Below are 48,082 nucleotides of genomic sequence, written 5' to 3'. Positions count from 1 at the left end.
GGCGTTCCGCACGCCGTCGTGCGGATCGCGTAAAAAAAGCCCGAGGAACAGGCGCTCGACTTCCGCGTCGGGGCCGGTGCAGTTCTTGAAAGCGGCGAGGGCCGCGAGACGCACCAGCGGATCGGTATCGCCCAGAGCCCGAACCAGGGCGGCGCGCGCGGGCGGGCCGGGGACGCCGACGTCCCGGATGCAGTAGACCGCCATGCGGCGCTGCGTTGCCGTTCCGTCGCGGCTGAGCGCGACCAGGTTTGCGGCGATCGCCGGGTGGCTCTTTCCCAGCCGGATCAACAGGAGCGCGACCGCCCAGCGGATGTCGGGCTCGGGATGGCCGAGTGCCTCGAGCAGGGCTTCGACTGCCGCGGGCGCGGGCGGAGCGACGTGGCCGAGGACGTAGGCGAGAGCCCACCGGTGCTTGCGCCGCGGATCGGAGAGAAGCTCCCGAAGAAGCGGGACGAGCCCGGGGCTCCGGCCGGCGAGCGCGATCAAGCCGTCGACGCCGCGCCGGATCACCATCTTGTCTTCACACTCGAGGGCCGCCAGATGCCCGGCGATCGCTTCGTCCCGCTCCATCATGGCAGCCCGTTCTCCCGCCGGCTCCCGCGGGCTTCAGATCTCGAGGAACTGCGGGCAGTCGGTCAGATTGCGGCTGCCCGTCGCGGTGACGAGCGCCACGTCCTCGAGCCGCACGCCGCCGATCCCCCGATAGTAGAGACCCGGCTCGACCGTCACCACGTGCCCCTTCTTGAGCACGGCTTCGACCGGAGCGATGCGGGGCGGCTCGTGAATGTCGAGACCGAGGCCGTGCCCGGTTCCGTGGAAAAAGCCCTGCATCCGCCCGTTGATTTTGCCCGTGCGAAACCCCCTCCGTTCGAACAGATCGACGATCCGCCGGTGGATCTCCCGCCCGTCGGCGCCGTCGCGGATCAGCTCGAAGCCGAGCCGCTGGCCGTCCTGCACGGCGGCGTAGATCTCCTTGAGGCGGTCCGAGGCGCGCCCGCGCACCACGGTCCGGCTGAGATCGCCGTAGTAGCCGGTCTTCTGCGAGCGCGGAAAGATGTCGAAGATGATGGACGTGTGCGCCCTGATCGGCCCGCTGCCTTCGTGGTGCGGGTCGCAGCACTGGTCGCCCGAGGAAATGATGGTGTGGCTGGGGACCCAGCCCCGCGCCATCATGGCGGTGTTCACGATGCTCTTCAGGGTTTCCGAGGTCAGGCGGGCGCCGTTGAGGTAGAGGTAGCGGTCGCGGCCGATGCGGCTGCGGCGCAACGCGCGCAGGCCGGCTTCGAGCCCGAGCACCGCGATGCGCAGCGATTCCTCGATGTGCCGGACCTCGGCCGGGCTCTTGATCTCGCGCTCGGCGAAGAACGGATCCTTTCGGATCTGGACGCTGAAACCCTTGGCCCGCAGCTGGTCCGAGAGCAGCGCCGGAAAATTGGCGGGAACGATCACCGCGCGGATCCCGCGCTCCCGGAGCACCAGATCGAGGACGTCGATCAGCGCGGGGGCGCTTTTCCCCGCGCGCCGCAGCCTGCGCTGGTAAGCCGAGAGCGACAGGACGCGGTCGACGCGCGCCTGCTTCTTGGCGCGGTCGATCTCGAGGTCGCTCATGACGACGTACTTCCGCTTGCGGTGCTGGAAGAAGATGAAGGGGTCGGGCGCGAAGAACCCGGAGGCGTAGAGCATGTTGGCGTCGCTCTCGCTCGCGGCAACGATCAGGAGGGCCTGGTGGGCGGCGAGCGGGCGCGTCGGCGCCGGAGAAGAGGGTTGTCGGGAGCCTTCGGGTCGTCCCATCGCTTGCGATCGCGGTCGTCGGCGGAAGCTTCAAGCTAACAATTTCACGCGGCCGCCGCAACCGGCCGCATCGCCGGCCGCGAATCGCAGGTCGCCGAACCGCGGCTCCCGATTCCGGTTCACGTCCGGCCAGGGACGCGATCCGGGCGGCTGTCCGGGGGCGGTTCGGCGGCTCGAATGAAGATGCTTTTTCCGTCGAGCCGCGACTGCGGCGGGGCGAATTCTGTTGACACCCGGGGGGACTTTGTTATGATGCCCGCACCCAAGATCCCACGCGCGTCTACTTCGACCTCAAGGAATTTTTCTGCATGACGGCTACGAGCAACCTCGAGAAATTGCGCGAACTCAACGATCGGGCGGAAGCCGGCGGCGGCGAAGAGCGCGCCCGGCGCCAGCACGAGCAGGGAAAGCTGCTGGCGCGCGAGCGGATCGACATCCTGCTCGACAGCGGCAGCTTCGTCGAGCTGGACCGGCTCCGCATGCACGGCTGCACCGACTTCGACATGGACCGGCAGAAATTTCCCGGCGACGCGGTGGTTACCGGGTACGGCGCGGTGGACGGCCGCCTGGTGTACGTCTACTCCCAGGACTTCACGGTCTTCGGCGGGAGCCTGAGCGGCGTCGTCGCGGAGAAGATCTGCAAGGTCATGGATCTGGCGATGAAGAACGGCGCGCCGATCATCGGCATCAACGATTCCGGCGGCGCCCGCATCCAGGAAGGCGTCGTCAGCCTCGCCGGCTACGGCGAGATCTTCCGGCGCAACGTGCTGGCGTCCGGGGTGGTGCCGCAGATCTCGGCGATCATGGGGCCGTGCGCCGGCGGCGCGGTCTATTCGCCCGCGATCACCGACTTCATCTTCATGGTCAAGACCAACAGCTATATGTTCATCACCGGGCCCGACGTCATCAAGACCGTCACGCACGAGGAGGTGACCAAGGAAGAGCTCGGCGGCGCGGACACGCACACGGTCAAGAGCGGCGTGGCGCATTTCGCCTCGAACACCGAGAAAGACTGCCTGTTGATGATCCGCGAGCTGATCCGGTTCCTGCCGGGGAACAACCAGGAGGATCCGCCGTTCGTCCCCACCACCGACGATCCGCTGCGGCGCGACCGCAGGCTGCGCGACCTGGTTCCCGACAATCCCAACCGGCCTTACGACATGAAGGAGCTCGTGAAGGCTGTGATCGACGAGGGCTACTTCTATGAGGTTCAGGCCGACTTCGCGCCGAACATCCTGGTCGGCTTCGCGCGGCTCGGCGGGCGCTCGGTCGGGATCGTCGCCAATCAGCCGGCGAATCTCGCGGGGTGCCTCGACATCAACGCGTCGGTCAAGGCGGCGCGCTTCATCCGTTTCTGCGACTGCTTCAACATCCCGATCGTCACCTTCGTCGACGTTCCGGGTTTCCTGCCCGGGACCTCGCAGGAGTACGACGGCATCATCCGCCACGGCGCCAAGCTGCTCTACGCCTACGCGGAGGCGACGGTGCCCAAGGTGACGGTGGTGACGCGCAAGGCGTACGGCGGCGGCTACATCGTGATGTCGAGCAAGCACCTCCGCGGCGACATCAATCTCGCCTACCCGACCGCCGAGATCGCGGTCATGGGGCCCGAAGGCGCGATCAACATCGTTTTCCGCGACGCGCTCCGGAAGGCGGCCGATCCCTCCAAGGCTCGCGACGAGCTGGTGCGCCAGTACCGCGACAAGTTCGCCAATCCTTTCAAATCGGCGGAGCACGGCTACATCGACGCGGTGATCTACCCGGAGGACACGCGGCCGATGCTCATCCGCTCGCTGGAGATGCTGCGGAACAAGCAGGAGCACAATCCGCCGAAGAAGCACGGCAACATTCCGCTTTGAGCAAAGATGGGTACGCGGCAACGGGGATGCGCGGCCGCGTGCCGCGCGGGCGGGAGCCGGCGGGGTGCGCCGCGAGCGACGTCGCCGCGCTCAGGCGCGGAGGGCGATGTTTAAGCGAATCCTGATCGCCAATCGCGGCGAGATCGCGGTGCGGATCGCGCGCGCCTGCCGCGAGCTGGACATCGAGACCGTCGCGGTTTACTCCGAAGCGGACCGCGAGTCGCTTCACGTCAAGTACGCGGACTACGCCTATCCGATCGGTCCGGCCCCGTCCACGCAGAGCTATCTCTGCATCGACAGGATTCTCGAGGTCGCCAGGAAGAGCCGCGCGGAAGCGGTTCATCCGGGCTACGGCTTTCTCGCGGAGAACGCCGAGTTCGCCCGCCGCTGCACGAAGGAGGGGATCGTCTTCATCGGCCCGTCGCCCGACGTCATCGAGCAGATGGGCGACAAGGTCAAGGCGCGCCAGGCGATGAAGGCCGCCGGCGTTCCCGTCGTGCCGGGGTCCGACGGCATCCTGAATTCCGAGGACGAGGTGGTGAAGGCCGCCGAGGCGACGGGCTACCCCTTCATGCTCAAAGCGGTGGCCGGAGGGGGCGGCAAGGGGCTCAGGCTGGTGCGGTCGCGCCGCGAGGTCTCCTCGGCCTATCGCGCGGTGCGTTCCGAGGCCGCCGCATCGTTCGGCGATCCCCGTCTCTACGTGGAAAAATACATACAGCGGCCGCGCCACATCGAAATCCAGATTCTCGCCGATCGCTACGGGCGGGTGATCCATCTCTACGACCGCGAGTGCTCCATCCAGAGACGACACCAGAAGGTCATCGAGGAGTGCCCGGCGCCGGGGCTGGACGACCGCACGCGCCGGCGGATCGGCCGGATCGCGATCCAGGGGGCGCGGGCGGTGGGCTACGTCGGCGCCGGGACGCTGGAGTTCCTGCTGGACCAGGACAGGAATTTCTACTTCCTGGAGATGAACACGCGGCTGCAGGTCGAGCACGCGGTGACGGAGCGGGTGGTGGGCATCGACATGGTCAAGGCCCAGATCGAGATCGCCAGCGGCGGCTACCTGCCGTGGCGCCAGCGGCACATCACGCAGACCGGCCACGCGATCGAGTGCCGGATCTACGCCGAGGACGCGGAGGCGGATTTCATGCCCTGTCCCGGAAAGATCGAAGGGCTGCGCCTGCCCGAGGGCCTCGGCGTGCGCAACGACTGCGGCGTTTACGAGGGGGCCGAGGTCTCCATCTACTATGATCCGATGATCGCCAAGCTGATCATCTGGGGCGAGAACCGGATCGAGGCGATTCTGCGGATGCGGCGCGCCCTGCGCGAGTATCAGGTGCGGGGCATCAAGACCAATATCGCCTTTCACCAGTGGATCCTGCGCCACCCGCGCTTCATGTCGGGCGACTTCAACACGGGCTTCATCGACGAGGAATACCGTTCGGCGAGCAAGGAGGAGGTCTATCCGCACAAGGAAATCGCCCTCGCCTCGGCGGCCATCGCCGCCCTGCACCGCGAGCACGAGCTGGCGCTGGGGCTGCTGGCGAAAGGAGCGTCGCAGCCCTCGAGGTGGCGGGAGCAGGGGAAGCGGACGGCGCTCCGATCGCTGCCGGCCTTTCCGGGCCGCGGCTGGAGGCGTCGATAATCACATGGGGGGTCCAGTCCCTGATTTCTGGTTTTTGTTCTTCCCGGTCTTCGGCCCCCGGTCTGCCGCTTCGCGGTCCGGCTTGAACGGCTTGAACGGTTTGAACAGCTTGAACGGCTTGAACGATCTTTATTGTTGAACCGGCCACCATGGCTTACATCGCGAAGCTCGCGGATCAGACGTACACCGTCGAGATCGAGGAAATCGGGAAATCCGTCTACCGGATCGCCGTCGACGGCAACGAGTTTCTCGTGGACGGCAAGAAGACCGGGCGCACCAACTACTCGCTGATCGTCGACAACCGCTCGTTCGAGGTCGAGGTCGACAACACGGAGGACGAGTACCGCGTTCTGGTGGACGGGCGCACCTACCGGGTCCACCTCGTCGACGAGCGGCGCGTGCGCCTGGGCGATTCGCAGTCCGGGATCCAGCCGCAGGGGCGCCAGCAGGTGTCGGTCCCGATGCCGGGTAAGGTGATCGCCGTCCTTGTCGGCGAGGGCGAGGCGGTGGAAAAGGGGCAGGGGCTGGTCATCGTCGAGGCGATGAAGATGGAAAACGAGGTGCGCAGCCCGATCGCGGGCGAGATCAAGGAGATCCGGGTGAAGGCGGGCGACACAGTGGAAGCGGGAGCCGTGCTCGTGGTCGTGGAATGACGCGCTCCGGGCGGAAATTCGTGCCGTGGTTTATTGTCACGCGCGAGCTTTCATGCTATAGACGGCCGAAAAATGATCCCGAAAAAATGTTTTTTCACCAAAGGCGTCGGCGTGCACAAAGAGAAGCTCGCGTCATTCGAGCTGGCTCTGCGAACCGCGGGACTGGCGTCCTGCAACCTGGTGCTGGTTTCGAGCATCTATCCGCCGAACTGCAAGCGCATCTCCAAGGAGGAGGGCATCAAGCTGTTGCGTCCGGGGGAAATCGTCTTCTGCGTCTACGACCGCGAAAGCACCAACGAGCCGAACCGTCTGGTCGCCGCCTCGGTCGGCGTCGCCATCCCGGCCGACCAGGAGCAGTACGGCTATCTCTCCGAGCACCACTCGTTCGGTGAAACCGAAGAAAAGGCCGGCGAGTACGCCGAGGATCTCGCCGCGAGCATGCTCGCGACCACGCTCGGCATCGAGTTCGATCCCGACACCGCGTGGGACGAGCGCGAAAACCTCTTCAAGATGTCGGGCAAGATCGTCCGCACCACCAACATCACTCAATCCGCCATCGGCAACAAAGACGGGCTGTGGACCACCGTCTTCGCCGCGTGCGTCTTCATCAACGACGACTGACCGCCCCGGGGCTTCCCGCCTGCCCCGGCACGCGGTTTCTATGGGCGAGCCGGCAAGCGTGTAGTCGTCGTATCGGGGCGGCGCGCGGGCCGAGACCTTCGGAGCGCGACCGTTGGGCCGGTGCCTCGCAGGCAGCCGGCCATCCTTAACGCTCCTCGTTTTCTCGCGGCCGACCGGCGAAATAGGCGACGGCGATGCTTACGCCGTAAAGGACGGTGAGCGGCACCATCAGCAGCACCTGCGAGATCAAGTCGGGAGGCGTGAGGACGGCCGCGAGCGCGGCGATCCCGATCAGGCCGTAACCGAAGTAGCGGGTCAGGAAGCGGTGGTCGATCAGCCCGACGCGCGCGAGGAAGTAGGCTGCGACCGGGAGCTGGAACATGATCCCGAAGGCGAGCACGAGGCGTGCGACCAGCGCGAGGTAGTCGGCGGTGTGGATCATCGGCCGCACCCGAATGGCCTCGTAGCGGTGCAGCAGAAAACCGAGCCCGTAACGCAGGACGACCGCGTAGCAGAAGGTCGCGCCGGCGAGAAAGAACAACGATCCGGCGGCCACGAAGCTTCGGGCGTAGGCCTTTTCGTGCGCGTAGAGGCCGGGGGCGACGAACTGCCACGCCTGCCAGAGGAGCACGGGGAGGGCGACGGCCACGGCCGCCACCAGGGAGATCTTCAGTTTCGTGAGGAACGCTTCGGCGACCGCGGTCCCGATCAGGACCATCCCGGGGGCTTGCAGCGCCCGAAGCGGCGCCGCCAGAAGCGAAAAGATCTGCTCCGCGGCCGCGAAGCACCCGACGAAGGCCACCGCAACGGCCAGCACGCACCTGATGAGCCGGGTCCTCAGCTCGTCCAGATGCGCGGTAAACGGCATCTGGACGTCCTGGGGGCGCTCGTTATCCTGCTTTAGGTTCACTTTCCGCCGAGGGGGCCGGGCCGGGGGACTTGATGGAAACCTCGTCGTCGGGAGGGGGCGGAGGAGAGGCGGAATCGATCTCCTGCTCCATCTGGCGGAACTCTTCCTTGAGGTCGTCGGCGGCGCGGCGGAACTCGGCCAGCCCCTTGCCGAGCGCCCTGGCGAGCTCGGGCAGCTTCTTCGGCCCCAGCACGATGAGCGCCAGCGCCAGAATCAGAAGAAGCTCGGGCATGCCGATGCCAAACATCGAAGGCCTCCGACCCCTATTCAGCGAGCTCGCAAGTACGCGGACACCGTATCATGGTGGCTCGCGGCGGAGACCTTCCAGCCAACCGCGGCCGACAGGCCGGAGCCTCGCAGGCCGTCACCCGTTGCTCCGAGGACGTTCCCGCGTTCTTCAGGTCTCGACCCACCTTCGACGGTGTCTACCCGCCAGCTGAGCTGTTAGTAAACTATGCGATTTCCGGGACCTTGGCAAGCAAACGGAACACGGCGGAGCCGAGCCCGCGTGCTGCGCCGCCCGTTCGAACGAGGTTGTCGTTCCCGGGGCCGGATGATAAGCGTAAGTCATGAGCCGCACCGCGATCGTCGTCGACGCCGATTATCTGAAACATGACCCGGGCTTCGGCCATCCGGAGCGTCCGGAGCGCATCGAGGTCCTGCTCGACCTGGGCGAGCAGCTGGATCGGAACCGCTTCGAGCGCCTGCCGCCGCGGGCCGCCAGCCGGGACGAGATCGAGCTCTGTCACGGCCCCGACTACGTCGATCTGGTCGCTTCCACGTCTCGCGCCAACCGCTTCGCCCTCGACGGCGATACGATCACCTGCCGCGATTCCTTCGGCGTGGGCCTGCTCGCGGTCGGCGGTTTTCTCCGGCTGCTCGACGCCGTCGCCGCCGGAGAGTGCCGCAACGGCTTTGCGCTGGTGCGGCCGCCGGGACATCACGCGCTGCGGGACCGGGCGATGGGCTTTTGCCTGTTCAATACGGTCGCCATCGGCGCCCGCTATCTGCAGCGCCGCCACGGCGCCGGTCGAGTTCTGATCGTCGATTGGGACGTGCACCACGGCAACGGCACGCAGGACGCTTTTTACGCCGACCCCTCGGTCCTTTATGTTTCGACGCACCAGTACCCGTTCTATCCGGGCACGGGCGGCGTCGAGGAGACGGGCGAAGGGGAGGGGGAGGGATACACCATCAACATTCCGCTGCCCGCGGGATGCGGCGACGCCGAGTACATCCAGGCGTTTCGGGAAGTGGTGGTGCCCGCCGCAAATCGGTTCCAGCCGGACTGGGTTCTGGTTTCGGCGGGCTTCGATCCGCACCGGCGCGATCCGCTGGGCGGGATGGCGGTGACCGAGGACGGCTTTGCCGCAATGACGCAGATGCTCGTGGGGGTGGCGTCCGAGTTCGCTGGCGGGCGGATGGCCTGCCTGCTCGAAGGCGGCTACGATCTCAGCGCCCTCAGGAACTCCACGGCGGCGGTGCTCGAATGCATGCAGCGCGGCGCCGCGGGCGTAGAGGATTCCTCCGGAGGCACGCCCGGCCGGATTTCGACCGTTCTGCGCAGGATCCGGCAAGTGCGCGAAAAGTATCAGTAAATCTCCTGTCGCTTGACCCTTTCGCCGCTCTGATTTATCTATTAGGGTCATTGCTCCGGACACTGCCGTGAGACAGATCGAGCCGCGTAGAGTCGTCGTGACGGGCCTTGGGCTGGTAACCCCCCTGGGCACAGGTGTGCAAAAAAACTGGGAAGCGCTGGTCGCCGGGCGCTCTGGGATCCGGAAGATCGATCGCTTTGCGGACGTCGACGCCTTTCCCTCGCGCGTGGCCGGGCAGGTGCCCGACTTCCGCGCCGACGCCTTCATCGAGCCGAAAGAGATCAAGAAGATGGATCTGTTCATCCAGTACAGCGTGGCGGCTGCCGCCATGGCGATGGAGGACAGCGGCCTGAAGATCGATCCCGCCGAAGCCGAATCCGTGGGCGTGATCATCGGCGTCGGGCTTTGCGGCATCGAAACGATCGAAGCGACGGAAAAGGCTTACCTTGAAGGCGGGCCGCGAAAGATATCGCCCTTCTTCATTCCCAAGTCGATCTCGAATCTGGCGCCGGGGCAGATCGCGATCCGCTACGGCGCCAAAGGGGTGAACTGGACGCCCACCTCGGCGTGTGCGTCGGGAACCCACGCCATCGGGGAGGCCTTTCACCTGGTCGCGCGCGGGTTGCAGGACGCGGTGATCGCCGGCGGCGCGGAGTCGGCGATCACGCCGCTCGGGGTCGGGGGGTTCAGCGCGATGAAGGCGCTTTCCACCCGCAACGACGAGCCCGAGCGCGCCAGCCGGCCCTTCGACCGCGACCGCGACGGGTTCGTGATCGCTGAAGGGTCCGGCGTTCTCATTCTCGAGGAGCGGGAGCGGGCGCTCAGACGCGGGGCGAAGATCTACGCCGAGATCGTCGGCTACGGGGCCAACGGCGACGCCCATCACATGACCTCGCCCTCTCCCGGCGGCGAGGGCGCGGCGCGCTGCATGCGCCTGGCGCTGAGGGACGCGGGAATCCGCCCCGAGGAGGTCGACTACATCAACGCCCACGGCACGTCGACGGAGTACAACGACGCGAACGAGACGCAGGCGATCAAGGCGGTTTTCGGCGAGCACGCCCACAAGCTGGCCGTGAGCTCGACGAAGTCGATGACCGGCCATCTCCTGGGGGCCGCCGGAGCCGTGGAAGGAATCTACTCGGTGCTGGCGCTCTACCACGGAATCATTCCGCCGACCATCAACTACGAGAATCCTGACCCCGAGTGCGACCTCGACTATACGCCGAATCAGGCCCGCAAAGCGGATCTCCGTGTGGCTCTTTCCAACTCGTTCGGCTTCGGCGGCACCAACGCTTGCATCGTACTGAGGAGGGCTGAATGAGGGATTCGCAGAGGCGGAGCGTGGTGCTCGGGACCGGGTCGGAGGTCCCGTCCAAGGTCATCACGAACCACGATCTGGAAATGATGGTGGACACCAGCGACCACTGGATCACGGTGCGCACCGGCATCAAGGAAAGACGTGTTCTCGAAGAGGGCAAGGGCAACGCGGACATGGCCTTTCACGCCGCGAAGCGGGCGCTCGACGACGCGGGGGTCGCCGCCGAGGAGCTCGACGCGATCATCATGGGAACGGTTACGCCGGACTACCCTTTTCCATCCTCGGCGTGCGTGCTCGAGGACATGCTGGGGGCGCGCAACGCCTTTTCGTTCGACGTCAGCGCCGCCTGCTCCGGCTTCCTCAACGCCATCTCCGTCGCCGATTCGTTCATCCGGATCGGAAAGGTCCGCAAGGTCCTGGTGGTGGGCTCCGACGCGTTGAGCCGGCTGCTGAACTGGCGGGACCGTACGACCTGTATCCTGTTCGGCGACGCCGCGGGCGCGGTGGTCCTCGGCGCCTCGGAGAACGGCTCGCGCGGAATCCTGAGCACGAAGCTCCGGACCGACGGCTCCTACGTCAAAACTCTGTACGTTCCCGCCGGCGGCTCGTTGAAGCCGGCGGCGCCCGAGACCGTTTCCAGGAACGAGCACACCATCACGATGAACGGCAAGGAGGTCTTCAAGATCGCGGTGCGCTCGATGGAGGACGTCAGCCGGGAAGCTCTCGCGGAGGCCGGCGTCTCGATCGAGCAGGTCTCGCTCGTGGTTCCGCACCAGGCGAACCGCCGGATCATCGTCGCGCTGGCCGAGCGCCTCGGAGTGCCGATGGAAAAAGTCGTCGTCAACCTGGACAGGTACGGCAATACGTCGGCGGCCTCGATTCCCGTTGCGCTCGACGAGGCGAGGCGACAGGGGCGGATCCGGGAGGGGGACATCGTGCTGCTCAACGCGTTCGGAGCCGGCTTTGCCTGGGGCGCGGCGGTGATCAGGTTCTAGCGGCGCCGCTACGGTTGATTTGTCGAGGTCCTTTTGTTAAGAGTTTTGATGGCTTAAGCGATATTCAACGCAACTTGCGCGAGGAGGCCGGATGTTCACGGACAAGGTAGAGCTCGAGGATTTCGAAAAACAGGACCCGGAGTATCAGGACCTGCTGCGCAGGGTCCTGGCGATTCAGGCCGATTGCGAGATCGGCGGTCCCAACCTGTACGTCAAGCACATTCTGCCGAACGCCCCGAGCCGGCTCGATCAGCTGATCGTCGCCCGCACCGCGGCCGAGGAGATGGACCACTTCAGAAAGATGGCGAAGCTGGCCGGCGACGTCGGGGTCGACGTCTCTTACGTGCTCAGCTGGCCGAACGAGAAACGCTACGTCGAAGCGTTCCGCGGCACGATCACGACGTGGGAGGATTACGCCGTCTTCGGCTTTCTGATCGACCGGGTGGGCCGCTACCAGCTCGAGGAATTCATCGGCGCCAGCTACCAGCCGCTCGCCCGCCTCGTCGAGGATCCGCAAATCATCCGGGAGGAAGAAGGGCACATCGACTTTGGAACGAACAAGACGGCGGAGTATGCGGCCAAGGGCGGCGAGCACAAGGAACGTATCCAGAAAGCGGTGGATTACTGGTACGTGAAGGGGCTGGACATGTTCGGTAAGTCCGAATCCAAGCGGTCCGAGCGCTACATCTACTGGGGATTGAAGCGGCGCCCCAACGCCGTGGCGCGCCAGCAGTACAAGGACGAGGTCGACGCCCTGCTGCGGCAGATGGGCCTGACCATCCCCGATCCCTACAAGGGCCGGCTCTACCTGTAACAGGGAGCTTGTCATGCAACCGGCACCCAACACCGAAGCACTGGATCAGCAGCTCAAGGAATTTATTCAGGCGATCCAGAACGCCGTCAGTCGGGCGATTCCGCACGTGAAGGACGACGAGAAGCTCGTCGAGCAGGCGATCCACGACTGCCAGGAAATTTTGGACGTCGTCATGGAAGGCAACGTCGCGGAGTGGCTCCGGAACTGACCGTCCAGAAGAACACCGATTAAGCTGGCCGTCATCGAAGGCGCCGACGAGAGCGCTTTCGCCGCGTCTCGGTCCGATCGCAACCCTGAAGAGGCAGGAGCAAGGTTCCTTTGAACATCGTCGTTTGCGGCAAGGTCATTCCGGCCAGCACCGTTACCATCGAGATCGATCCCGCCACGAAGCGGATGGTCCGCAAGGGGGTCGCCCACGAGCTCGATCCGGCGGCGGCGTGCGCCGTCGAGGAAGGGCTCCGGCTGGTCGAAAAGCACGGGGGGACCGTCACGCTGATCACCATGGGCATCGCCGACGCGACGATCGGCATCCGCAACGCCCTGGCCATGGGAGCGACCTCGGCCGTTCACATTCTCGACGACGCCGTCGCCGGCTCGGACACGCTCGGGACCGCCAAGGTGCTGGCGGCGGCGATCAAGAAGCAGCCCTTCGACCTCGTCCTGTGCGCCACGGAGAGCAGCGACAGCTACTCGGGGATCGTTCCCGGGCAGATCGCTTTTCTGCTCGGCGTGCCGCCCTTGAGCTTCGCCAAGGAAATCGCGGTGGAAGGGGACAGGATCACGATCAAGCGGCAGAGCGAGTCGGGTTTCGACGTGGTCGAGTCGACGCTTCCGGCGCTGGTCGCGGTGAGCAGCGGGATCAACGAGCCGAGATACCCGCAGCTCAAGGGGATCATGGCGGCCAAGAAAAAGGAGATCAAGGTCTACACCGCGGCCGATCTCGGCTTGAGCCCCGACCAGGTGGGCGAGAAGGGCGCGAAGGAAAAGGTGCTGACGATCGGCCGGCCGCCGAAGCGCCAGGCGGGGAAGATCGTGACCGACGAAGGAGACGGCGGCAGGCAGATTGCGGATTTTCTGGCCGAAATCAAGGTGATTTGAGTGGCGGACGTCATCTGGGTTTACGCGGAATTGAGCGACGAGCGGGTTTCTCCCACCACGCTCGAAATGCTCGCCAAGGCGGCGGAGACGGGAAAGGCCGAGGCGATCCTTTTGGGCCCGGCACCCGATGACGCCCCCGCCACTCTGGCGAAGTACGGGGCCTCCAAGATCTACCGCTGCGCCGATCCGGTCTACCGCGATTACCTGACGCTCCCGGCGGCGCAAACCGTCGCCGAGCTGATCGAGAAGCACCGGCCGGCCGTGGTGCTGTTCGCCTCGAGCTACGGCGGGCGTGACCTCGCCGCGAATCTGAGCGCGAGGCTGGACTGCGGGGCGATCAGCGACGTCGGGGATTTCACCCTGAAGGACGGAAGCGTCGAGGCGACGATTCCGGCGCTGGGCGCAAGCTATCTGAACACGAGCACGCTGGTCGGCTCCGGGCCCAAGCTGCTCCTCGTCCGGCCGAAATCCTTCGAGCCGAAGGTCAACGAGCAACCTCTCGTCATCGAGGAGGTCGCGGCTCCGGCGGACGCCTCCCTGCGCAAGGCTCGCGTGAAGGAAAGGGTCGCGGTGCGGCGCGAGGGGCCGCAGCTCGACGGGGCGAAAACCATCGTCTCGGGTGGGAGGGGGCTCAAAGGGGAGGAAAATTTCGCCATGCTCAGGGAGCTGGCGGAGTTGCTCGGCGGCGCCGTCGGCGCCACGCGGGCGGCCGTCGACGCGGGGTGGGTTCCCTATGCGATGCAGATCGGTCAGACCGGCAAGACCGTCAAGCCCGACCTCTACATCGCGTGCGGCATCTCGGGGGCGGTGCAGCACCTTTCGGGAATGAAGACCTCGAAGTACATCGTTTCGATCAACAAGGATCCGGACGCTCCCATCTTCCAGTACTCCGACTTCGGCGTGGTCGGAGATCTCTTCAAAGTCGTTCCCCAGCTCATCGAAGAGCTCAAGAAGCGCAAGGGCGCCTGACGCGATTCCCTTCGGGTCAGCAAGGCGTCCGGGACCGCGGTGGATATCGCGGCCCGGGTGCGCTAGGTTGAAGCCATGAAGCCGGTATTCGTGGACGGCATCGGTATCACCAGGTTCGGAAAGGATCCGAGGCCCCTGCCGGCGATCTTTTGCGACGCCGCCCGGCAGGCCCTGGAATCCGGGCGCTGCCAGGACGTCGATGCGATCTTCATCGGTGTCATGGCGGCCGAGGAGTTCACCGGCGACGGCAACATCGCGTCGTGCATCGCCGACGCGCTGGGCTTGACCGGTCGGCCGGCGGTGCGCATCGAGACCGCCTCCTCGAGCGGCGCCGCGGCGCTCTACGCGGGGGTTCAGGCGATCGCGTCGGGCTGCCACCGCCGCGTGCTGGTGGTCGCCGGCGAAAAGATGACCCACTTCGGGACGCGGGCGGCGACGCGGGTCCTCGCGGGCGTGCTCGACCGCGAGGAACGCCAGTGCGGCGCGACGATGCCGGCACTGGCGGCGATGATCGCCGAAAAGTACCGGCAGCACTTTCGCCTCTCCCGGTCGCGCATGGAAGCGATGCTCTGCGCCGTCGCGCTGAAGAACCACCTCAACGCGTCGCACAATCCCCTGGCACACTTCCGGAACGCGGTGACGCGCGAGATGTATCTCGCGAGCGACTTCGTGGCCACCCCGCTGCGGCGTTTCGACTGCGCTCCGATCACCGACGGCGCGGCCGCGCTCGTGCTGACCGCCGAGAGGACCGATGTGCGCCTGTCCGGGATCGGGCAGGGAACCGGGCCGGTGAGCATGGCGGAAAGAGAGACCTTCGTCTCGTTTCCGGCCACTCGCATCGCGGCGGCACGGGCCTACCGCATGGCGGAGACCTCGCCCGAAGGCATCGACATCGCGGAGGTCCACGACGCCTTCACCCCGTTCGAGATCATCTCCACCGAAGATCTCGGCTTCTTTCCTCCGGGAAAGGGGGGCGAGGCGGCGCTCGCCGGGAAGACCGCGCTCGACGGACCTCTACCGGTCAACGCCTCGGGCGGGCTGAAGGCGCGCGGCCATCCGGTCGGAGCGAGCGGCCTGGCTCAGGTCGTCGAGATCGCCAAGGCGCTGCGCGGGCACGGCGCGGGCAACCGTGAGTTCATGCGGGGGCTGGCGCAGAGCACCGGGGGGCTGGCGACGAACAACTTCGTTACGATCCTGGAGCGCGCCGGGGCCCGCGCGGTGCACAGTCCGGGGCTTCCGGCCGCCCTCGAAGTCCCGGTGGACCGTCCGAAAAAGGCTCCCCGCCGGGAGCCTGCGGGCAGCGAAGGGGAGATCGAGACGTTCACCGTGCTTCACGTCACCCCGGAAGGCTTCAGTCCGCCGCTGGCGCTGGCCTTGATCCGCGACCACGCCCGCCGGTTGGTCATCGCCCAGGGCAAGGACAGCCGCCAGCTGAAGATCGGCCGCGAGGTCTACCTCAGGCGCGGCGACGGTTTCTACGTATTCAAGGTCAAGAGCCGGCTGGAAATCGCAAAGGAAGCGGTGCGAAAGCTGCTACAGCGGGGCCTGCGCTGGCGCCGTCCGCGCCTGGGCGAGCTGCCGACGTAGGACCGGCCGAAGGGCCGGTGGTTCAAGCCGTTCAACCGCTCCGCAAACCGCAAGCCAGCCTACCGCCGGCCAGGCGGTTGTTGAAAACTATGACCGTGGTTCCTCCCGGTAGTGGCCGAGGGCGTCCATCACCGGTTTGTCGGACATCACGAAAAGGATCGCCGGATCCTTCGACCGGTTCTCGTGACTGTGATGGCGCCAGTGGGGAACGACGAAGGAGTCGCCCTTCTCCCATTCGTAGCGCCGTCCGTCGATCACCGTGGCGCCCGCGCCCCGGTAAACGTGGTAGATGGCGCAGGAGGTGTGGCGGTGGGCGCGGGTTCGTTCCATCGGGCGCAGCATCTGGATCTGGCATGACATGGTCGGGAGCGTCGGTCCCCCGGTGAGCGGGTTGGCGTATTCCAGCACGATTCCGTCGTACGGGTCGCCCGGCTGTTCCCCGACCTTGCTCAGGGCGAGCTCGGTCGCCTCCCACCGGTAGCAATAGGCCGGCGGCTGCGGCGAGTTCGGCCGGACCCAGGCGGGGCGCAGAGCGCCCACGGTCGCCGGCGTGAATCCCTCCGGCCGGGTGACCGGCTGCTTTTTCCGCGGATCGGGCTCGTGGAAGTCGGTTTCGAGAAGACGCACGAGAGGCGCGTCGAGGCCGTCGAGCCACAGCATGGTTTCGCCGCCGTGGTTCTCGTGGTCGTGCCACGTCCAGCTCGGGGTCGTCACGAAATCGCCTTCGCCGATCTCGAACGCTTCCCCCTCGACGATCAGGCGCACGCCGTGCCCTTTCAGGATGAAACGGATCGCGCCGGCCATGTGCCGATGGGAAAGAGCCTGCTCGCCCGGCTTGAGCATCTGGAGGTTGAGAACCATCGTGCGGGACGTGCCGTTCTTGAGGGAGGGATTGCGCAGCTGAATGACGCGGCGGAAGGAGAGATCGAGCCCGACCACCTCGCCGGCTTTCTCGATGGCGGCGAAGAGGTCTTTTCCTTTCCACAGGCAGGGCTCGTAGGAAGGAACGGGCTCGCGATAGACGTCGCCCTGGACGTTCTGCCAGTAGCCCCTGAAGTTCTTGAGCTCCAGCTCCTCTTCGAACGCCTTCAGCGCGTCGGCCATAACGCACCTCCGCAGGCTCCAACCGCCTAAGTAGCCCAACCGGCCCGGCCGTTGCAACCCCGACCCGGACGCGAAAGGCCGGCGCTACTCGACCGGTTTTACCGTGATCATGTTCGTGGTTCCGGCCTGGTGCAGCGGCAGGCCGGCGGTGATCGCCACGAGGTCGCCGCGCTTGACGAGCCCGAGCTGCAGCGCCTTTCTCTGCGCGATGCGCAGCATCACGTCGGTGCTTTTGAACGAGCCGACCTCCACCGGATAGACGCCCCAGACCAGGGAGAGCGTCTTGACCGTTCGCGGCTCGGGGCTGATCGCGACGATGGGATGGGGAGGCCGGTAGCGGGCGATCATGCGCGCGGTGCTTCCCGAGGAAGTCGGGATCAGGAAAGCCTTGACCTGGAGATCCCGCGCCAGGGAAATCGCCGCGAAGCTGATCGCCTCGGGGATGCTCTTCTTGCCGGCGGCGAACTCGTAGCGAGGCTCGAGAATGTGCTCGGTCTCCTCGGCGACCTGGGCCATCGTGCGCGTCGCCTCCACCGGGTAGTCGCCGGCGGCGGTCTCCTCGGAGAGCATCAGCGCATCGGTGCCGTCCAGCACCGCGTTGGCGATGTCGGCCACCTCCGCGCGCGTCGGGCGCGGATTCTGCACCATCGAGCGCAGCATCTGCGTGGCGGTGATGACGGGCTTGCCGAGGCGGTTCGCCTTGCGGATCATCATTTTCTGCATGGCCGGGATCCGCTCGGGGGCGATCTCCAGCCCGAGATCGCCGCGGGCGACCATGATGCCGTCGACCTTCTCGAGAATCGCGTCGATGTGGTCGAGCGCCTCGTGCTTTTCGATCTTGGCGATGATCGGGATCGCGGCGCCGTGTTTTTTCATCTCGCGCCGGGCGTAGACGACGTCGTCGGCGCTGCGCACGAAAGAAAGGGCCACCAGGTCCACCCCGTGGCGGATGCCGAACTCGAGATCCTGCTTGTCGCGCCGGGTGAGGGAGCGGACGTCGAGGTTGCTCCGCGGAAAGTGGATTCCCTTGTGCGAGCCGAGAATTCCGCCCACGACCACCCGGCAGTGCACCTCCCGCTCGCCGACGCGGATCGCCTCGAGCTCGATCTCGCCGTCGCCGATCAGGATCGGATCGCCTTTCTTCAGGCCGCGCGCGAATCGCGGGTAGTCGACCGATACCGCCGTCTCCGAGCCGAGAATCTTCCGCGCCGTAAGGACGAACGGCCTGCGGCTCTGCAGCCGCACTCGGTCGCCCGCGACGGGGCCGAGACGGATCTTCGGCCCCGGGAGGTCCTGAAGGATCGCCACCGTACGGCCGGCCGCGGCGGCGATCTGGCGAATCTTCCGGATGGTCCGCTGATGGAAGGCGTAGTCGCCGTGGCTGAAATTCAGCCGGGCCACGTCCATTCCGGCGTGGACGAGCGCCTTGAGCACGCGATCGGAGGCGCTTGCCGGGCCGATCGTGCAGACGATCTTTGTTCTGCGCATTTTCCTTAATCTACATGAGCTTCGGGAGGAATCAATTAGCTCGAACCGCCTGAGGGCGAAGACCGGAGACCGAAGACCGACGACCGGGAAGAACAGGAAGCGGAAACCAGGAACCGGAAACCGGAAGCCGTCGCAAGGGCCGGCTCAGATGCCGGAGCCGGCGCGCTTCAGACGCGGGTCGAGGAGATCGCGCAGCGCGTCGCCGAGCAGATTGATGCCCAGGACCGTGATGAAGATGCAAAGACCGGGGAAGAGGGGCAGCCACCACGCGGTGCTGATGTAGATCCGCGAATCGGCGAGCATCGTCCCCCAGGTGGGAATTTCGGGAGGGACGCCGACGCCGAGAAAGCTCAGGCTGGCTTCAGCGATGATCGAGGAGGCCATGGCGAACGTTCCGATCACCAGCGACGTCTGGACGAGGTTGGGGATGATGTGGCGAAGGATAATCTTCGCGCTGCCGGCGCCCAGGCACCGCGCGGCGACGACGAACTCGCGCGACCTCAGGGAGAGCGTCTGGCCGCGAACCACGCGGCAGTACGGGATCCAGCGCTGGGCGGCGAGCGCGAAGATCAGGTTCCCGAGCCCCTGGCCGAGAAAGGCCATGATCGTGATCCCGAGCAAAAGGGGCGGAAACGCCCAGACCACTTCCACGAGTTTCTGGATGACGAAGTCCACCTTGCCGCCGAAATAGCCCGAGACCGCTCCCAGGCCGACGCCGATCAGCCCCGAGATGAAAACCACCGCGAACGCCACCAGCAGCGAGACCCGGGCGCCGTGGATGACGCGGCTCAGGATGTCGCGTCCGAGGTTGTCGGTACCGAGCACGTGCGCCGATCCCAGGCCCTCGGGTGCCTTCAGCATCGCGGTGAGCTCCTGGCGGTTGGGGTTGTGGGGCGCTACCGCCGGGCCGGCGATGCCGACCGCGATGAAGATCAGGACGATCACGCCGCCGGTCCAGGCCTTCACCGGGAGCCGGGACAGGATCCCGGCGGGCGCGCTAATATCGGATGCGAGGGTCAACGACCGCATAGAGAGCGTCGATGATCAAGTTGATGAGCACGAAGGCCGCCGTGTAAACCATGACCAGACCGGTGACCAGCGGATAATCGCGCGCGTTGAGCGCCGAGATGAGCAGGCTCCCGCTTCCCGGCCAGGCGAAGACCGTCTCGACGATGATCGAGCCGCTGAGCAGCGTTCCGAGCTCGAGCCCGACCACGGTGATGACCGGGATCAACGCGTTGCTGGCGGCGTGCCGCCAGATGACGGCTCTCTCCGCCAGGCCCTTGGAGCGGGCCGTGACGACGTATTCCTCGTTCATCACCTCGAGAACCGCCGAGCGCGTGACGCGCATCAGGATTCCCAGCATGTTCACCCCCAGCGCGAGCGCCGGCATGAAGACGTGCGTGAGCGCATCCCAGACCGCGGCCGCGTTCCGTTGCAGGAGGCTGTCGATCAGGTAAAAACCGGTGATTTCCGGCCCGGCGACGCCGTAGGTGCTCCGGCCAGAGGTGGGCAGGATGTTGAGCGTTCCCGCCAGCAGCAGGATCAGCATGATCGCCAGCCAGAAGCTCGGCATGCTGATGCCGAACAGGCCGAACGTCGTACCGAGATTGTCGATCCAGGAGTTGGGCTTCGCCCCCGCCCAGACTCCGAGCGGGATCGCCAGCAGCACGGCGATCACGATCGAGCAGAGCGCCAGCTCGACGGTCGCCGGCAGACGCTGCCGGATCACTCCGCTTACGGGTTCGCCGAACTTGAACGACGTGCCGAAATCTCCCGCAAGCGTCGAGGCGAGAAATTTCAGGTACTGCACGTACAGGGGGCGGTCGAGCCCCCAGTGCTCCCTCGCCCGGGCGACCGCCTCCGCATTGGTCTCTTCGCCGAGGAGCATGAGCGTGGGGTCGCCCGGTGCCGCGTGGATCAGGCCGAATACCAGAAGGCTGATGAGGAGGATGACCGGGACGGTGCCGAGCAGTCGGCTCGTCAGGTAAGCGGCCATTTCGACAAGTTTCTCCAGCCGCCTCGGGCCGGCGCTCCGCAGGCCGGGGGCGGCTTGCCGCGCGAACCGCGACGGCGCTCCGGGCGCTACCTGGTGACCTTCATGTCGATTCCGTAGATGCGGCCGTCGGGCAGCGGCTTGTAATCGACGCGCTTGTGGAGCCCCCAGAGCAGCTTGTGGCGCCACATGAAGCACGCCGGCGCTTCCTCGGTCAGGAGGCTCATGGCCTGCGACAGATACTGCCGGCGCTTCTTCGGGTCGAACTCGGCCTGCTCTTTGTCCAGCAGCTCATCGAGCTTCGGATTGGAATAACCGATCCGGGGCGTGTCGCCGGTGTGGAAATACTGATGCAAGGCGGCGCTCGGGTCCTGCACCGAGCCTCGGCCCATATAGTAGAACGGCACCAGTCCCTTCTGCACGTTCGCCCAAAGCGTCGGCCACTCGGGCGTGAGCAGCCGGGTGCGGATGCCGACGGCGTTCAGCATCGGGACCATCGCCTCGGTGATCTGCTTGTCGAGCGTGTAGCGCCCGACGGGGGTTTGCAGCTCGACGTCGACGCCGTTGGGATAGCCCGCCTGCGCGAGAAGTTTTTTCGCCTTCTCCGGGTCGTAGTTCATCTTCGGCTTCAAGTTCGGGTCGTAGCCGTACTGCCCCGGTCCGATGGGGCCGTCGAGGCGGCTGGCGAAGCCTTCCAGGAGCGTCTTGATGATTTGATCGCGGTTGATCGCGTGACAGACGGCCTGACGGACCTCCTTTTTGTCGAAGGGTGGCTTGGGCTGCATCGCCAGGAACATGATCTCGATCGAGTCGACCGGCGTGATCCGGAGATTCGGCGCTTTCTCGACACGGTGGCGGAGATGCGGCGGGATGAATTGCGCGATCTGGATTTCGTCGTTGAGCAGCGCGGTGACCCGTTGCTCGGTCTCGCGCATCACCCGGTAAACGATCTCGTCGGGGGCGCGCGGGTTTTTCTTCGCCTCCGGATGGTCCTTGCGCTTGGCGATGACCAGGCGCTGCCCCGGCACCAGCTCTTTCAGGCTGTACGGGCCGCCGCCCAGCATGTAGTTGCGATCCGCCGCGTCGCGCCCGTGCTTGTCGAAGATCGCCTTGCTGGTGACGATCAAGCGGTCGCAGACGAACGACAGCAGCGGCGCCGCGGGCTTGTCGGTGATGAACTTGACCGTGTAGCGATCCACGGCTTCCGCCTTCACGATCGGGCCCGCCACGGACGCTTTTTGTTTGCTCTGGGGATCGCCGATCACCCGCCTCGTCAGCGAGTGGACGACGTCGTCGGCGGTGACGGGCGAGCCGTCGTTAAACTTGTAGTTCTTGTTGAGATAGAAGACCCAGATGGTCGGACTTTCGACCTTCCAGCGTTCGGCGAGCCGGCCTTCGAAATCGCCCTTGACGTAGTTGTAGGTGCAGAACGGGCCGGTGACCTCGCTCCAGATCCCGTAAAGGAGCGAGACGCTGTCGCCGTAGGGGTTGTGGGTTTCGATCGTCTCGGTGACGCCGATGGAAACCCGCGTTTGCGCCGCGAGGGGCGCGGCAGCGATCAACTGAAACGCCAGGACCGCGGATAGCGAGATTTTAACGAACGTCTGCATAGCGCCCTCCCGGAGCGAAGCCGGGGCCGCGCCCGATCGAGGGCCGCTTGCCCGCCTCGACGGGATGATTCGCCGCCGCCCGGGAAAGCCTGCCGTTCACCGGCGCCGGTGCACCCCGGCCGCGCATGTTCTTCGATGCCTCTTGTATCCTCAGCAATTCGGGTGTGTCAAGCGAGCGCGCTGCGGTGGGGTGAGGAACGGAGGCCGCAGAGAGCGCAAGGACACGAAGAGGGAAATCGATTGTCCTTCATCCTCTCCGTGGTAAGATATGCCCCGCGGCCTTCATGGAACCAAAACCACTTTTCTTCGGCATCGAGATTCCCCAGTTCTTCTTCGACGGCCCGGTCGACGTGGAGCATGTGCGGAAGTTCACGATCCGGGCGGAAGCGCTCGGCTACGACAGCCTCTGGCTCCAGGAGCGGATCGTGAGCGACTTTTCCATGCTCGAGCCGGTGAGCTTGTTGAGCTATGCCGCGGCGATCACCGACCGGGTCCGCCTCGGGGTCTCTGTGGTGTTGCTCACGCTCCGCAATCCCCTTCAGCTCGCGAAAAGTATCGCCACCCTCGACTGCATGAGCGGCGGGCGAGCGGTCCTGGGCATCGGCCTGGGAGGCGGCCATCTCGGATCGCACGAGGAGATCTTCGGCTACGGCCGCGAGCGGCGGGTGCGGCGCTTCACCGAGGCGGTGGCGATCCTGAAGCTTCTCTGGACCGAGCCGAGGGCCAGCTTTCATGGAACGTTCTGGAGCTTCGATGGCGTACCCATGGAGCCCAAACCGGTGCAGAAACCGCACGTGCCGATCTGGTTCGGCGGGCACCACGAGAACGCGCTCAGGCGCGCGGTCAGGTACGGCGACGGCTGGATGGGCGCCGGCTCGTCCTCGTCGTCGGCGTTCGTCCGCGAGTCGTCGCGTATCCGCGATCTTCTCGAGCAAGCCGGCCGCGATCCGGAGACCTTCGCGGTCTCCAAGCGCGTCTACCTGGCGGTCGACGACGACAGGCAGCGGGCGGAGCGGCGCCTGCGGGAATGGTTCGGGCGCCGGTACGGCAATCCGGATCTCGGCCCGAAAGTCTGCGTCTGGGGCGGCGTGCGCGAGTGCACGGAAAGAATCCGGGAGATCGTTCGGGCGGGAGCGCGCGGCATCGTTTTCAATCCGATGTTCGACGAGATGGAGCATCTGGAGATCTGCGCCGCGGAGATCGCCCCGCATCTGTCGAGCGTTTAGCCGGCCGCCGATGGCGATCGGCGGTCCAACCACGGCATCCGATCCTGGTATCTCGACGGAAGACGGCTCGAGGTCGGGGGTTCGAGGTTCGAAGTCGGGACCGGAGACCGAGGACCGAGAACGGGCGAGCTCGGCGGATTGCGAATCGCGAAAAAACTGGTCTCGGCCTGAATGGAGCGAAGCGGTTGAACGGCTTGAACGATCTTTCCGCTCAGAAAATTCGAATCGGCATCGCCCTGGGCGAATTGCTGTCCGAGGCGGGCTCGCCTGCCGAGCTGTTGCGCGTCGTCGACGATTGCGAGCGGTGGGAGATCGACTCCATCTGGGTCAGCGACCGGATTGCAGCGCCGCAGCCGACCCCTGAACCGGTGGTCCTCCTTTCCTTTCTGGCTTCGCGCCTGAAGCGGATGAAGCTGGGGACGAGCGCCCTCGTGCTTCCCACGCGGCAGCCCGTGACCCTCGCCAAGGAACTCGCGACGCTCGATCTTCTCTCGGAAGGTCGACTCCTCCTGGTGGCAGGCTTGGGCGCGGACGACTCGCGCGATTTCGAGGCGACGGGAGTGCCCAGAGAAGAGCGCGGGCGGAGAGCGGATGAGGCGATCGCTCTCATGAAGCGACTGTGGACGGAGGAGAACGTGACGTTTCGAGGTCGCTTCTGGTCAACGACCGGGCTTACGCTGGTTCCCCGCCCCTATCGCCGCGAAGGCATCCCCCTCTGGACCGGCGGGAGGAGCCCGGCGGCCCTGCGGCGCGCGGGCCGGCTGGCCGACGGGTGGCTCGCTTCCCGCGTGACGCCGCGGGAGATCGAGGCTGGAATTCAGGCGATTCGCGTCCACGCGGCCGCCGCCGGGCGTTGCATCCCCGGAGACCATTACGGCGCGCTGGTGCCGTTTTGCTTCGCGAAGAGCGTAGCTGAGGCGTCCGCCTGTGCGGCGCAGGCGCTTCGCGACCGGCCGGATGCAGCTCTTGGCGACTACGCGGCGCTCGGCCCGCCGGAGCGCGTCCGTGAAAAACTCGAGGAGTATGTGCGCGCGGGAGCCACGAAGTTCGTCATGCGCCCCGCCGGGCCGAAGGGTAGCGCGCGGGATCAGATAAAGACGCTGGCCGAGACGATCCTTCCCGTCCTACAGACCCCCGCCTGAGCGAATCCCGGCGCATCAGGTGCGCCACGGCTCGTAGACGATCGCGTTCTTGATCGCCGCGTCTATCTGACCCGCCATCGGGTTGCGGATCTCCTCGGCGATGTGACCCATCACCCCGAGGGTGCGGCCGATCAGGGCAAACGCCTTGGTGATCTGCCAGGGAAAGCCCATGTCGAGCGCGATCGCGGCGATGGCGCCGGTCACGTTGACGGGAATGAGCCGCTTTCTCCTTTCGCCGGCCGCCTTCGAAAGCTTCTGGATCAGCTCGCAGTAGCGGCCGTAAACTCCGGTCTCCCGGGCGATCGCAAAGAGGGTCTCGGCTCTGGGGTCGCCTTCGGCGTGGGTCCGGTGGCCGATCCCCGGCATGCGCTGCTTGCGGGCCGAGTAGTCCTCGACGATCGAAGCGGCGACCTGATCGAGGTCGAGATCGTCGCGCTCCGGGGGCAGCGCCTCCACCAGCATCTTCGCGGACCACTCGGAGGAGCCCAGGTGGACGCTTCCGGCGCCGCACAGAGCCGCCGCCACGGCCGCCTGGATCGCCTCGGGGGCGCAGTGGTAGACCAGCCGGGCGGCGATCACGTGGGAAACCATCCCGTGCTCGACGAGGATGATGAGCAGGGCGTCGAGCATCCGCGCTTCGTTCGGCGTCGGGAGGCGGCCGCGAAGAATTAGCGACGTCATGTCGGTGAATGTGATCTTGCCGACGAGATCCCTGTTGAGGTCGTAGCCGCGCACGAGGATACGGTGCAGCTCGGCCTTGCCGATTCCGGTAACGATCCTGGGTTGATCCGCCATTGGGTTCTCCCTTCCTGAAATTCTCGCTCGATATTAGGCGGGCCCGCGACGAGGGTCAAACGGCGCCATCGGCGGCGCGGTTCTTGAACGATTCACAGGCGGCTGTTATAGGCATAGAAAAGCCGCGAACCGGATTCCGGCGCGGGAAAGCACGCCGGAGCGGCGGGCAGCCCCATGAACGACTACGTGAAAGAGCACTACGATTTTCCGCTGACGCGCAAAAGCGAGCACAAACCGCTGACCGGGATCCGGGTGATCGACGCCGGCAACATGGTGGCAGCGCCGTTCGCGACCGTCCTGCTGGCTGATTTCGGGGCCGACGTCATCAAGATCGAGCATCCGAAGTACGGCGACGGGCAGCGCAAGCTCGAGCCGATCAAGGACGGGATTCCGCTCTGGTGGAAGGTGGTCTCGCGCAACAAGCGCTGCATCACGCTGGACCTGGGAAAGCCCGAGGGCGCCGAGCTCTTCAAGCGGCTGATCAAGAACCGGGACGTGGTCGTGGAGAACTACCGGCCGGGAACCCTGGAGCGGTGGGGGATCGGCTACGACGTGATCCGCGAGATCGAGCCGCGCATCGTGCTGCTGCGGATCTCGGGCTTCGGCCAGACCGGCCCTTACAAGAACCGCGCGGGGTTCGGCCGCGTCGCGGAGGCGATGAGCGGTTTGACGAACCTGATCGGCGAGCCGGACGGGCCGCCGATGTCCCCCGGTTACCCCCTCGGAGACCTGATCGCGGGCATCTTCGGCTCCCTGTCGGTGATGATGGCCCTGTACTACCGCGACGCGCGCGGCGGCGAAGGGCAGGTGATCGACCTCGCCCTGTACGAGGCAGTCTTCCGCCTGCTCGATTTCGATCCGATCCAGTACGATCAGATGAAGACCGTGCACACGCGGACCGGCAACCGGGTCGCCTACGTGGCGCCGAGCTCGATGTTCAAGACCAAGGACGGCAAGTACCTGACGCTGGCCGCGAGCACGCAGAACGTCTGGGTGAGGTTGGCGAAGGCGATCGGCCGGGAGGAGCTCACGACCGATCCCAAGTTCATCGACAACCCCGCTCGCGTCGAGCATTCGGCGGAGATCAACGGCATCGTCGGCGAATGGATCGAAAAGCACACGCGCGAGGAAGTGATCCGGCGGTTCGACGAGTACGAGGTGGCGTATTCCGCGGTGTTCGACATGGAGGACGTCTTCCGCGACGTTCAGTACCGGGCGCGCGAAGCGATGGTGCGCGTCCCGGACCCCGAGCTCGGCGAGGCGGTCGTGCAAAACGTCGTGCCCAAGTTCTCCAGGACGCCGGGCTCCGTGGATTTCCTGGGCCCCACCCGGCTCGGCGAGCACAACGAGGAGATCTACTGCGGGGAGCTGGGCCTCTCCAGGGACGACCTCCGGCAGCTCCGGGAAAAGGGGATCATTTGAGGCGGCAAAATTTTCCCGCCCTCTAGGCGCCGCCCCCGAGCCTTCAGCCGCTTCTTCTGACAAATTTGTCCGCTCCTGATCGTGTTTGGGACGGTGGAACGCGTGCTTCCCCGGGAATCCATCGATCCGAAGCGAAGTTGCGTTTTTTGCGCATTCGGCATCGCTTTTGCCTAGCGTCGCTCGAAGGCTTTTCATGAGTCGCTATGGGAGCCGAGGCGGCCGGGGTGGGAAGAGGCTCGCATCGGCATCGCCGCCTGCCAGCGTACATTCCGGCCGGCCGAAAGGTTGCAGTGTTCGATGGATGGAGTGATCCGAGCCTTGATGCGTCCCGGTGATCGCCGCGCAGGACACGGAACGAGCCGGGCGGCCTTTTTCTCCCCAAGCCCGGGCGGCCCGAGCCGGAACGGCGGCCCGGGTTGGGCCGCCGGGATACGCTCGATCTGGCGCCAGTCCACCTTCGGAACGGTGACGGTCACGGGCAAGATCACCGCGTGGTATCTGATCCTCGCGATCGCGCCGATCCTTGCGATCGGCTTCATCGCCTATCAGAACAGCCGCACCACCCTCGAGCGCGAGATCAAGAGCAAGCTCAACGCGGTGGCCGACGACAAGTCGGAGACCCTCAGGGGCTGGCTGAAGGAGCACGCCGCCGACGTCAACCATATCGCGCAGAGCATCGCCGTGAGGGACTTGCTCTCGCCGAGCTTCCGGATCGTCTATCCCAATCTGACTGCGAAAACGGCCGAAGAGAGGATCCGCCGGGTACGCGATCTCATAACGGTCGTGCAGGAAACCAACGCTCCCTACGTCGACATACTCATCCTCGACCAGGGCGGGACGATCGTGCTCTCCAGCTCGAGGATTCTCGAGCAGGAGGGCGGCCGCGTCCGGGAGGTCGATCTCACCGCAGTGGACAAGAGCGTCCCGTTCGTCAGCTCGGTCTTTTACTCGTCCGCCGCGCAGCAGCACGTTTTCATGATGGGAAGCCCGGTGCACGACAACAACGCCAACGTCGTCGGCCACGCGGTTCTCGAGGTTTCGCTTCGTCCGATCCATGCCCTGGTGGAGCAGCGCTCCGGCCTGGGCGAAACCGGAGAGGTGCTGCTGATCGACCGCGATCACAGCATGATCACCCAGTCCCGTTTCAGCGAAAAACCGACGATCCTGGAGCGGGTGGGGCTTCCCGCGGAACTGGAGGGAGCTTTCGAAAGGAAAGTCGAGCTGTTGACCTACGCCGACTACCGCTCGGTGCCGGTGATGGCGTCCGTGCGGCCCGTGCCCGAGCTGAATTCGATGCTGATCGCCAAGATGGATCAGGCCGAGGGCTTCTCCCCGGTCACGAGTCTGCGCCGCTCGGTTTTCCTGATGATCGTTCTCGCCATCATCGTCGCGTCGTGGGTCGCGCTGCGCGTCGCCGAGATCACCACCCGGCCGATCGTGAGGGCGCAGGAGCTCGAACGGCTCAAGGCGGATTTCACCGCGATGGTGGTGCACGATCTCCGCTCGCCCCTCGCCAACGTCATCCTCGCGGTCCAGATGATCAAGGAGGGCGTTTTCGGCCCCGTCAACGACGAGCAGCGGAGATGGCTGGTCAAGGTGGAAGCTTCCAGCCGGGAGCTGGTGGACTTCGTGAGCAACTTCCTCGACCTGTCCAAGATCGAGGCCGGCCGTCTGGAGCTCGCGCGCGAGGCGGTGAACCTCGAGGATATCGTCCGCGGCACGCTGGAGAGCTTTCTCCTGCTGGCCGGAGAGAAGAAAATCCGGCTGGAGACCCGGATCGAGCCCGGGCTGCCGGTCTTCGAAGCGGACCCCCGCCGCGTGGGCCAGGTCCTGACGAACTTGTTGAGCAACGCGGTGAAGTTCACCGCGGAGGGAGGGCGAATCGAGGTGGGAGCGCGCCGGCACGGGGGCGAGATCGAGGTCTGGGTGAGCGATACCGGCGTGGGCATAGCCCGCGAGGACCTCGGCCATCTTTTCGAAGTGTACCGCCAGGCGGCCGGCGGCAGGCATTCGACCGAGGCGGGCACCGGTCTGGGCCTGGTGATCTGCAAGATGATCGTGGAGGCGCACGGGGGCAGGATCGACGTGGAGAGCGAGGAAGGAAAGGGAAGCACCTTTCGATTCTGGCTCCCGGCGAGCCCGGAACAGAGCAGGCGCTGGAGCTGCGGCGCCCCGCTTTCACCCACGGCGTGAGCCTGACGAGAACGGCGCGAACGTTTCGGCCCGCTCACCGCGTCCGCCTTCTTCGTTTTAAGAACCTCCGAGCTCGATTTCCCAATTTCTGAGAAACAACGGTCCGGCTCGAGGCTGCGTTCAGAGGAGCGCCCGGGTCCTCGGCTGGCCTCCATCTTGCTCCGCTGCATCGCCACAATTTTTTCAGCGAGGTTGAACGCAATGGAGAAAGTGATCCGACTGGACGGCCGGCGTGACATCGAAGCGGTGGAGTGGGCGCGAGAGCTGCGCGAGACCGAGGCATGGTTTCAAAGCGAGCGCTTCCGTTACACCACGCGGCTCCACACGCCGTTCGACGTCGTCGCGCTCAGGGGAACCCTGCAGGAGGACTGCACGATCGCCAGAGAGTCGGCGGTAAAGCTGTACGACTACCTCCGGCGGCTGTTCCGGGAAAAGCGCCAGGAGATCACCTACGGCCCGTTTTCCCCCACCGGCGCGGTGCGGGCGGTCATGGAAGGGATCCGGGTGCTCTACCTCGGCGGCTGGGCGACGTCGGCCCGGGGATCGGATTCCGAGGATCCCGGCGCCGATCTCGCCAACTACGCGCTGGATCGAGTGCCGAAGGAAGGCGCGTCGTGGGTGCGGGCCCTGCTGCACCAGGACGAGTTGCAGCGATCGAGGCGGGTGAGGATGACCTCCGCGCAGCGCAAGAAGAGCCCGCCCATCGAGTTCAGCCCGCCGCTGATCATTCCCGACGGAGATACCGGCCACGGCGGCGAGCACCATATCCGCAACCTGGTGAAGAAATTCGTCGAGTCCAAGATCGGCGCAATCCACATCGAGGATCAGCGGCCCGGCTGCAAGGTGTGCGGCCACCAGGGGCAGAAGGTTCTCGTCTCGACGGCGGAGATCGTGTCGCGGCTGAACACGGCGCGGCTGCAGTACGACGTCATGCGCGTCCCGGGCGTGATCGTAGGGCGAACCGATTCGCACGACGCAACCGCGCTCGACAGCGCCGACGACGAGCGCGACCATCCTTTCATCTACGGCGCGACCAATCCGCGGATCGTGCCGTTCAGGAACGTCAGTCTGGCGGTGATCCGCAAGTTCTACGAGGCGGGGCACGAGGAGATCAACGGCCATCTCCTCTACCGGATCTCGGAATCCGTCTACCGGGCCGCCGACGAATGGCTGAAGCAGGAGGGACTGCATCAGCGGATCGCCGAGGGGTTGCGGCGCATCGAGAACGAGACCGAGGCGCTCGAGAAACTGCGCCGGCGCGCGCGGCGCGCGGGCGGGAGCCAGCGCGTGATCCGCGAGCAGGCGGCGGCCTCCGAGATCGCAGTGAAGAAAATCACCGAGGAAACCCTCGATCACGTGCTCGCGGCCGTGCGCGAGACCTGGGCGGCAAAAGCGGGCCTCAAGACCTACGCGGTGGCCGTGGCCGAGGTCCTGGAGGGCAAGGCCGGCGGGAGGGCGAGGCGCGGCATGCGCCCGGAAGAGTGGAGGAGGTTCGCCAGCTCGGTCTCGCACGCGGAGGCGCGCGAGCGCGCCGCGGCGATGGGCGTGGAGGTCTTCTGGGATTGGGATCTGCCGCGCACGGCGGAGGGCTTTTATCAGATCACCGGCGGGCGGGAGATGGCGATCCAGCGCGGGCTTGCGATGGCGCCGTTCTCGGACCTGGTGTGGCGCGAGACCGCCCGGCCTGATCTCGCGGACGACAAGATCTGGGCGGACGCGATCCACGCCGTCTTCCCGAATCAGATGCTGGCTTACAACCTCTCGCCTTCCTGGAACTGGGACGCCTGGGGCTTCACCGACGACCAGATCCGCAACTTCGCCAACGAGCTGGGGAAAATGGGGTACGTCTTCAACTTCATCACCTACGCCGGCCACCAGACCGAGGCGCTGATGAACGGCCGGCTCGCCCGTGCCCTCAAAGAGGAGGGCGTGCTCGGTTTCGTCCGGCTGATCCAGCGGGCGCTCAGGCTCGCCAACGATCCGGCGCAGTTCCCCCAGACGTTCGTCGGCGGCGACTGGGCGGACCGGTTCCGCCGGGCGGCGCGCGGGCCGTCGCTCACGACCTCCTCGATGGGCGGCAAGTCGACCGAGGCGCAGCACCGCCGGACGGTGGAGGTGCCCACCAGCGTGCTCGAGCGCTGGCTGCGGATGTGGTCGGAGCACTTGAGCCGCTCGGGCCCGCTCAAGCCGGGCGAGATCAGCGTCGAGCTGAAGGAGCGCTGGGCGGGATCCGAGGAGATGATGCTCAACGTCTTCGACGAGGCACGCGACAAGATCGCCGAGATCACGTTCCGCGTCGACAAGGACCGCGAGGGGCGTAAGTTCCTCGCGGTCAAGGACCAGCACACCGTCAAGAAGTACCGCAACCGCCGCCTGATGTCGCTGATCCATTTCTTCCTCCTGCACCGCTACAAGGCGGACCTCGTGCACTACGTGGCGCCCACCCACGACAACCGCCTGTCGGTCCAGCGGATGATCCAGAACGGAGTTTTTCGCAGCGCCCGCACCGATGATCCGAACGTGATCGCGATCGAGGTCGACACGGCGCGCGCGCAGAAGATCTTCGCCAGCGACGAGTCGATCAGGCGGTTCATCGCCCGACAGCCGGGCGCGCCGCGAGCCAGGACCGTGGGCGCACCGCTGCGCGCCGCGGGCTAGGCATCCCGCGGGGGTGCCGCGGGGGCACCCTTGCTTTCCCGGTATCGCTTCGTGGTAAAAGGCGCCATGGAAGAGTATGTGGGAATCGGTGGGCTCAGGGTCGACCAGCGGCTCTATCGAGTAGTCAAGGAAGAGATCGCTCCCGGGACCGGCGTCAACGTGGCGGGGTTCTGGCGCTCTCTGGCCCGGATCGTAAAGGAGCTGGGCCCGAAAAACCGCGCCCTCCTCGAAAAGCGCGACGAGCTCCAACGCCGGATCGACCAGTGGAACCTGGCGCACCGCGGGCGGCCGCTCGACGTCGCGGAGTACAGGGCCTTTCTCGCCGAGATCGGCTACCTCGTCCCGGAGGGCGGGAGCTTCAAGGCGACGACGGCGAACGTCGACCGGGAGATTTCCGCAATCGCGGGGCCGCAGCTCGTCGTGCCCCTCGACAACGCCCGCTACGCCCTGAACGCGGCGAATGCGCGCTGGGGAAGCCTGTACGACGCGCTCTACGGAACGGACGTGATCCCGGAGGACGACGGCGCGGAAAAAGGCGAGGCGTACAATCCCAGGCGCGGCGCGCGGGTCATCGCATACACCGAAGAGTTCCTCGACAAGGTCATCGGACTCAAGAGGGGTAGCTTTTCCGACGTTACGGAGTTTTTCCTGCGCGCGAACCGGGGAAAGAAGAGCCTTGCGGCGCGGCTCAAGGACGGGAGCGTGACGGGGCTCGCGGAGCCGCGGAAGCTCGTCGGCTACCGGCTGGAGGGCGGAGCGCTCGCGGGCGTTCTGCTCCGGAACAACGGGGCGCACATCGAGATCCAGATCGACCGCTCCCACCCCGTCGGCAAAGCGCACCCGGCGGGGGTGAAGGACGTCGTACTGGAGGCGGCGATCACGACGATCCAGGATTGCGAGGACGCGGTGTCGGCCGTCGACGGCGCGGACAAGGCCAGGGTCTACGGCAACTGGTGCGGCATCATGAAGGGGACGCTCCAGGCGACCTTCGAAAAAGGCGGCCGGACGCTCACGCGAAGGCTCAACCCGGACAGGACGTTCACCAGCCCGGCGGGGAGGAAGCTCGTCCTTCCGGGGCGAAGCCTGCTCCTGGTGCGCAACGTCGGCATCCATATGTACACCGACGCGGTCACCACGGCCCGGGGCGAGCAGATCCCCGAAGGCTTCCTCGACGCCATGGTCACCTCGCTCGCCGCGCTCCACGACCTCAAGGGCAAGGGAAAGTACGTCAACAGCAAGAAGAAGAGCATCTACATCGTCAAGCCCAAGCTGCACGGCCCGGAAGAGGTCGCGGCCACCGTGGAGCTGTTCGAGAGAGTGGAAAAGGCGCTCGGGCTTCGGCGCAACACCCTCAAGATCGGCATCATGGACGAGGAGCGCCGCACCACCGTCAATCTCAAGGAGTGCATCCGGGAGGCGAAAGAGCGCGTGGTGTTCATCAACACAGGATTTCTCGATCGCACCGGCGACGAGATCCACACCAGTATGGAGCTGGGCGCAATGCTGCCCAAGGAGGAGATCAAGAGCCAGCCGTGGATCAAGGCCTACGAGGACTGGAACGTCGACGTCGGCATCGAGACGGGCCTACCGGGCCGGGCGCAGATCGGGAAAGGCATGTGGACCATGCCGGACGAGATGCGCGAGATGGTGCGGACCAAGATCGGGCACCCGCAGGCGGGCGCCAGCACCGCGTGGGTGCCGTCGCCGACCGCGGCCACGCTCCACGCGCTGCACTATCACTACGTGAACGTCGCCGCGCGCCAGAAGGAGCTGGCCGGGCGCAGGCGCGCGAGCCTCGACGCGATCCTCACGCCGCCGCTGCTCGACCGGACGTTGAGCTCCGAGGAGATCCGGCGCGAGCTGGACAACAACGCGCAGGGCATCCTGGGGTACGTGGTGCGCTGGGTGGATCAGGGAATCGGCTGCTCCAAGGTGCCCAACATCAACGACATCGCTCTGATGGAGGACCGCGCCACGCTCAGGATCTCGAGCCAGCACATCGCCAACTGGCTGCACCACGGCATCGTCACGCCGGCGCAGGTGCGCGAGACCTTCGGCCGGATGGCGGCGGTGGTCGACCGGCAGAATCGCGGCGACCCCAACTACCGGCCGATGGTGCCGGACTTCGAGAAGAGCGCTGCTTTTCAGGCTGCCCTCGATCTGGTTTTCAAGGGCCGCGAGCTGCCGAACGGCTACACCGAGCCCGTCCTCCACGCCCGCCGCCGGCAGGTAAAGGCGGCGAACTTGGGTCGCGAAGGGGGCGCGTGATCCGCCGCGGGCGGCGGCACCCTGGAGCCTGCCGCCGGAAGATTCGTGCAGTCCTGCACCCGCGGAAAACCGGCTATGGCGCCTCCGGCGCGCTGAGCCGAAAGTTATTTCGCGCGATGCACGCCGAAGATCTTATTGTACTGTTCGATGACAGATTTCAGGCTCGGACCGATAGACACGGGGCTCAAAAATACAAAATCCTTCTGCAAGAGTTCCTGTACCCACGGCTGATGCTTGATCCCTTTGCGAATGGCAATCCGGCCCGCCGCTTCCACCATCCGTGTTTGGCCTTCCTCGGACAGAATCCAGTCGATGAAGAGCAAGGCCGCATGCGGGTGGGGCGAGCGGCGCATGAGGGCGACAAAATTGGGTTCGCCGGCGTAAGGTTCCATGATTCGAAAATCGATTGGCGCACCTTGCTTCTTGTAGTCTGTCACCCGCCGCCCCCGGGCGGCGATCGCGACCGCCGACTCGCCGGCGAGCATCAACTGAACTCGCATCACGCTGCTTGATCCGGGCATTTGCAGCTCTTGTCGGGCCAGCGCTTGCATGTATTCAATGCCCTTCTTCGGTCCCAACGTTTCCAGCAGGGTGTTGAACCAAGTGTATTCCTCGGTTCCGAGGCTCAGCCGCCCCTTCCATTTCGGATCCAGGAGATCATAGTAGGTTCGCGGGGCATCGGCCGCGGAAACCTGCTTGGTGTTGAATGCGGTGACCAGCGGCGTAATCTCGAACGCTTGCCAATAGCCTTCCGGATCGCGCGAGCCCGGCGGCAGCGCCTTGTGCTCGGGTGAGACGTACGGAGCCGAAAGACGGCGCTGCTTGAGTTCCCACATTTCCACTGGCGCCGAGCCGACGACATCGACCGCATGACGGCCTGCGCGCGCCTCCGTATCCGCTCGGGTGAAGACTCCCGACGGCGTCGAACGATAGGTGTTGATTTTGACGAAAGGATACTTCCGCTCGAAGTGCGGTAGTATCTTCGGGTAGTCAGTCAGGCTGAGCGAGGTGTAAAAGACCAACTCGCCTTCTTTTTTTGCTCCCTCCTCCAGGAACGCCGTTCGCATCGCGCCGGACAGGGAGGCAGCCTTCCTGACCACTTCCTCGGCGCTGGTTGCTTGCGCGCAGCGCTGTGGGAGCACAACGGACCAGATGACAGTGAACGCAATGATTAGGACCGGCATTGTTCAACCCTGGCTTGAGCTAGAGATCCATGCGTCGTTTGTGACCCCAGCCGACGGTGGAGATATCGAAAAGATTTCCATCAGGATCGCAGCCTCTCCCCTCGGCGTAAGTCGCCACGCGATCCTTGGGAGCACCGTCTGGGTAAATCTCACGGATGCGCCGGGCGATTTCGTTGTTATCCTCGACGTGAAACCCGAAGTGGTAGAGTCCGGGCTTGTGTCCCGGCTCCTTGGGGTCGTTGGCGTTGAGGATTGCCAGATTGACCTCCCCGTCGGAAAGATGCACCGAGCCGTTCTTGGTACGGTACATCTCCTGCATTTCGAACACCCGTTTGTAAAAATCGGCGAGGGTATCCGGCTGATGCGTGAGGATTGCGAGATGACGTAATTTGGGCATCGCGAACCTCCTTGCGTTTTTCGGGCGCATCCATATCAGCAGCGTCCCGGTGATGTCAAGCAAACGACGCGACCTTGCCGGCATCAGGGCCGCGGGCTCGCCCGGAGCTGATCACGTGAACCTTGCCGCGTAAAATCGAGATACGAGCGACGGGATACGCGGGGCCTTATCTGAAAGCGACAACGGCGACGGCTTTATTCGCTTCGGGAGGACCACCGCAAAGCAGGTGGGAGGAACCATGGGACGGGCTTCGTTACGGAGATGGAATTTCCCGAGGCGCTGGTGGCGAAGCCGAAAATCCTGATCCCCGAACTGCTAGGACGCTGCTGAAAAAAGGAAGACCCCAAGGTTCTCGACGTTCAACGTGTGCAAACGGCAGATCGCACGTGAGAACGCAAACCGAGGTGAAGTCGTTGATCCGCGACCCATGCTCTCAACTGGGGAAAGACCCGGAGGAGCTGATCCACATCAGACCTGTCGATGGCGGCCGGGCCAACGCGCTGTCTTACGAGGTCATCAGGAAGGATGGCAAACTCTGCGTGGCGAAGGCTTGAATGGGCGCGAAGGGCATCGGCCTTCTTCGAGAAAGATCCGTTTCCGGATCATGAGGGCGTTCCTGTCAGCCAGTGATACAGAGCAATGAGCCATTGCCGGTGAGACGGCGATTCGATCCACTCGAAGCAAAACCAGCCCACGGCGATCCCGAGCACCGTGCCGAGCTCCTTCAAGTGGAAGCGGTTGCCCGGAGAGAAGCTCGGCGATGTCGCCAGGGGCCGCGGCAGGTATTTCGGAACGGAACGCCGGTAGCGCTCGAACGCCTCACCAAACCTCTCCGAGAGGAATTCCTCTTCTGCGGCCACCAGTGCTCCGTACAACAGAACGAAAAGAGCCAGAAAGACCGGAATCCAGACGATACTTTCCGAAAGGACGACCATCCCCAGGCCGATCAGGAAGTTTCCGGTGTATATGGGATGGCGCATGAGGGCGTAAGGACCGGAGGTGATCAGCATCGGCGCCTTGAGGCGGCGCGACCGGGTGCACCTTCCCGCATGGCTGACCGCCCAGATACGCAGGAGACCTCCGGCGACGAGGCAGGCCGCTCCGAGTGTGTCGACCAGCGTGTCGATCCACGTTCCCTCGAAGACATCCGAAGGAGGATAGAACCAGACGTGAGCAACCAAAGCCAGGAAAAACAAGGCCTGGGTGTAACCGCGCAAGAAAAAGACGTGTCTCTTGATAAAACGCATCGCCGTCCTCCACCAATGAAGCGCCACCTGAGGCGGACCAACGCTTCGTATTCATGTGCAGCTGATAGCGCCCCCGGCCCTCAGAGGTATTTCGACCCCGCCCTTTCGGCCGGGCTTGAGAAACAGGTACGCCCCGCAGCTCGTCTCCCGCTCATGAGCGGGACGAATCGAACGAGGGAAAATCAGAGGAGGAAGGCGGCGTGGAGCTTGAAAAGCTGACAGGAGCCGTCCGCGGGCTTTGCGACCTTCGAAGCGTAACGGGTCGGAAGCGGTTCGACTACCACGGCGTTGAAGGATGCGAAAAGGAGGTCCGGTTCGGCAATCGACCTTTCATCGGAGTTTTCGGCCTGACCGAGGCTGCCGGGCGCGGCTTCCACCGGGCCTGCCACGTCGAGACGCCAGAGCCCGGCCGGAGCCGAATGCGGCCCAAAAATCTCGGCGCAGAAAAAAGAAAGCCAGACGGCCGCGAGCAAAGCCGCTACGACCCTCTTCAACATGCGAGGACTGTAAACGCTATCTCGCACCTGAGTCAAGGAGCCGGATTGCAGGCGGTGTGCGAAGGGTTGTGACGGAGAAGAAAAGCAGAGACGCCGCGGCAGATCCGCACGCGGTGGGCTCGGCGGCGTATAGGGCACCTCACATCCGGCGGTCGAGGCTGCGGTACTGGATCGCTTCGGCGACGTGGGCGGGCTGGATGTCCCCGGAGGCGGCGAGATCGGCGATGGTGCGCGCGACCTTGAGCACGCGGCTGTAGGCGCGGGCGCTGAGCCCGAGGTGGTTGATCGCGCGTTCGAGGAGCTTTTCCGCCTCGGCTCCGAGCGCGCAGTGGCGCTTGATGTCCCTGGCGCCCATCTGGGCGTTGGCGTGGATGGTGCGCTTCTGGAACCGCTCGAGCTGCACGGCGCGGGCGGCGTTGACCCGCTGCCGGATGACGACGGAGGGCTCGCCGGCGCCCCTGCTCGCGAGCTCCTGGTAACGCAAGGTGGGGACCTCGACCTGGATGTCGATGCGGTCGAGCAGCGGGCCGGAGACCCTGGAGCGGTAGCGCTGGATCTGCAGCGGCGTGCAGCTGCATTCCTTCTGCGGATCGGTGAAAAAGCCGCAGGGGCAGGGGTTCATCGCCGCCACCAGCATGAAGCTCGCTGGGTAGTTGATCGAGCCGAGCGCGCGGGAAACCGTGATGTTCCCGTCCTCCAGCGGCTGGCGCATGACCTCGAGCACGTTGCGCCTGAACTCGGGCAGCTCGTCGAGAAAGAGGACGCCATTACAGAGAGAATAGATAAACCGCTCGCGGTTGTCCTGAGGGCTTCGATCAAAAGGGTGAGCAGTTGAGATTGCGAGCATTTCCAAGCTGCCAAGCTGGACGTCGCCGGTTCGATCCCGGTCGCCCGCTCCAATTTTCTTCAATAAACTCCGCCACTTCCGACAGCGCTAAAATCCGAATTTTGTCCCTGACGGAAAAAGGTGCCCAAAACGTGCCTGTGGCGAAAGCGGACGCAGCGGTTTTAACGTAGTTCCCGCATTAATCCCTCTGCAGACCCCGAGTTACGATCATCTCCTCCACCAGTACCTTGTAGACCTCGCGAAGCTCATCTTCCGTTACTTCAACGCCAAGTGCGCTGCAGACAGCTTTGTCGAAGGCGAGACGAACAGAAGAACATTGCACTGGGTCTTCAGTGACGTTAAGGAGACTGGGCTGTCCTTTTCTCTGTAATTCCCAAAACTCTTCGTATCGCGCGTCGAATTGAGCGTCTAACTGATCCCTAAGAGCAGTGAAAGGGGCGTTCGCGAACCTGTTGAAAAGATCTGCCAGAGCAGGCACAACCGCGTTATCCGGGTATAGGTACATCTCTTCAAGGTCGTAGAAGCGCACGTCTATGTAGCGTCCCGTTGTTTCCTCCTTTAGGAGGAAGAATTGTGTTAGGAATAATGCTGAGTTCAGGAGCACACATACGGCCTTAGCTCGTTGCGGCTCTGCCTCGACGATGACATTGAGGACATTCGAGGTAGAGAAGGGTGTCTCGGAAAAAAAGGCTGTAAGGTAGGTGTTGGGCGAGAACGGGTTTATGCGACGCACAACTACAAGTCTTGTTTCCACAGCCTTAAGCTCACGGGCGACCTTGTCCCAAAAATCTCGCCACGAAAAACCACGCGCTGGTTTAAAACCACTGGCGCGCGTGACCCGGCTTAGCTCGTGATAAGGCTCTTTGGCAATGTAGTCCCATCTTCCCTCTATGCTCATTGTTGGGATTGCGATCCCGGTTCGGAGCGTTCTTGTAAGTGCGGACCGCTCCACATTGTATTCAACACCCATTTTCGATTGCGCTCGTATCTCCCTGTGGCCCTCTGTGCTGAATCGCAAGAAAGCTTCCTCCGCACGGGATGCTTCTGAAGCCCGAGTGAGGAAGAGAAAAGAAGACACTCCTTTCGGGACGGGGCGATAACCTTCACGAAAGTAGCGCGGTGGAAATGTCTTTAGTGTGTCAGTGAATCGTTCGATGAATCGGACAAGGATGTCCCGGTGACGAAGGTCGCTGACACCGCAGAACCACATCAGATTACGAAAGCGAGCGCGTAAATCAGAAATTGTAAAATACTGGGTATCCAAAGTCGGGGTACGCACCGGCGCCTCTTGCTTTATCGCTGCTGCTAGCGCGTCAATGTCGCGTTCTCCGAGTTTCGAGAGGTCTTGTTTTATCAGGCACACTTTCACTTGGTGACCTTCAGGCGGTGCTCCTTTGTGGGCGATCAGGAGCACGTCACGATACTCCGACCATTCCGAGAAACCGTAGTTCAGCGTAGACTTGATAATGTAGATAGGTGTCCAGTGCTGGAAAACGAATTCGCGCACCTTTGTGCTCTCTCTACCGCGAAGGATGCTGATGGGAATCACACCACCAAATACGGCCCCGTCCTTCAAAAGAGCATCCGCGAGGACAAGGAAGTGTCCCCAAAGCCCTACCTCCCCGCCACAGATTGGCTCGAAGCGCCTCATATTGACGAATCGAGAAATACCTCGCTCAACTTTCGTGAAAGGCGGGTTCATCAGGACCGTATCGACCTGTTCAAGCGGGACCTCGTATTCGTGTCCGGTGCTGCGTCGCGCCGTGGCCGCTGCCGGGAACAGTCCTGGCTGGATGCCCCCTCTGTAATGGCGTCCCAGGGCCAAATCAAGACTGTCGCCGCGAATGATCTGCGTCCTGGCGATGGTGACGGGTGGGTCCATGGCTGCAAGGTTTGCGCTTGCCAGGTGCACAGCGAATGGCATGATGTCGGCTCCGAAGATTTCTTGTTCACAGAAGCGCCTGTGAGGGTTCGAGCCTGGGTGAGACCTCTCTGATAGGTCACGCTTCCTGCGATAAGCTGCGGCGAGGATCGTTCCGGAGCCACATGCAGGGTCGAAGACGGTGGCGCCTGGTGTTTCCACGGTAATTCGAGCAAGAAGCTCTGCGGCTTGTGGTCTGGTATAAAAGGCGGCCAGCATCTTCCTGATGTGCTTCGGCATCAATTCATGAAAAATGCGGCCAGGTAGCTCGTAGCGGCTTCTCTCTACCTCAAGGCCAGATATGAGGTCATATGTATCCGTGAGATACTTAGGTGGAACAAGGCCGAGAACATCGATTTCGTAGATTGGCCGGTAGTTAATCTCCAGGATCTTCCGAAATGCCTCTCGGAGCCCTCTAACCGTTACCGGGCGAGGCGGCGGTAGGACGCGTCCAGGCTGGGCCGCACTGAAGAGGCGAAGAAAGAGTATTTGGCTCAGAAGAATGTAGGCACCAAGGAACCTAGCCGCTTCATCAGCGTTGGCGCTGCCCAAATGGCCAATATCGCTCAGCAGGCCTTTGTCTGTGATGATTCGCAGGATCGCAGTGTGCGACATTTGGATCGTCTGCATCAGCTCGCTCACATGCTCCTGCAACATGGAGATAACAAGCTTGAGGGGGAATGCCGTCGTTTCTCTCCGCTCCAGTCGCGGGTGTAGCTCTCGGATGAGGCGCTCGATGACTTCAGTGAAGGTGGCATCTCGGTATTCTTCCTTTACATGGGGAGTATCGACGAGGCAGGCCACCCTGCTTACCCGGAGAGCCTCCGTAATCTTCTCGGCTCTCGCAGCTACCGTTCTCGCTGATTCTGGGAGCAGGAGGAGCAGACCATGGTTTCGTCTGCTCTCATCCTTGTGTCGTTGGTACTGAATGAACGCTGATTTGAGGAGTGCAGGGGTCTCGCCGATCTTGACTGAAAGTACCCACTCGCGGTCTATGAGATCGAAAATGATGTCCGGTTCAGAATTATAAGCGACTTCGCTAACCGCGCTCCCCCCGGCGGCGGTTATGATGGCTTTGATGTCTGTATAGAAGCTGCGTTCAGTTACTCGTGGCGGCAATGACAGAAAATTCCTTTGAGCGTATTGCTGCCCAGAGCCCAAGAAATCCTTCTACGGAAGGTCCCCACGCGCTATCGAGAAACGAAAAGAGCTGGCGAAAAACACGGGCTCCGAATAGCTATTTTAGAGCGAAGGGTATCCGATAAACTGCTATTCTGTCAAATTGTGGGTAACAGCGACGATTTTGTGCCCAACTCCGGGGGAAACCTACAGAACTTGGCCATCCAGGCCGGGCAGGGTGGTAGCCCCGCGGGCTGCACCCGGTTAAGGCACCAATTTGTTCCCGACCCTGCGCAGTATCCGGCCTTCGGGAGGATGTGGGTCATAAGATGCCTTATCCACCCAGGCATTCCCGTTCCAGAGACCAGCGCTATCGCCACAGTCGTTGTTCCATATGTAATTTTTGCCTGTGAACAGATGGAAGTCGGCGCCCTGAGCGTCTTCGGCATTCATTTGTGATAATGGAATTTCTCCTCCTGAATGGACACGTATAACCTGCCCCACGCCGAGATCCCCTTGGAAGCCCATGACCTTATCCCATTTTCCATTTCTGCATCCCGGCTGGTAGGCAATGTGTTGCAGAGAGATACCGCTTAATGGGAACGTCTCTGTGCCGTCGTTCTTGAAATCCACCCACTCGGCGGCCAACTGCTTGGGCGGGATATATGGCCCGTGTCGGTCCTTGCCGGTGGGGTTCGGCTTGGCTCTTATGACTTGCAGGCTTCTCACTGTTCTGAACCTCCCTCGCGTGGTTTTCCACTTGGCGTGACCTCCCCGACCAAGCCGTCTTTTATCGCCCGGAAACGATCCAGCCGCTCCGGCTGGTTCCAGGGCGAGCCGAAGAACGGCCGGACGGTTTCGCTCTCGATTTCGCCCAGCATCCGTTCGAGCGACTCGCGGTCGAGGTTGCCCTTCGCCATCGTGGTCCGGACGGAATTTGCGATCCGGTCCGGTTTGCCCCGACCCCTCGCCACGTACGAGACGGCTTGGCCCTTGCAGCGCTCGTAGTTCCATCCGTTGAAATCGAGCAGCATATGCTCCTCCTCGATATAAGTTACCAGCTGGAAATCCGAAGCTAGTGTTTCTTGTCTCTCGGCGGAAAAGGATCTCCGTCATAGCTGTCCCTATCTCTGATCTTATTCTCTCGGTCATGGATGAAGAGTTCCGATTTGTTCTTTTGCGCAAGCTCGCGGCCGGCTTCTGTAGCTTCCCGCTGGGTCGGGTAAAGACCAGAAGCTCGTTTGTCGCCCTCGCCTTTCACGGCCCAATTCCCCTCTTTTCTATGGGTAACGTGAATATTCTTTCGCATTGAGACCTCCTTCTTTGATCGAGACTGTGTCAAAATGATTTTTGTCTAAAAGGGATCGTCCGCAGAGCCCATACCAGTTTGCCGAGATGCATAGGAACACATCGCCAGATGTTCAGAGTCCAGGGGGACTCTGCCGCTAGTATCGCCATGAGGGGTACAGGCGCGCGAGCCGGAGCGTGAGTGGCAATTGCTCGCGCAGTGCGGCGATCGCGACGACTAAGTCGTGATCCTCCGTTGGGGTGACTGTGCCAGTCCCCTAAATACGTGAACATTCGACCCGAGTCATTATAGATCCGGGCGATTTCTTCCTCCTGGTACTTCGCATCAGGCAAGAAGCCGTAGGTGTTGTGTACCGCCTCGGGTCCCGGCCCGGTAGCATCTGTTATAACAACTTCCGTCAACGGCGCAGCCCAATACCCGATCAACACACCACCTGTTTCTTTAGGAAAAGCACGATCCGCCTCGGCAATCATCCTGGACAGGGCCAGTTTCGATATCCAAGCGACACCTACTTCTTTCTGCATTCGCATGATGGATGGCGATTGAGTTTGAATGTCTCGAACCGGGGCGCAATGATCTCGCCAGCGGAGTTTCGCAAGGAAATCACAGCCACGTCCCAATCAACGTCGGTGTAGCCGCCGCTTTCACCACCCAGAAGAGTCGAGACGGCAAGCCGGACCCCGGCCAGAGCAATTTGGCCGACATCAAAACTGGCACCGGTAAATGTTGGATCGGCACAACCAACCGGCTGGGTCTGACCTGCCGGGTCCGCCAGCGGGCTCGGGATTGATTCATCCATTAGAGCATGTTGCAGGCACAGCCAACATCCTTCGGTCTGGCCTGGCCGAATGCGGACGACAAGACCTCCCCACGCACCGGCAGTGGTTGAGACGCACAAATATGGGAGCCCGCGTTCACGGGCTAAGTCTGCCAACAGGTGCTGAATTCCAACTTCGGCTGTGGCGTCGTAGATAAAGTCTGCACCGTCTAAAAATTCATCCAATATTTTTAGGTCTGTTGCGCCATTACCCCGAAGGGCTCCGATTCGGTGCGTGATAGCGACCACTTGGGTGTAGGGATAGTGGTCGGATATGAGGTTTTTGATAGTCTCGGTTTTAAGGAGACCCGCAACAGGGATGCCCAACGGCCAGCGGATAACAGTGCCGGGATCAACGATGTCGTGGTCAACGATCCGCAACTCTCCTACGCCGCTCCTGGCAAATTCTATTGCGCTCGGCGCTCCTATTCCGCCAAGTCCTACGAGTGCAACCCTGATATCTCGGAGAGGTGCAAGTTCTGGTACTCGGGCGGTAAGATCCTCCCGTCCTACTCGCCCCGCTCGGGCAAGGTAAGCACCATTTCTCCTACGCCCTTTGTCTTTTAACTCTTCTGCTCTGATAACGAACACCCATCCGTCGGAATTCTGACGCCAGCGGACTTCCTCTGGAAAAACAACGCCGATCACGTCCAAGCGCCAGCCTTTCACCGGATGCCACAACGGACGTTCAAGACTACGGTTATGCTTAACGAGTGCATCTAGGAAGCGACCTGGGTTCACTTCGCGAACTGGAGCATCGACGCGTAGCCATCTTGCATGCATCCTCTTCGGGTAAAGGCGCGCGAGTGAAGGGTCGGCCTTAGCAAGCAAGGTGCGATTGCTGTCGCGGATCTCCAGCACGGCTCCGCGTACAATATTTCCTGCGTTTTCGCCGAGGCCGATTATAAGCTCTCCCTGCTTGGTATTTGGATCAAGAGACCACGAGCTATCCACAAAGACGATGGTGCCTGGGGCATACTGATAATAGTCGCTGAACGGTTCTCCTTGGTGTTCCTCCAGCTCTGCCGCATCGGAGGGGTTATTGCTTCGGGCAGCCTTAAGAACCTGCGGCAACCGATTTTTTATGAAACCGGCGAGAGTGTCGGTTGGTTTCCAGTGGCGCGTTGCTCGCCCTATAAGGCAAAGGGTTTTTGAAAAGGGATGCTGATGGTGTTCGAGATCCAGATCTTCGGCGAAGACCTCGAACCGGGTATAGGGGTACATGTCAGGGAAGATCGCCAAAAGATTCAGCGTCTCCCCGTCGAGAGTGGGTTTGAGTCGCAGTGCTATAACTCCGGCAGCGCGAGCCGCTTGGTCAAGCTCGTATGGAATGCCTGCCTGGTCGAGTTCTTTTAGCTCAAACTCGAGACGGCCCGGCCATCGTTCCCACCACGGCTTTAGCATAGCCCGACGGGGCGGTGCCGAGGTGGACGCGGGGGCTCAGGCGGTCCGGGTGGACGCGGCGGCCCCGGTGGAACATCGGGACGCTCTGGATGTTCCGGGTGCTCAGGCTTATCAGGACGTTCCCCTCCGGGATTATTTTTCTTATCGCCTTGGGTTTGGTTATCCATAAAGTTTCTCCTCCTTGGAGTTGTTTGTTTCGCCTTCGGTGTGACTTTTGTGCTTGACTCGGGCTTGGCCTCCTGATAAATAAGTGCTGTCTAGATATTGAGGGTTAGGCATCATACCAGTATATAAATATAATTCGCTAAAGCGGTATAGTCAAGTGGAGAACGGAGGATTAACATAAGTTATTGAAATGTTTGAAAAAATGGAGACTGTAGGTGGCAGAATTCGCCAAGTTAGAAACCAGAGGGGGTTAACACTGGACCAGGTTGCCGAGAAAGCCGGGATTTCGAAAAGCTTCTTGTGGGAGGTTGAGCACGATAGATCAGACATCAGCGGTGACAAACTTCTGCGGGTGGCCAACGTCCTGAGCGCTTCTATAGACTTCCTTCTCCGGGGTGAGCCCGCGCCTGCGGACTATCAACCCCAGAAAATCGAAATACCTCAAGAACTCGGAGAACTCGCAGAAGAGTTCAGTCTCACGTACCGACAGACGCTTACCCTGCTTGAAATCGGTCGGTCGGTGGTGGCAAGGCGAAGTTCAAAAAAGCGGATGCCGATGAGCAAAGAGGACTGGAGAAAGCTTTATGATGGTGTAAAGGCTTTTCTGGAGGAGAAGCATTGACCAAATCCGAACGGGACGCCTATAACCACCAACTTCGCGCAGCGGCAAAACGCCTTGGGCTTCCGCTCCGGGGCGACATCGAAAGCAACATCATCCGATACTGCAAAGAGGAACTGGGAAAGTGGATAGCCGCCCACGGGCAGCCGGAGACGCTGACTGAGCTGCTGGAGTTGGTAACGGCATCTCTCAATCTCGACATCAAAGAGGTACGGGACGAGATAGACCTTAATCAGCTGCTTCGCAATATTCCTCCGGCCGTGGAACCTGGGATGGCCCTTCTTGCTACGGAACTTGATGATCAAACTGATGCAGTGATTCTTCAGCGGCAGCATCATCAGGCATGGGAAAGGCCATTTTTGGCGGTAATCAATTGTCGCGGGTGGCATGCCCTCCGGCGATATTTCAGCAAATGGCATGAGGTCGTCCATCTTATACTGGATGGCAAACAGCTTCGATTTGCTTTCCGCAGGACCCCATCGGAACGGCGGGAGCCGGAGGAGGTGTTAGTTGATCGGATCGCCGGCGTTCTGGCGTTTTACCCTGGTATCTTTGAGCCTGCTTTCCGGAGGGAAATCGAGCGCGCGGGACGTTTAAGCTTCGATATGGTGGACGCAGTCCGAAAGAAGGTCGCGCCCGAAGCCAGTCGTTATGCTACCCTTCTTGCCTGTCTCAGGCATTGCGACCACCCGGTATATTTTGTCCGAGCGAAGATCGGTTATAAGCGTAACGAGGAGAAGCTTTTGGCAGACTATGGGACTACTCTGTTTCCGAAGGAATGCCCACTACCAAAACCCAAGTTGCGGGTGCATGAGGTGGCGCATAGTCATGCGGTAGAGCAATTGGGAATTCGAATTCACAAAAACATGGAGATTCCCCAAACAAGCGTCGTCGCGACCGCCTTGAGAGGTGCTACCGGTCTCATCCATCGCGGTGGTGAAAAACTTGAGTCGTGGCGGACTTCGTCAACAGGCCCGATCGGTTATGGAGAGATAGAAGTGGAGGCGTTCAGCATCGACGAAGAAGTCTGGGCGCTTATCCACCTCCGCGAAGGCATAAGAGGCCGTCGTTAAAAATCTAAAAGCGTAGTTCATCCGCCGTTATTTCTTACAATTTCTTGTCGTAATTTCAGATTGGCCGTAGAATTTTTCTATGAGCCAGAAACTCGCACTGGTAATGCCGCAGTTTGCCAATGGCGAGCCGAATTTTATGAAGTTAATATCCAGCAGAAAATGGATTGTCCAGGAAGCGGCAATAACCGACAAGATAAAAGAGTGGCTTACTGCCAACGGAGGGTTGGAGGATCAGAAAATAACCAGCCCCCATGAAGCCTGGAGAATCCGCTACTCGGATGCTACCTTTACTTTTTATAAGAAGGGCACCCTCTTTGTTACGGACTCAAACGACGGTGCTTTGGTCCAGGCCCACGATTTCATCGATTCCCTGGTTGGCTCAACGTTCATGGCGCCCACTAAGGAATTCCTGATCGGTTTTGATGAGACGGGCAAAGGGGAAGTTCTAGGCCACTTGGTCTTGGTCGGAGTTATGTTTCCTTCAGCGATCTTCACCGAGTTGGAGAGGGTGATAGGCGTTGCCGACACGAAAGTAAAACACACCGTTGAATACTGGGACGAGCTTTTTAGGAAAATTGACTTTTTCAAAGACCAAGGCTTACGATTCTTTATAGAAAAAATACCTCCATGGCACGTGGATAGATACAATATTAACAAGCTACTAGACTTGACGTATCAGCGAATTCTCCTTCATTTTGCTGTGGGTGCGGATCTGAAACAGTGCCGGATCGTTTTGGATGACTACGGGATCGGCGCGAGCTTGAATCGCTATCTGAAATCTCTGGAAAACGGCGGGGCAGAAGTTATTAAGACCACCAAGGCAGACGAAACCTATCTTGAATCTCGGGTCGCTTCGCTCATCGCCAAAAGAGAGCAGCAGAAAGTGATGGAGGCCATATCAAAAAACCCAGAATTTACCCTGCCGAGGAAAAGTTTAGGTAGTGGAAATGCCGGCGACCCGGACACTCTAGAATGGCTGAAGGCATGGCACGCCTCAGGGAAAGAGTGGCCATGGTTTGTGAAGAGATCTTTCAAGACAATACAGACCATAGAGGGGAAAGTTGCGCCGCACAAGAAAGTTTCGCCACCCATAAATGACCACCTCCTGTCTAAAGAATTCAGGAGCAAATTTGAGAGCGGAGAGCTAAACATAAAATCCCTTTCGGTCGTCTGCCCATCGTGTGGCGCAGTGGCAAAGTCTGCGAAGCTAATACCTTTGGGCGGCGTTACAACGGGGCTATGCACGAACTGCAAGAAAGAACTTCATGGGTTGGCTCTGACGTTGCGGTATTACTGTGGCAGGTTGCTGCCGGACTCAAGCATCATAGCGCGAGGCTTTCTGAGCAAGGATCTTGAGGGTGCAAGATTCTTTGAGAATTTTACAGTATTGCTGCATCCGGTCACTAAACAGGAGTCGGACACTCCCGGCGGCAAAAAAGAATTGGAACGCCTGGGACGGTTCGCCTCCATAGGCCGGATCAAACTTGAAGAAACCGCGTCGCTTTTAGATCCGAATACGCTTAACAATATCTCCAGGGACGAGGCCATACAGCTTGGCTCTGCCGAGCACAGCGCGATTCTAGAACTTATCTCAAAATTGTTTTAGCAGGACAGCGATAGACGCTAACTGGACAAAGCCGAGAAAGTTTTGGGCATAGTATTCCCAGCGAACCAGGAGACGACGTTGCCATTGAATCCACGCAAAAAAGCGTTCCACGAG

The 48,082-nt window shown here is 62.9% G+C and carries 42 protein-coding genes; 23 read left to right on the top strand and 19 right to left on the bottom strand.

Features of this window, described 5'->3' with window-relative positions; translation table 11 throughout:
• Positions 1-573, bottom strand: a 573-nt coding sequence (locus tag VNN77_05550; GenBank protein ID HXG50859.1) for a HEAT repeat domain-containing protein, incomplete at its 3' end; no start/stop codon positions are given.
• A gap of 33 nt (positions 574-606) precedes the next feature.
• Complete coding sequence (locus VNN77_05545) at positions 607-1,791, bottom strand: Xaa-Pro peptidase family protein (protein ID HXG50858.1); 1,185 nt, start codon at positions 1,789-1,791, stop codon at positions 607-609.
• 308 nt (positions 1,792-2,099) lie between these two features.
• Here VNN77_05545 and VNN77_05540 point away from each other — a divergent pair, with 308 nt between their 5' ends.
• The 4 genes from VNN77_05540 (at position 2,100) to VNN77_05525 (ending at position 6,572) form a co-directional block, all read left to right on the top strand.
• Positions 2,100-3,650, top strand: coding sequence for an acyl-CoA carboxylase subunit beta (locus VNN77_05540; GenBank protein ID HXG50857.1), 1,551 nt, complete (start codon positions 2,100-2,102; stop codon positions 3,648-3,650).
• A gap of 106 nt (positions 3,651-3,756) precedes the next feature.
• Entirely contained in the window at positions 3,757-5,298 is a 1,542-nt protein-coding gene (gene accC / locus VNN77_05535) for an acetyl-CoA carboxylase biotin carboxylase subunit (GenBank protein HXG50856.1), read from the top strand.
• A 149-nt stretch (positions 5,299-5,447) separates the two neighbouring features.
• Positions 5,448-5,951, top strand: a complete 504-nt coding sequence (locus VNN77_05530) for a biotin/lipoyl-containing protein (GenBank protein HXG50855.1) — start codon at positions 5,448-5,450, stop codon at positions 5,949-5,951.
• Positions 5,952-6,023: 72 nt separating this feature from the next.
• Positions 6,024-6,572: an arginine decarboxylase, pyruvoyl-dependent gene (locus VNN77_05525; GenBank protein HXG50854.1), complete on the top strand. Its 549-nt coding sequence runs from the start codon at positions 6,024-6,026 to the stop codon at positions 6,570-6,572.
• 145 nt (positions 6,573-6,717) lie between these two features.
• Here VNN77_05525 and tatC read toward each other — a convergent pair whose 3' ends face one another.
• Together tatC and VNN77_05515 are read right to left on the bottom strand one after the other, a co-directional pair.
• Positions 6,718-7,440 carry a twin-arginine translocase subunit TatC gene (gene tatC, locus VNN77_05520; protein ID HXG50853.1) on the bottom strand — a complete coding sequence of 241 codons (723 nt, stop codon included), beginning with the start codon at positions 7,438-7,440 and terminating at the stop codon, positions 6,718-6,720.
• Positions 7,441-7,462: 22 nt separating this feature from the next.
• Positions 7,463-7,729, bottom strand: a complete 267-nt coding sequence (locus tag VNN77_05515) for a twin-arginine translocase TatA/TatE family subunit (protein HXG50852.1) — start codon at positions 7,727-7,729, stop codon at positions 7,463-7,465.
• 322 nt (positions 7,730-8,051) lie between these two features.
• Here VNN77_05515 and VNN77_05510 point away from each other — a divergent pair, with 322 nt between their 5' ends.
• The 8 genes from VNN77_05510 (at position 8,052) to VNN77_05475 (ending at position 15,861) form a co-directional block, all read left to right on the top strand.
• Positions 8,052-9,080, top strand: coding sequence for a histone deacetylase (locus tag VNN77_05510; protein HXG50851.1), 1,029 nt, complete (start codon positions 8,052-8,054; stop codon positions 9,078-9,080).
• Between the two features lie 76 nt (positions 9,081-9,156).
• Complete coding sequence (gene fabF, locus VNN77_05505; GenBank protein ID HXG50850.1) at positions 9,157-10,401, top strand: beta-ketoacyl-ACP synthase II; 1,245 nt, start codon at positions 9,157-9,159, stop codon at positions 10,399-10,401.
• A complete protein-coding gene (locus VNN77_05500) occupies positions 10,398-11,393 on the top strand; it encodes a beta-ketoacyl-ACP synthase III (protein HXG50849.1) in 996 nt (331 codons plus the stop codon). The genes fabF and VNN77_05500 overlap by 4 nt, the downstream gene beginning before the upstream one ends.
• 91 nt (positions 11,394-11,484) lie before the next feature.
• On the top strand, positions 11,485-12,207 hold the full coding sequence (locus tag VNN77_05495; protein ID HXG50848.1) for a Phenylacetic acid catabolic protein: 723 nt from the start codon (positions 11,485-11,487) through the stop codon (positions 12,205-12,207).
• A gap of 13 nt (positions 12,208-12,220) precedes the next feature.
• Positions 12,221-12,415, top strand: a complete 195-nt coding sequence (locus tag VNN77_05490; protein ID HXG50847.1) for a hypothetical protein — start codon at positions 12,221-12,223, stop codon at positions 12,413-12,415.
• 110 nt (positions 12,416-12,525) lie between these two features.
• A complete protein-coding gene (locus tag VNN77_05485) occupies positions 12,526-13,305 on the top strand; it encodes an electron transfer flavoprotein subunit beta/FixA family protein (GenBank protein HXG50846.1) in 780 nt (259 codons plus the stop codon).
• Entirely contained in the window at positions 13,306-14,274 is a 969-nt protein-coding gene (locus tag VNN77_05480) for an electron transfer flavoprotein subunit alpha/FixB family protein (protein HXG50845.1), read from the top strand.
• Between the two features lie 75 nt (positions 14,275-14,349).
• On the top strand, positions 14,350-15,861 hold the full coding sequence (locus tag VNN77_05475; protein ID HXG50844.1) for a beta-ketoacyl synthase N-terminal-like domain-containing protein: 1,512 nt from the start codon (positions 14,350-14,352) through the stop codon (positions 15,859-15,861).
• An 87-nt stretch (positions 15,862-15,948) separates the two neighbouring features.
• Here the strand turns inward: VNN77_05475 and VNN77_05470 are convergent, their stop codons facing one another.
• The 5 genes from VNN77_05470 to VNN77_05450 all read right to left on the bottom strand — a co-directional run bounded on the left by VNN77_05470 (position 15,949) and on the right by VNN77_05450 (position 22,059).
• Complete coding sequence (locus tag VNN77_05470) at positions 15,949-16,965, bottom strand: cupin domain-containing protein (protein ID HXG50843.1); 1,017 nt, start codon at positions 16,963-16,965, stop codon at positions 15,949-15,951.
• An 84-nt stretch (positions 16,966-17,049) separates the two neighbouring features.
• Positions 17,050-18,453 (bottom strand): pyruvate kinase, encoded by a 1,404-nt coding sequence (gene pyk / locus VNN77_05465; GenBank protein ID HXG50842.1) that lies wholly within the window; start codon positions 18,451-18,453, stop codon positions 17,050-17,052.
• A 144-nt stretch (positions 18,454-18,597) separates the two neighbouring features.
• Positions 18,598-19,482 (bottom strand): ABC transporter permease, encoded by an 885-nt coding sequence (locus tag VNN77_05460; protein HXG50841.1) that lies wholly within the window; start codon positions 19,480-19,482, stop codon positions 18,598-18,600.
• Complete coding sequence (locus VNN77_05455; protein ID HXG50840.1) at positions 19,451-20,452, bottom strand: ABC transporter permease; 1,002 nt, start codon at positions 20,450-20,452, stop codon at positions 19,451-19,453. The genes VNN77_05460 and VNN77_05455 overlap by 32 nt, the downstream gene beginning before the upstream one ends.
• A gap of 86 nt (positions 20,453-20,538) precedes the next feature.
• Positions 20,539-22,059 carry an ABC transporter substrate-binding protein gene (locus VNN77_05450; GenBank protein ID HXG50839.1) on the bottom strand — a complete coding sequence of 507 codons (1,521 nt, stop codon included), beginning with the start codon at positions 22,057-22,059 and terminating at the stop codon, positions 20,539-20,541.
• A 284-nt stretch (positions 22,060-22,343) separates the two neighbouring features.
• Here VNN77_05450 and VNN77_05445 point away from each other — a divergent pair, with 284 nt between their 5' ends.
• Positions 22,344-23,285 carry an LLM class flavin-dependent oxidoreductase gene (locus tag VNN77_05445; GenBank protein ID HXG50838.1) on the top strand — a complete coding sequence of 314 codons (942 nt, stop codon included), beginning with the start codon at positions 22,344-22,346 and terminating at the stop codon, positions 23,283-23,285.
• A 185-nt stretch (positions 23,286-23,470) separates the two neighbouring features.
• Positions 23,471-24,427, top strand: coding sequence for an LLM class flavin-dependent oxidoreductase (locus VNN77_05440; GenBank protein HXG50837.1), 957 nt, complete (start codon positions 23,471-23,473; stop codon positions 24,425-24,427).
• A 15-nt stretch (positions 24,428-24,442) separates the two neighbouring features.
• Here the strand turns inward: VNN77_05440 and VNN77_05435 are convergent, their stop codons facing one another.
• On the bottom strand, positions 24,443-25,222 hold the full coding sequence (locus tag VNN77_05435; protein HXG50836.1) for a citryl-CoA lyase: 780 nt from the start codon (positions 25,220-25,222) through the stop codon (positions 24,443-24,445).
• Positions 25,223-25,396: 174 nt separating this feature from the next.
• On the opposite strand from VNN77_05435, the gene VNN77_05430 reads away from it, so the two are divergent.
• The 4 genes from VNN77_05430 to VNN77_05415 all read left to right on the top strand — a co-directional run bounded on the left by VNN77_05430 (position 25,397) and on the right by VNN77_05415 (position 33,763).
• On the top strand, positions 25,397-26,644 hold the full coding sequence (locus VNN77_05430) for a CoA transferase (GenBank protein ID HXG50835.1): 1,248 nt from the start codon (positions 25,397-25,399) through the stop codon (positions 26,642-26,644).
• A gap of 465 nt (positions 26,645-27,109) precedes the next feature.
• Positions 27,110-28,837 (top strand): sensor histidine kinase, encoded by a 1,728-nt coding sequence (locus VNN77_05425; GenBank protein ID HXG50834.1) that lies wholly within the window; start codon positions 27,110-27,112, stop codon positions 28,835-28,837.
• A 201-nt stretch (positions 28,838-29,038) separates the two neighbouring features.
• Positions 29,039-31,495: an isocitrate lyase gene (locus VNN77_05420; GenBank protein ID HXG50833.1), complete on the top strand. Its 2,457-nt coding sequence runs from the start codon at positions 29,039-29,041 to the stop codon at positions 31,493-31,495.
• A gap of 66 nt (positions 31,496-31,561) precedes the next feature.
• Positions 31,562-33,763 carry a malate synthase G gene (locus VNN77_05415; GenBank protein ID HXG50832.1) on the top strand — a complete coding sequence of 734 codons (2,202 nt, stop codon included), beginning with the start codon at positions 31,562-31,564 and terminating at the stop codon, positions 33,761-33,763.
• Between the two features lie 104 nt (positions 33,764-33,867).
• Here the strand turns inward: VNN77_05415 and VNN77_05410 are convergent, their stop codons facing one another.
• Positions 33,868-34,947 (bottom strand): extracellular solute-binding protein, encoded by a 1,080-nt coding sequence (locus VNN77_05410; GenBank protein HXG50831.1) that lies wholly within the window; start codon positions 34,945-34,947, stop codon positions 33,868-33,870.
• 19 nt (positions 34,948-34,966) lie between these two features.
• A complete protein-coding gene (locus tag VNN77_05405) occupies positions 34,967-35,344 on the bottom strand; it encodes a VOC family protein (protein HXG50830.1) in 378 nt (125 codons plus the stop codon).
• 386 nt (positions 35,345-35,730) lie between these two features.
• Here VNN77_05405 and VNN77_05400 point away from each other — a divergent pair, with 386 nt between their 5' ends.
• Positions 35,731-35,898, top strand: a complete 168-nt coding sequence (locus VNN77_05400) for a hypothetical protein (protein HXG50829.1) — start codon at positions 35,731-35,733, stop codon at positions 35,896-35,898.
• A 48-nt stretch (positions 35,899-35,946) separates the two neighbouring features.
• On the opposite strand, the gene VNN77_05395 is transcribed toward VNN77_05400, so the two are convergent.
• Positions 35,947-36,591 (bottom strand): isoprenylcysteine carboxylmethyltransferase family protein, encoded by a 645-nt coding sequence (locus tag VNN77_05395; GenBank protein ID HXG50828.1) that lies wholly within the window; start codon positions 36,589-36,591, stop codon positions 35,947-35,949.
• 200 nt (positions 36,592-36,791) lie between these two features.
• Here VNN77_05395 and VNN77_05390 point away from each other — a divergent pair, with 200 nt between their 5' ends.
• Entirely contained in the window at positions 36,792-37,160 is a 369-nt protein-coding gene (locus VNN77_05390) for a hypothetical protein (GenBank protein ID HXG50827.1), read from the top strand.
• A gap of 67 nt (positions 37,161-37,227) precedes the next feature.
• On the opposite strand, the gene VNN77_05385 is transcribed toward VNN77_05390, so the two are convergent.
• The 6 genes from VNN77_05385 to VNN77_05360 all read right to left on the bottom strand — a co-directional run bounded on the left by VNN77_05385 (position 37,228) and on the right by VNN77_05360 (position 44,505).
• Entirely contained in the window at positions 37,228-37,935 is a 708-nt protein-coding gene (locus VNN77_05385) for an ATP-binding protein (protein ID HXG50826.1), read from the bottom strand.
• A 178-nt stretch (positions 37,936-38,113) separates the two neighbouring features.
• Positions 38,114-41,017, bottom strand: a complete 2,904-nt coding sequence (locus VNN77_05380) for an N-6 DNA methylase (protein ID HXG50825.1) — start codon at positions 41,015-41,017, stop codon at positions 38,114-38,116.
• A 222-nt stretch (positions 41,018-41,239) separates the two neighbouring features.
• Complete coding sequence (locus VNN77_05375) at positions 41,240-41,704, bottom strand: hypothetical protein (protein ID HXG50824.1); 465 nt, start codon at positions 41,702-41,704, stop codon at positions 41,240-41,242.
• Entirely contained in the window at positions 41,701-42,009 is a 309-nt protein-coding gene (locus tag VNN77_05370) for a hypothetical protein (GenBank protein ID HXG50823.1), read from the bottom strand. The genes VNN77_05375 and VNN77_05370 overlap by 4 nt, the downstream gene beginning before the upstream one ends.
• Positions 42,010-42,050: 41 nt before the next feature.
• Positions 42,051-42,284 carry a DUF2188 domain-containing protein gene (locus VNN77_05365; GenBank protein ID HXG50822.1) on the bottom strand — a complete coding sequence of 78 codons (234 nt, stop codon included), beginning with the start codon at positions 42,282-42,284 and terminating at the stop codon, positions 42,051-42,053.
• 508 nt (positions 42,285-42,792) lie between these two features.
• A complete protein-coding gene (locus VNN77_05360; protein ID HXG50821.1) occupies positions 42,793-44,505 on the bottom strand; it encodes a ThiF family adenylyltransferase in 1,713 nt (570 codons plus the stop codon).
• A 355-nt stretch (positions 44,506-44,860) separates the two neighbouring features.
• On the opposite strand from VNN77_05360, the gene VNN77_05355 reads away from it, so the two are divergent.
• From VNN77_05355 to VNN77_05345, 3 genes are all read left to right on the top strand, one after another.
• Positions 44,861-45,292 carry a helix-turn-helix transcriptional regulator gene (locus VNN77_05355; protein ID HXG50820.1) on the top strand — a complete coding sequence of 144 codons (432 nt, stop codon included), beginning with the start codon at positions 44,861-44,863 and terminating at the stop codon, positions 45,290-45,292.
• Positions 45,289-46,362 carry a hypothetical protein gene (locus VNN77_05350; GenBank protein HXG50819.1) on the top strand — a complete coding sequence of 358 codons (1,074 nt, stop codon included), beginning with the start codon at positions 45,289-45,291 and terminating at the stop codon, positions 46,360-46,362. Before VNN77_05355 ends, VNN77_05350 begins: the two co-directional genes overlap by 4 nt.
• Before the next feature lie 79 nt (positions 46,363-46,441).
• A complete protein-coding gene (locus tag VNN77_05345; GenBank protein ID HXG50818.1) occupies positions 46,442-47,968 on the top strand; it encodes a hypothetical protein in 1,527 nt (508 codons plus the stop codon).
• The last annotated feature ends 114 nt before the right edge of the window (positions 47,969-48,082 follow it).

The sequence above is a fragment of the Candidatus Zixiibacteriota bacterium genome, assembly GCA_035574315.1.
Taxonomy (GTDB): domain Bacteria; phylum Desulfobacterota; class Binatia; order UBA9968; family UBA9968; genus DATLYW01.
This window is presented reverse-complemented; position numbering and strand designations above follow the sequence as displayed.

Excerpts from the sequence above, each read along its gene's own strand:
- VNN77_05490 (HXG50847.1), top strand. The coding sequence starts at position 12,221 with ATGCAACCGGCACCCAACACCGAAGCACTGGATCAGCAGCTCAAGGAA.
- VNN77_05510 (HXG50851.1), top strand. The coding sequence starts at position 8,052 with ATGAGCCGCACCGCGATCGTCGTCGACGCCGATTATCTGAAACATGAC.
- VNN77_05430 (HXG50835.1), top strand. The coding sequence starts at position 25,397 with ATGAACGACTACGTGAAAGAGCACTACGATTTTCCGCTGACGCGCAAA.
- VNN77_05415 (HXG50832.1), top strand. The coding sequence starts at position 31,562 with ATGGAAGAGTATGTGGGAATCGGTGGGCTCAGGGTCGACCAGCGGCTC.
- VNN77_05395 (HXG50828.1), bottom strand. The coding sequence starts at position 36,591 with ATGCGTTTTATCAAGAGACACGTCTTTTTCTTGCGCGGTTACACCCAG.
- VNN77_05475 (HXG50844.1), top strand. The coding sequence starts at position 14,350 with ATGAAGCCGGTATTCGTGGACGGCATCGGTATCACCAGGTTCGGAAAG.
- VNN77_05370 (HXG50823.1), bottom strand. The coding sequence starts at position 42,009 with ATGCTGCTCGATTTCAACGGATGGAACTACGAGCGCTGCAAGGGCCAA.
- VNN77_05420 (HXG50833.1), top strand. The coding sequence starts at position 29,039 with ATGGAGAAAGTGATCCGACTGGACGGCCGGCGTGACATCGAAGCGGTG.
- VNN77_05525 (HXG50854.1), top strand. The coding sequence starts at position 6,024 with ATGATCCCGAAAAAATGTTTTTTCACCAAAGGCGTCGGCGTGCACAAA.
- VNN77_05360 (HXG50821.1), bottom strand. The coding sequence starts at position 44,505 with ATGCTAAAGCCGTGGTGGGAACGATGGCCGGGCCGTCTCGAGTTTGAG.
- VNN77_05460 (HXG50841.1), bottom strand. The coding sequence starts at position 19,482 with ATGCGGTCGTTGACCCTCGCATCCGATATTAGCGCGCCCGCCGGGATC.
- VNN77_05495 (HXG50848.1), top strand. The coding sequence starts at position 11,485 with ATGTTCACGGACAAGGTAGAGCTCGAGGATTTCGAAAAACAGGACCCG.
- VNN77_05470 (HXG50843.1), bottom strand. The coding sequence starts at position 16,965 with ATGGCCGACGCGCTGAAGGCGTTCGAAGAGGAGCTGGAGCTCAAGAAC.
- VNN77_05355 (HXG50820.1), top strand. The coding sequence starts at position 44,861 with ATGTTTGAAAAAATGGAGACTGTAGGTGGCAGAATTCGCCAAGTTAGA.
- VNN77_05385 (HXG50826.1), bottom strand. The coding sequence starts at position 37,935 with ATGCTCGCAATCTCAACTGCTCACCCTTTTGATCGAAGCCCTCAGGAC.
- tatC (HXG50853.1), bottom strand. The coding sequence starts at position 7,440 with ATGCCGTTTACCGCGCATCTGGACGAGCTGAGGACCCGGCTCATCAGG.
- VNN77_05515 (HXG50852.1), bottom strand. The coding sequence starts at position 7,729 with ATGTTTGGCATCGGCATGCCCGAGCTTCTTCTGATTCTGGCGCTGGCG.
- VNN77_05410 (HXG50831.1), bottom strand. The coding sequence starts at position 34,947 with ATGCCGGTCCTAATCATTGCGTTCACTGTCATCTGGTCCGTTGTGCTC.
- accC (HXG50856.1), top strand. The coding sequence starts at position 3,757 with ATGTTTAAGCGAATCCTGATCGCCAATCGCGGCGAGATCGCGGTGCGG.
- VNN77_05530 (HXG50855.1), top strand. The coding sequence starts at position 5,448 with ATGGCTTACATCGCGAAGCTCGCGGATCAGACGTACACCGTCGAGATC.
- VNN77_05540 (HXG50857.1), top strand. The coding sequence starts at position 2,100 with ATGACGGCTACGAGCAACCTCGAGAAATTGCGCGAACTCAACGATCGG.
- VNN77_05445 (HXG50838.1), top strand. The coding sequence starts at position 22,344 with ATGGAACCAAAACCACTTTTCTTCGGCATCGAGATTCCCCAGTTCTTC.
- VNN77_05345 (HXG50818.1), top strand. The coding sequence starts at position 46,442 with ATGAGCCAGAAACTCGCACTGGTAATGCCGCAGTTTGCCAATGGCGAG.
- pyk (HXG50842.1), bottom strand. The coding sequence starts at position 18,453 with ATGCGCAGAACAAAGATCGTCTGCACGATCGGCCCGGCAAGCGCCTCC.
- VNN77_05455 (HXG50840.1), bottom strand. The coding sequence starts at position 20,452 with ATGGCCGCTTACCTGACGAGCCGACTGCTCGGCACCGTCCCGGTCATC.
- VNN77_05450 (HXG50839.1), bottom strand. The coding sequence starts at position 22,059 with ATGCAGACGTTCGTTAAAATCTCGCTATCCGCGGTCCTGGCGTTTCAG.
- VNN77_05545 (HXG50858.1), bottom strand. The coding sequence starts at position 1,791 with ATGGGACGACCCGAAGGCTCCCGACAACCCTCTTCTCCGGCGCCGACG.
- VNN77_05435 (HXG50836.1), bottom strand. The coding sequence starts at position 25,222 with ATGGCGGATCAACCCAGGATCGTTACCGGAATCGGCAAGGCCGAGCTG.
- VNN77_05365 (HXG50822.1), bottom strand. The coding sequence starts at position 42,284 with ATGCGAAAGAATATTCACGTTACCCATAGAAAAGAGGGGAATTGGGCC.
- VNN77_05500 (HXG50849.1), top strand. The coding sequence starts at position 10,398 with ATGAGGGATTCGCAGAGGCGGAGCGTGGTGCTCGGGACCGGGTCGGAG.
- VNN77_05405 (HXG50830.1), bottom strand. The coding sequence starts at position 35,344 with ATGCCCAAATTACGTCATCTCGCAATCCTCACGCATCAGCCGGATACC.